Here is a 56,406-nt window from a genome sequence, read left to right as displayed (position 1 = left end):
CTCGACACAGCGGGCCAGATCGACTTCCTCGGCCGCGGTGAGCAGGGAGATCCGGCCGATCTCGCGCAGGTACTGGCGGAACAGGTCGGAGGAGGGGCCACCGGTGTCGGCGGCGCGGCTTCGGGGCAGTTCGACGGGCTCGGGAGCCTCGGACTCGGCTTCCACCTCGATGGTCTCGGCGGCGCCTGTGGACGGCTCGTCCAGCTCGGGCGGGCTCTCCGGCTCCGCTTCGGGGTGGTGCGCGGCACGGCTCTGCGGGGGGACCGTCCCGACGGCGTCGGTCTCGGCGTCCGCGTCCGTATCCGTGGTGTTCTCGGTCTGTGCGAGGGTCTGGGTCTGCACGGGGGCGACCTCCAGGAATGTCGCTGCGTAGGCATGCGGCAGCGTTACGTCGGGGATGGGGTCGACGGCCTCGCCGTTGTCCATCCCGTAGTCGTTTAGCGGAACTGCGGGGATCGGGGACCCGTCGCGTTCGGGTCGGCCGCGCTCCGAGGACTCAGGCACCGCAACCCAGTGTGGAGTACGACACATCGCTGCCACGAGGGGCGTGCGGTGACTTTTTGCGTCCGGTCCGTGACCGCGCGGATACTTTCATGCACGAGTGCGCGTTTCAGGGGGCTCCAAACGGGCGAGCGCCCGGCGTAGAACAGTGGGCGAGGGGCGCGAGGCGTCAGAGCGCCTCCGCGCCCCGCTCCCGCAGCGCCTGCTCGTACTGCTGGAGCACCCACAACTCGTTCTGTACGGCGGCCAGCTGGGCCGGGTCGCCGTGGGCGCTCTGCCGCGCCAGGCTGCCCTGGACGTCACGGATGCGGCGGTCGACGGCGCGGCGGCGGACCATGACGAGCTGGTCGCCCGCATAGGTCTCGTCGACCGTCTTGCGCATGATCGCCTCGACGGCCAGCTCGGTGACCATGGCGCGGGCCGCGTCGTCCGGGGCGGCTTCACGGACCCTCACCAGGTACTCCTGGGGGTCCTGAACGCCATGCTCCGCACCGCCCGCCTCCATGATCACCTGGCGTACGGCGGCGTACGGCGGGGCGGTGAACTCGTCGATCCCGTACGCGTCGAAGGCCGGGGAGACCAGTTCCGGGCGCTGGAGGGCGAGTTTGAGGAGCTCGCGCTCGGTGGCGAAGACCGGGTTGCGCAGAGTCAGGGCGGGGCCGCCGGTGGGTGCCTGGGCGGCCCCGGCGGCGTACGTCTGCTGGGGGCGCTGCCGGTCCGGCGCGGGGCCCTTGCCGCCGCGGTCGCGGGACCAGCGGGCCAGCTGGGCCACTCGCTTGACGACGAACTGGGTGTCGAGGATGCCGAGCATGCCCGCGAGCTGCACGGCGACCTCGTGCTGGGCGCCGGTGTTCTTGATGCGGGCGACGATGGGCGCCGCCTCGTCCAGCGCCCCGGCGCGGCCCGCGGGAGTTTCGAGGTCGTAGCGCAGGACGATCTGGCGCAGCGCGAACTCGAAGAGCGGGGTGCGGGGTTCGGTGAGGTCGGCGACCGCCGCGTCGCCCTTGGCGAGGCGCAGCTCGCAGGGGTCCATGCCGTCCGGGGCGATCGCGATGTACGTCTCGGCGGCGAACTTCTGGTCGTCCTCGAAGGCGCGCAGGGCGGCCTTCTGGCCCGCCGCGTCGCCGTCGAAGGTGAAGATCACGCGGGCCGAGCCGTTGTCCATCAGCAGGCGGCGGAGGATCTTGATGTGGTCGGTGCCGAACGCCGTGCCGCAGGTCGCGATCGCCGTGGTGACGCCGGCCAGGTGGCAGGCCATGACGTCCGTGTAGCCCTCGACGACGACAGCCCGGCTGGCCTTGGCGATGTCCTTCTTGGCGAGGTCGATGCCGTACAGGACCTGGGACTTGCGGTAGATCGCCGTGTCGGGCGTGTTCAGGTACTTCGGGCCGTTGTCCGACTCGTACAGCTTCCTCGCGCCGAAGCCGACGACCTCGCCGCCGATGTCGCGGATCGGCCACATCAGGCGGCCGCGGAAGCGGTCGATGGGGCCGCGGCGGCCTTCCTGGGAGAGGCCGGAGAGGAGCAGTTCCTTGTCGGTGAAGCCCTTGCCGCGGAGGTAGCGGGTGAGGTGGTCCCAGCCCTGGGGGCTGTAGCCGACGCCGAAGTGGGTGGCGGCCGACTGGTCGAAGCCGCGCTCGGCGAGGAACTTGCGGCCCGTGTCGGCCTCGGAGCTGGTGTCGAGCTGCTCGATGTAGAACTGCGCGGCCACCTTGTGGGCCTCGACCAGGCGGATGCGCTCGCCGCGCTGGTGGGCGGGGTTGTACCCGCCCTCCTCGTACCGCAGCGTGATGCCCGCCTGGGCGGCGAGGCGCTCGACCGACTCGGAGAAGGTGAGGTGGTCGACCTTCATCACGAACGTGATGGTGTCGCCGCCTTCCTGGCAGCCGAAGCAGTGGAAGAGCCCCTTGCTCGGGCTGACCTGGAAGGACGGTGACTTCTCGTCGTGGAAGGGGCAGAGACCTTTCAGGTTTCCGCCGCCCGCGTTGCGCAGCTGGAGGTACTCGGAGACCACGGCGTCGATCGGGACCGCGTCCCGAACCGCCTTCACGTCCTCGTCGTTGATCCTTCCGGCCACGGATGGATTCTACGGTGAGGGTGTGACAGTCGAGCGCCGTCGTCGGTCACGGGACGAGACTGTCCAGCGGAACGTGCGGGTCGGCGAGCGCCTCGGTGTCCACCTGGGCCCGGGATCGGATCAGCTGCTGGATGGGCTCCGTGACGTCCCACACATTCACGTTCATCCCGGCCAGCACCCGTCCCTCCTTCACCCAGAAGGCGATGAACTCCCGCTTGCCGGCGTCGCCACGGATCACCACGTGGTCGTACGTCCCCGGGGGCGCCCAGCCCGAGTACTCGAGCCCGATGTCGTACTGGTCGGAGAAGAAATAGGGCACACGGTCGTACGTCAGCTCGCGGCCCAGCATCGCGCGGGCCGCCGCCGGGCCGCCGTTGAGGGCGTTGGCCCAGTGTTCGACGCGCAGCCGGGTGTCGAAGAGCGTGTGGTGGAAGGAGGCGACGTCGCCGGCCGCGTGGATGTCGGGGTCGGAGGTGCGCAGCCGCTCGTCGACCGCGATGCCGCCGCCGTGCGCACGGTCGGCGATCTCCAGTCCTGCGGCTTCGGCGAGGCCGGTCCGCGGGGCGGCGCCGATCGCGGCGAGCACGTCGTGCGCGGGGTGTTCCTCGCCGTCGTCGGTGCGGGCGGCGAGTACCAGGCCGTCCTGGCCGACGATCTCGGTGAGGCGGGCGCCGAAGTGGAAACGGACGCCGTGCTCGCGGTGCAGTTCGGCGAAGATCTGGCCGAGCTCGGGGCCGAGGACCGAGTGCAGCGGGGTCGCCTCCGGTTCGACGACGGTGACCTCGGCGCCGTACTCCCGGGCCGCCGCGGCGACCTCCAGGCCGATCCAGCCGGCGCCCGCGATCACGATGTGCCCGTTGTCCCGGCCCAGCGCGGTGAGGACGCCCTTGAGGCGTTCGGCGTGGGCGAGGCGGCGCAGGTGGTGGACGCCGGTGAGATCCGTGCCCGGGACGTCCAGGCGGCGGGGCTCGGCGCCGGTCGCGATGAGGAGCTTGTCGTAGCGCACGAGGGTGCCGTCGTCGCCGAAGCGGACCGTCTTCGCGCTCCGGTCGATCGCGTCGACGGTCTGGCCGAGGTGCAGCTCGATGTCGTTGCGCGCGTACCAGGCGGGTTCGTGGACGAAGACGCTGTCACGCTCCTCCTTGCCGAGGAGGTAGCCCTTGGAGAGCGGCGGGCGTTCGTAGGGGTGGTCGCGCTCGTCGCAGATCAGTATCACCCGCCCGGTGAACCCTTCGGCTCGGAGCGTCTCGGCCGCTTTCGCTCCGGCCAGTCCGCCTCCGACGATGACGAATGTCTGATCCGCGTCGACCACTTGATGCCTCCTCGTAAGGATGTCGCCCTAGGCGAGCGTCCCGCACGCAGCGTGATGCGGGAAGAGGGAGAGGCCCGATCAGGCCACGCAGGGTCACCCTTTTCGGGCCCCCTGGGGCCGCGTGGTGAGCCTGAGGTGCAGGGAACGCGCCGAGGCGTCGGTGAGTGAGGAGATGTGGTCGACGATCACGCGCTTGCGTGCCCGGTCGTCCGGGGCCTCGTCGAACAGGGCACGGAACTGCGGGTCCAGGCCGTCCGGGGCGCGGTCGGTGAGCACCTGGGCCAGCTCGGCGACGACGATCCGCTGATCGGCGCGGAGCCGCTCCTGCTCGGCGCGCTGCATGACGTACCGGTCGGCGACCGCCTTGAGGACGGCGCACTCCAGGCGCGCGGCGCGTGGGACGACCAGCTCCGCCGCGTACCGCGTGAGCCGCCCTGTGCCGTACCTCGCGCGCGTGGCGCCCTCCGCCGCCAGGCAGAAACGCCCGATGAGCTGGCTGGTCGCGTCCTTCAGCCGGGCCTGTGCGACGGCTGATCCGTCGTACCTGTGCGGCCACCACTCCTGTTCGAGGAGCCGGTCGAGGGCTTCGGCGAGCTCTTCGGGGTCGGTGTCCGCGGGCACGTACCGCCCGATGGCCACCGCGAAGACCGCCTGCCGTTCCGGTTCGGCGTGCAGGCAGTTGGGGTCGATGTGGCCCGCGTGCAGACCGTCCTCGACGTCGTGCACCGAGTACGCCACGTCGTCCGCCCAGTCCATGACCTGGGCCTCGAAGCACGTACGGGTGCCGGGGGCGCCCTTGCGGATCCAGTCGAAGACCGGCCGGTCGTCCTCGTAGACCCCGAACTTCCGCGACTTCGGGTCGGCCGGGTGGGCGCCGCGCGGCCAGGGGTACTTGGTGGCGGCGTCGAGGGCGGCGCGGGTGAGGTTGAGGCCGACGCTGACGAGTTCGCCGGTCGTCCTGGAGCGTACGAAGTGCTTCGGCTCGATGCGGGTGAGCAGGCGCAGTGACTGGGCGTTGCCCTCGAAGCCGCCGCAGTCCGCGGCGAATTCGTTGAGCGCCTGTTCGCCGTTGTGCCCGAAGGGCGGATGTCCCAGGTCGTGGGAGAGGCAGCACGCCTCGACGAGGTCGGGGTCGCAGCCGAGAGCCGCACCCAGCTCGCGGCCGACCTGGGCGCACTCCAGGGAGTGGGTCAGCCGGGTGCGGGGGCTGGCGTCCCAGATCTGGCTGCTGGTGCCGGGCGTGACGACCTGGGTCTTGCCCGCGAGGCGGCGCAGGGAGGCCGAGTGCAGTACGCGTGCGCGGTCGCGCTGGAAGGCGGTGCGCCCGGGACGCTTGTCGGGCTCGACGGCCCAGCGCTCGGTGGAGGTGTCGTCGTACGCGAACCCGTCCTGTCCGTCGGGTGTGGCGTGGTCGTCGGGTGCCTTCGGGTCGATGCTTTCGGTCTTCGGTGCGGTGCCTTCCATGCCCCGACAGTAAACGCAGCCAGTGACAAACGGGGCATGGCCGTCCGCTCGGGGCTGTGCTTCAGGCCGTGGCCAGCGTGCGTTCCGGGGTGGGCTCGGGGGTCGCGAGGGCCTGGTCGTAGCGGTGCAGGACCAGGCGGGCCATCGCCGGGTGGTCACCCAGGGGCTCGGCTGCGATCCCGGGGACGGCCTCGGCGCACTCGGTGGCGAAGCGGCCGGGGGCGGTGAAGTACGAGGCGACGGCGATGCGGTGACGGCCTCGGGCGGCCATGGCGCGCACGGCGGCGGGGACGGTGGGCGCGGCGGCGGACGCGTACGCCGGGACGACGGGAACGCCCAGGCGCTCGGCGAGCAGGTGGGCGGTGCGGCGGGTGTCGAGTCCCGCGTCGGGGTCGCGGGACCCGGCGGCGGCGAGGACGACGCCGCTCGACCGGCGCGCCGAGTCGCTCATGCCCGTCCGCCAGCCGGCCTCGACGAGCCGCGCGTACAGCGTCTCCACGAGCAGGGGGTGCGGTCCGAGCGGGGCGGCGACGCGGGTGTGGAGCGGCGCGGGGGCGGCTGCCGCGGCCTCGGGGATGTCCCGCTTGACGTGGTAGCCGCGGCTGAGCAGCAGCGGCACGAGGACGGCCTGACCGCCCTCGCTGCCCGTGAGTGACGCGAGTGTGTCGGGCAGCAGCGGCTCGTTCAGTTCGATGTGTCCGAGGTGGACGGACAGATGGGGGCGGAGCTCGCGGACCCGCTCGATCAGGGTGCGTACGGTGTGCAGCGCGCGCGGGTCGCGGCTGCCGTGCGCGACGAGGACGAGCGCCGGAGGTACGGGACGGCGTGCGCCGTTGAGCGAGACGAGGCTGAGTTGACTGCCGAGCCGACTGGTGATCGCGTTCATGAGTTGCGCCGTACTGTCGAGGTGGGCGCCGACGAGCGGCCGTGGGCCACCGGGGCCGGGCGAGGACTCGTCGTGTGCGGGGTTCGACGCCGTCATGGCGCCGATCCTGACGGTACGAGGTTGCCGCGCCGTTGCGCGGGTATGACGGGTGTTTTCCGGGGGTTCACGGTCGGGCGCGGCGCTGTGTGAGCGGCCGTGACCTGCGCCTGCGGCGGACCGAGTGAAGCTGATCACTCCATGGAAGCGAACCGGATCACTGTTCGACGCGTCCTCCATGGTCGAGGCCACCTGGGGAGGGGACCGCCCGATGCGCCACCTGAAGCTGCCGAAGCCACGCCTGCCGCGTCTACCACGCCTGCCCCGCACGCGTGCCGGGCAACGGCGCGCCGTACAGGGGTTCGTACTGCTCTGCGTGCTGGCGCTGCTTCCCTCGACATGGATGTACGTCGTGACGGGCGACCGGCTGCGTACGACGGCGGACGCCCCGCGTACCGAGGTGGCCGTGGTCTTCGGCGCCGGGTTGTGGAACGGCGAGCCGTCCCCGTACCTCGCCAACCGCCTCGACGCGGCGGCCCAGCTGTACCGCACGGGGCGTGTCGAGGTCGTCCTCGTCACCGGCGACAACAGCCGCGAGGACTACGACGAACCGGACGCGATGCGCACGTATCTGAGCGAGCACGGCGTGCCCGACGGACACATCGTCAGCGACTACGCGGGCTTCGACACCTGGGACTCCTGTGTGCGGGCCAAGAAGATCTTCGGCGTCGACCGGGCCGTGCTGATCAGCCAGGCCTTCCACATCCGCCGCGCCGTCACCCTGTGCCAGGAGGCAGGCATCGAGTCGTACGGCGTCGGGCTCGACGCCAAGCATGACCTGACCTGGTACTACGGGGGCGCCCGGGAGATCCTGGCAGCGGGGAAGGCCGCGCTGGACGCGGTGTTGCAGCCGGATCCGCGGTTCCTTGGGCCCAAGGAACCCGGGGTTGGACAGGCCCTGGCGGCGGCGGGCGAATGATGGCGGTCACCGACCTCACCCCCGCGGAACGCCGGGTCTGGGAGGCCTTCCCGCTCGGCGAGGGGATCGATTTCCGCGAGAGCGCCGACGAGGACTCCTCGGCCGGCCCGTCGTGGGGTCCCGAGCGGACCGTACGCGCCGAGGTGCTGCGGGCGCTGCTGATCGACGGACCGGCCCACGACGGTGAGATCGCCGGCCTGAAGCTGACGGGCGCGCGCATCACGGGACAGCTGGATCTCACGTACGGGACGGTCCGGCACGCCGTGCGGCTGCGGTCCTGTCACTTCGAGCAGACCCTGACGCTCTACGGGGCGGAGGTCCGCGCCCTGGTGCTGAGCGACTCGGTGCTGCCCGGGCTGACCGCGGGAAACCTGCGCGTCGACGGGGCGCTGCGGCTCAGCTGCTCCCGTATCACCGGCCCGGTGCGGCTCCAGGGGGCGAAGATCTCCGGTGCCGTGTTCGTGAACGGGGCCCGTCTGGGCCTCCCGACGACATTGGACACCCCGGACTCCGACACTCCCGAGGAAGCGGCACTCCAGCTGAACCACGCGGACATCGGCACCGACCTGTGGGCCGTCGGCCTCGTCGCCCACGGCCAGGTCCGGCTGAACGGGGCCACGGTCGGCGGCCAGGTGAACCTCGACGACGCCGAGCTGCACGCGCCCGGCGGCACCTCCCTGCACGCCGAGACTCTCTCCGTCGGCACCGACCTGCGGGCCATGCGGCTGCGCGCCCATGGCCGGGTCAACCTCCGTAGCGCCCGGATTCCGCACCAGCTCAACCTCGCCTACGCCCGGCTGTCCCACCCCGAAGGGCAGGCCCTGCGCGCCAGCAGCTGTGTCATCGGCGAGCTGTGGCTGCGCGACGCCGCCCCGATCGAGGGCACCGTGAACCTGCGCCGCTCCCAACTGGACCTCCTGCACGTCCCTCCGGAAGTGTGGCCCGCTCGCGTCAGGATCGACGGCCTCAGCTACCGCACCCTCGCCCCGCATCTCCCCGCGAGGGAGCGACTGCCGCTGCTGGAAAGGGAGGAGGGCGGCTATCTCCCGTACGCCTACGAGCAGTTGGCCACCGCGTACCGCACCGGGGGTGACGACGCCGCGGCACGCACCGTCCAGCTGGCCAAACTCCGTCGACACCGCAGTACCCTGCCCCGCTACGCCCGGTTCTGGGGCCACTTGCAGGACGCGACCGTCGGTTACGGCTTCCGCCCGATGCGCGCGGCCGGCTGGCTGCTGTTGCTGCTGTGCACCGGCGCCGTGGCCTTCGCGGCGCACCATCCGCACGCCCTGAAGCCCGCCGAGGCACCGGTGTTCAACCCCGTCTTCTACACCCTCGATCTGCTGCTTCCCATCATCGACTTCGGTCAGGAAGGGGCCTTCGCACCGCGCGGCGGGTATCAGTGGCTCGCCTACCTGCTGATCGCCACCGGCTGGATCCTGGCGACGACGATCGCGGCGGGTGTGACGCGCTCGCTGAGCCGCCAGTGAACCGCCGGCAGCCGAGCGCCGGGGCGGCACCCGGGGCCGCCCTCGCGGCGCCCTCCGTCCCGCCGGGAGGCTCTGACAGTGCGCCGTCCAGGTAGTACGGCCCTTGCGTGACGATGGGGTTGACCACGCGCTAGTCGGCGGCGGAGGCGTTGGCGCCGGCCGCTGCATCGGGGGAGGTCGGAGCATCCGTTCCTGAGTTCTCGTCCGAGGAGCGCAGGACGAGCCCGATACTCAGGGCCGCTCCGGTGGCCGCGGCGCTCAACGCGAGGGCGCGTCGCCTCGAGATGTCGCCGTCGGACACGGCCGGACCCCCGGCGCGGGGCAGGGACAGCAGCAGCGGCAGCCGCAGCGGCAGGGACACAGGGCGGCCACTCGCACAGGTGCAAACACCTTCAGGCGTGCCAGTCCCCACCCTCGATGAGCTTGCCGCGGGCCCGCAGCCGGGCGGCGACCGCGGGTGCGGCCACGTACACCCAGGCCAGTACGGCCGCCCCGTCCGCACACGTCACCTCGCGCGCGACGCGCTCGTACAGGTTGCAGGGGTCGCCGGGCGCGTACTCCTCCAACTCGTCGAGCACGGCGAGCAGTTCGTCGTAGGCCTCGGGCAGTGCGGTGACCAGTTCCCCGCTCACCACTCCCCCCGCTCCCCCGAGTTCTTCGACGGCGTACGGATAGCCGGGTCCTTCGTACAGCAAAGCCCCCCGCAGCCGTCCCGGCGCCTCGGACTCCGTACGCCCGCGCAGGAAGAGGTCGTGGTTGCGCTCGCCGGGGCGCAGGGTGCCGTAGACGAAGAAGGGGTACCTCACGCGTCCTTTCCTCCTCCACACCAGGCGGCTGCGCCTCCGGTCGGCGCTTCACCACGCTCAGAGTGGCTGGACGAGGATGACACGGCGACCGTCAGCACAGCCCAGAGACGTAGTACGAAACGATGGCACCCAGAACCGTCGCCTCGCACCGGTCCCGTTCACCCCTCGCCGCAGTCGATCCACATCCGTACGGATCTCGGCCGATCGTGCCCGCCGTCGGCACTCCTGAACACCTCGACGTTCCGCATCTTGGCCAAGTGGTCATCCGCGGGCGGAGCGTAGGCGATGCGGTAGTTCAAGCGGCACCCCTCCTCTCTGCCTCGTCCGCCGCCGGCCGCTCCAGGAGCGCGTCGGCCTCCGAGTCGGGCACGGCCTCCGGCATCCGGTGCCGCATCTCCGCGTGGATCTCATCCGCCCCGGCCTCGTTGACGGCCCCCCGCCGCCATCGCCATACGCGACGCGACTCCCTGCACCCCACCGGTGCTTCCCTCCACGTCACCCCCACCCTCCGGACGGCCTTCCGCGTCGCTCTCACCACCCCTCAGTGCGACTTCCGTCGGGATTGATCCGGCAGAAGGACAGAGGCCCCGGCTCGTCCCGACCCGACAACCACCGAGCCGGGGGCCCGGGACCACGGAGGTCACGTCTGTGTTGGACGTGGCTCCCTGGCGATCAACGCTTACGTGCCGCTCCGGTGGAGGGACTCCAGGACGGCCTGTTCGGTCTCGGAAAGGCGCAACGTCCCGGCGGCGACGTTCGCGGCCAGGTGGTCCGGGTTGCCGGTACCGGGGATGGCCAGCACATGCGGCCCGCGGTGCAGCGTCCAGGCCAGCCGGATCTGCGCGGGGCTCGCCCCGTGGTCGCGCGCGACGGCAAGCACTTCGTCACTGTCGGTGCCGCGCGCGCCCGCCTCGCGCCCGGCGGCGGCGATCGCGTAGAACGGCACGAACGCGACACCCCGCTCGCCGCAGGTACGCAGGAACTCGTCGTGGTCGGGCCGGACACCAATGCCGTACGGGTTCTGTACGCAGACCACCGGCGCGATGGCCTGGGCCTCGTCGAGGTGTTCGGGACGGACGTTGGAGAGGCCCAGGTGGCGGATGAGCCCGGCGTCGCGCAGTTCGGCCAACGCGCCGAATCGTTCGGCGATCGAACCGGTGCCGACGATGCGCAGGTTCACCACGTCGAGGTGGTCACGGCCGAGCTGGCGCAGGTTCTCCTCGACCTGGCCTCGCAGTTGCTCCGGGGTGGCATGCGGCAGCCAGGCACCCGAAGGGTCGCGGCCCGGCCCGACCTTGGTGGTGATGACGAGGTCGTCCGGGTAGGGGGCCAGCGCCTGGTTGATCAGTTCGTTGGCGGAGCGCAGCGGTGAGAAGTAGAACGCGGCGGTGTCGATGTGGTTCACGCCGAGCTCAACGGCGTCTCGCAGCACGCCGATTGCCCGGTCACGGTCGCTCGGAGCGGCGTCGGCCGCGAACGCCTCGCCGCGCTGTGTCAGGCGCATCGCACCGAAACCGATCCGGTTGATCTCCAGGTCGCCACCGAGCTTCCAGGATCCCGATTCAGCAGCGTTGATCGTCTTTGGGGAGGTCATGCCAGGGATGATCTCCCCTCGGTAAACTGGCCGCCATTGATTCAGTCATGTGTGAATCCTTAGGGTGGCCATGCAGGATGAACTGGTGTTCTCGGCGAGTGATCTGGCTCAGATGCGGTTCGCCGTCTCGCCGATGTGGGAGGTCGGAACCAGCTTCAAGCTGCTGAACTCCGGCTCCGCACATCCCGTACACCGGCCCTGGGCCGAGCAGGTACGGCCTCGGGTCGCGTCCGCGGGGCTCGACCGGGGCTGGCTCGCCGAGCTGATCCCGCCCTCGGGATACGTGCCCGACTTCCTCAACCCGGCGGCCGCCGGACCGGCCCCGACCCTGGCAGTGGAGTTGGCCGGGATCCTGGCCAGTCCCGCCGTCCGGGTACGCCGGGAACTCGACCGTCTGGGGCAGGAGCAAGGGCGGCTGGGACCGAGGTCGCGGACCCTGTACGCCGAGCCGCGATCCCTCTTGGTCCGGGTTGCGGAAGAGATCAGGACTTACTGGGAGTTGGCGCTCGCCCCCTACTGGGCACGGATCCGGACCGTACTCGACGCCGACATCTTCCACCGCGCCCGGCAGGTCGCCGAGCACGGCACGGGCCACCTCTTCAACGATCTGCACCCGTCGTTGAGTTGGGACGACGACGCGCTACGGCTCGCCCGCCGACAGGGGACCCTGTCCCGGCAGACTGCGGGCGCGGGGCTGTTGTTGATCCCCTCGGCCTTCACCGGACCGGGCCCGCTCACCCGGGTGACACCACCGGAGCCGCCTCAACTGGCATACCCGGCGCGTGGAGTCGGCGCACTGTGGGAACCCCGGCCCTTCACCGGGACCGACGCCGTCGCCGCCGTACTCGGCCGCTCGCGGACCATGCTGCTGAGCGAACTGGAAACTCCGGCCTCCACCACCGAGTTGGCCCGCCGTACGGGGCTCTCGCCGGCCGGGGCCTCCCAGAACCTCACCGCGCTGCGCGACGCCGGCCTGGTCAGCGCCCATCGCGCCGGCCGCTCCGTCCTCTACGCCCGCACCGCCGCCGCCGAATCCGTTCTCGCCGCCGGCGAGTGTCCCGGCAACAGCTCACACAACCAGGTTGTTATTGCGAGTAATATGCAACAAGCTTGAGTGGCCCTTACCGCCTGCCCTGGACGCGGAGCCATTTCATGCCCAACCTGCTGCCGGATGCCGGACCTCAGCGTGTTCTCGCCGCCTCGAACTTCGTCTACACCATCGGCAGCGGTCTTTACCTGACCGCTGGGGTCCTGTACTTCACCCAGGCGGTTCACCTTCCGGCGGCCCAGGTGGGGCTGGGACTGGGCATCGCCGGTTTCGTCTCGCTCGCGCTGGGCGTCGGCGCGGGGCACCTCGCGGACAGGTACGGGGCGCGCGGCGTGTACGCGGTCACGCTCGTCGTCCGGGCGATGGCGACCGCCTCCTTCGTACTGGCGGACAGCTTCTGGCCGTTCGTGCTGGCGGTGTGCGCGGCCACCGGGGCGCAGGCCGCCGGAGTGGCCGCGCGCAGTCCGCTCGTCAGGCGCTACGGAGGGGACCGGCCGCAGGAGTTCCGGGCCTACCTCCGTTCCGTGACCAACGTAGGGATCTCCCTCGGCGCGCTGCTGGCGGGTTGGGCGGTCCAGGTCGGCACGCACAGCGCCTACCAGCTTCTCGTCCTCGGTATCGCGGTCTCCACCGCGACCTCGGCGGTCGTCCTGGTCCGCCTGCCCCCGGTCACGCCTGCCCCCGCAACCGGTGGCGGCCCACGCTGGATCGCCCTGCGGGACCGCCCCTACCTCCTGCTCACCGTCCTCGACGGCGTCATGGCCATCCAGTTCAAGGTGATCACCGTGGCCCTGCCGCTCTGGCTGGTCACGGCCACCACCGCGCCGCACTGGCTCATCTCGGGCACCATGCTCGTCAACACCCTGATCGTCATCGCGTTCCAGGTACGAGCCAGCCGCGGCATCGACTCCCCCACGGCCGGCGGAAGCGCCTACCGCCGGTCGGGCGTGGCCTTTCTCGCCTCCTGCTCCCTGATCTCCCTGTCCGCGGGGATCCCGGCATGGGCTGCCGCCGCACTGCTGATGTCCGCGGTGGTGGTCCACGCGATCGGCGAACTGTGGCACTCCGCCGCGGGCTTCGAGGTCTCCTTCGCCCTCGCCCCCGAGCGCGCCACCGGCCAGTACCTCGGCGTGTTCGGCCTGGGCGCCGGCCTGGCCGAAGCCCTCGGACCGGTCCTGCTCATCTCGCTCTGCATCACCTGGGGCCGCCCCGGCTGGTACGTCGTCGGAGCACTGTTCGCCCTCACCGGCCTGGCGGCACCACTCGCCGTCCGGTGGGCACAGCGTCAACAGCACACCGAGCGGGCTCAGTCCGAGGCCCTGACAAAGGTGCCTCAATAAGGTGGTGAACCGTGATCGCCCGAGCGGCAGACTGACCGCATGATCGGATCAGACCCCAAGCAAGACCTTCGTGTCGTTCTTCAGGATGCTCGCGACGCTCTGCTCCGGAAGCTTGAAGGGCTGTCGGAGTACGACATCCGCCGACCGATGACTCCGACCGGCACCAACCTGCTGGGGCTGGTCAAGCACCTGACCGGTGCAGAGGCCGTGTACCTCGGTGACACGTACGGCAGGCCGTTCGGTGGGCCGCCGCCGCCCTGGGTCCCCGGCAGCGACGCCGAGCCGGACTCGGACCTCTGGGCGACCGCCGACGAGACCCGGGAGGAGATGATCGGGCAGTACCGCCGTGCATGCGCCCACGCGGACGCAACGATCGAGGCGCTGGATCTCGACGTGGTCGGCCACCTGCCCGGGGGTGAGGGGAAACCGATAACGCTCCACCGGACACTCGTCCATATGATCGCCGAGACCTGCCGGCACGCCGGGCACGCCGACATCGTCCGGGAACTCATCGACGGGACCGTGGGACAGCGGACCGGGAACGACAACAGGGCACCCGGCGACGCGGCATCGTGGGAGAAGCGTCGACGTCGGCTGGAGAGTGCGGCTCAGGAAGCAGCAACTCGCCACGCCCGCCCGGAAACTGCCGGGTGACGACCGGCCACGACAGGACCGCGGCCCAGGTGCCTCCCCACTCTGTGCAGCGGGCTGTGCGTGGCGGCGAACCTCGCGCGTCAGCGCGCAACCGAGCGCGCGACCCGGAACCCCACGTCGTCGACCTGGAAGGTCGGGTGGCTGCGTCGTCGTACGGAGGAACGGCAGCTCCAGTGTTCGTCGAACCAGCCGCCGCCGCGCAGCACACGATAGGTGCCGTAGACCTCGGGGTCGTAGGTGTCCCAGCACCACTCCCAGACGTTGCCGAGCATGTCGTGGAGGTCCCACGGGTTGGGGCGCTTGCCGCCCACGTGGTGGATTCGGTCGTGGGAGTTGGCGCGGTACCAGGCGATCTCGTCGAGCGGTCCGTAGCGCGGTCCGCTCGTACCGGCACGGCAGGCGTGTTCCCACTCGGCCTCGGTCGGCAGTCGGTAGCCGTCGGCGGAGGTGTCCCACTCGATGTCCTCGGCGTCGAGGTCGTAGGCGGGCGCCAGACCGTCGCGCCGGGACAGGGCGTTGCAGAACCGGACGGCGTCCCACCAGGAGATGTCCGCGACGGGGAAGCGGTCCTCATCGGCGGCGCTCGGCCGCAGGCCGGTCACCTGTGTGTACAGCATCCGCGTCACCGGGAACGCCCCGAGCCGATAGGGCGCGAGCTCGACCGACCAGACGCGCTGCGTGCGCCGGTCCGACAGCCTGACCTCACCCGGCGGGATGGCGATCATCTCGTGCCCTGCACTCGTGTCCATGAGGGGGTGATCCTAGCTATCCGTGCAGCCAGATCCGCAGCGGACCGACCGGTTCGAAGCCCTGGCGGACGGCTGCCGCCAGGTCGTTCCCGTGCTCGTAGCCGACCACCGGCAGGGTGGGGAACAGCCGGTGCACCGCGTCCAGAACGGCCAACCAAGCCGCGTCAGGGCCGCCGTCCAGGGCGAAGACATTGGAGATGCCGACCACTTGGGCACTCCGGCTCGCCACCGCTCCGGCGGTCACGCCACCCCCGGGAGACCGCGCCGCGATGACGAAGGTGTCGGGGTCGTCGAGCAGTTCGGGTCGGAAGAGGTCCGCGTTTCCGCCCCCGTCGTCCCACGCGAACGCCCAGTCGCCAAGTGTGTCCGGGTCATCCACCACCTCCCAGGCGAGATGCGGGGCGACGGCGGGCGCGCCCGCCGGACGGTGGATCCACTCCGCCTCGAACAGCACCTGGAAGCCCGCCCCCGTCAGGTCGAGGTCGGCGAAGCTGTCCTTGACGGAGGCGCCGGGCGCGGCGGTGTCGATGCGTGCGGTCAGCGCGGCCGAGTCGGCGCCGGGCGCCAACGTCACCGCGTCGGGGTAGTACAGCGGCGTACGGGCCGGGGCGGCCCAGGCCTGCATCCCGAACTCGCCCACCACGTCGTGCGATCGGCTCATCACCGCGCACCACTCGGCGTTGTTGCGGGCGGCCCTCTCGACCAGAAGCTTCTTCGGCATCGTCACGGACTGATCATGACCTGCGCCGACCGGGCACACCCGCCGTAGGACGGACACTCGATGTCACGGACGGGCAGCGCTCCCGCCTCGCCGACCGACCAATGCGACCGAGCGCTTCCGTGACGAGTACGACAGGTGAAGTAGTCGTGCCGGGTTTCGGAACTGCGCGGAGCGATGTCGAAGCGTGCGGAGATGCCGCCCTCGCCGAAGCCTCAGACGGCAGGAACAGCATGTCGGACGAGGCCAGCCCCTGGCTACGGCTGCGTGTATTGGCCGTACGTCGTCCCCAGGACCCACAGAGTCAGCCCCCTTCTCGCGCCGGGCACACGCTGCCGAGACGCGACACTCGCCAGCCGTCCCCAAGGACTCCGCCCCGGTTGTCGAGCAGCGCCACCGAACGCGCCCGTACCGCCTCCCTCAGTGCCTCCCCCCGCAGCGCGGGGTCCGCGTCGAGGGCGCCGACGAGGGCAGTCACCGCGGTCCTTGCCCGGCGTACCGCGCACATCTGCGGGTGTACGGCCCACACCTCGCGGCCGTCCGCCATCCCGGCCAGCACACCGAACGAGCCCAGGCCGCAGTCCACCGGGACGAGCACCGGGCCGGCACCGCCCCGTGCGAACCGCTCGAACTGTTCCTGCGGCGCCAGCACGGCCAGTACGCCCCCCGGCCGCAGCGCGAGCTCCGCCGCCGCAGCCGCCGTCCCCACCCCGTGCGCCAGTGCCGCCCAGGCGGGGCCCTCGTCATGCGCCACCGAGAGCGCCTTCGCGCCCAGCGCCACTGCTCCCTCGACGATCGTGCGGGCCAGTGCGTCCTCGTCGGGTGCCCAGCTCAGCGCGGGCGCCCCGGCGCGTACGAACGGCAGAAAGCAGGGCAGTCCGGCAGCTTGGTACACGGGCAGGGCGCTGCGAGCGCCGACTGCATGGCTGTGGCCGACCACCGCCGTGCAACCGGCGCCGACGACGGCGTCAGCGACCCCCGGGATCTCGTCGTACACCTGCCACTCGGCAAGGTCCGGGCATGCGGACCGAGCCCGGTCGACCCGGCCGAGGAGGACCGTACCCCAGACCGTGCGCGGCCCGGTCAACGGGGCGACGACGGCGATCCTCGGCCGGAGCACCGGGTCAGCCCCAGATGAGAGAGTCGCCGGCGGCCGAGGTCACAGCCTGCGGTTCGGCGCCGGCGATCGTGGCGGCCGCGCTGAGGACGAGCACCGGGGCGAGCACCGCGACTACTCCGCAGAGCAGGCGTGTACGACGCGAGGACGCGGAAAAGGACGGGACGGAAGAGACGGACGCAGGCATGAGAATTCCCCCTGTAGGTGTTCGTTCTGTTGACCAGCATGTTCCGGCGAGCTCATCAGCGGCTACGGCCAGGGGAGTTCCGGGACCGGACATGGCCAGGGGAGGACGCCTTCCACGCACCCTGGTCCGCATTACGGACAGATCCGTCCATGGAACGGGATCATTCATAAGATCATTTACGTGCGGGCATCGGGGAGCGCGGCTCACGGAATGGGGGGCGGACGGGGTGGACGCACGTGCAAGGGCGCAAGAGCTCTATCGCATTGCCCTCGACGATGCCTCTTGGAGCCCCGAGCTCCTCACAGAGGACCGCGGCTGGAGCGGTACGGAGTTCGCCGAGGCGCTCCAACTGCTTGGCCGGCTCGGCTTGTTCGTACCGTCGCCCGACACCCGGAACGGCTGGACAGCGCTCGCTCCCGACACCGCCCTGCGGAATCTGCTCCTTGAGGAGGAGCAGCAGACGGGCACGCTGCTCAGCGCCGTCCAGCAGACCCGGTCCGCGCTCGCGCAGGTCGTCGCGGACTTCCAGCCCGTACACGCCCGTGAGCTCTCCTCCGTACAGATGGAGACAGTGACAGGCGCGGCCAATGTGTCGGCGGCCCTGGAGGACGCCTCACAGCGCGTCGAGGTGGAGGTCCTGTCGCTGCATCCTGGCCGTGCACTGCCCCCCGGCATGATCGAGGCGGGCTTCGAACGGGACCAGCTCGCATTGGGCCGCGGCGTAGGCATCCGTACCATCCATCTCGGCTCCGCGGCCGCCGTACCGCACATGGCCGGCTATCTGCGCCGCCTCGGCAGCGCGGGCGCCCAGGTGCGCACGGCACACACGCTTCCGCTGCGTCTGATCGTGGTGGACCACTCGCTGGCGATCGTGCCGGCTCCGCAGGCCGCTGACGGGGAGATCGCCGCTGTCGTGTTGCGCAGCGAGACCTTGGTCGACGTGTTCAGAGGCATCTTCGAGCACTACTGGGCGGGCGCGAGCGTGCTGACCGACACGGCTGCCGGAGCCGAACCCGGCGATGGTGACTGGCGGCCGACCGGCCGTCACCGCGAGCTTGTACGGATGCTCGCCGGCGGACTGACTGACGAGGCGATGGGCCGCAAGCTCGGAGTCTCCGAACGCACGGTCCGCCGTTTCGTCTCCGAGCTGACCGAAAGGCTAGGCGCGTCCAGTCGTTTCCAGGCCGGTGTCTGCGCCGCCCGTCTGGGCTGGCTCGATGACTGATCCGGCCGGCTCCGTCCCGCCCACAGCCGCCGCCCGCTGCTCCGCCCCGTCCACGGCCGCCGCCCGCTGCTGCGGTACGGCCGCGGTCCGCCCCCACGCCGTCCCCGCGAGCACAAGCAGCGCGCCCACGAGGCCGATCCACCCAGGCCGGTCGCCCGCCAGGGAGATACCGACCACCGCAGCCCACACCGGCTCCGTCCCGAGCAACAGACTGACTCGGGAGGGAGACGTCTTGCGTACCGCCCACATCTGAACGAAGAACGCGAACAGCGTGCAGAACACCGACAGGTAGAGCAGCCCCAGCCAGTCCCCGGTCCCGAAGTCCGCCGCGGCCGCCCACGGCGTGCTCCCGGTCCCCGGTATCGCCGAGAGCAGCGCGAACACCACTACGGCGCTGCCCAGTTGGACCGTGGTCATCGACAACGCATCCGCGCCCTGCACCGACTCCATGCGCGACATCGCGAGAACGTGGACGGTACGGGCGACGGCCGCACCCAGCATCAACAAGTCCCCGAGCGACGGATCGCTGAAGCCGGAGCCCTGTGTCAGGAGCAGCACGCCGAGCACCGAGAGCCCCGCCGCGGCAACGAAGGACCGCGGCAGCCTCGTCCCGCGCATCCGACTCTCCGCGATCGGCGTGAAGATCATGGTGAGGCTGATGATGAGCCCGGCGTTGGTCGCCGAGGTGTGCACGACGCCGTACGTCTCAAGCAGGAAGATTCCGGCCAGGATCAGCCCAAGGACGCCGGCCCCGCCCAGCTGCGCACCTCTCAGCGCCCGCAGCTTCCGCCACCCGGCGACGACCAGGACGGGCAGCACCACGGCGAACCGCAACACGAGCACCGCCAGCACGGTCTGCGTCGTGGTGACGCCCTTGGCAGCGAGGTAGCTGGAGCCCCACACCACTGCGACCAGCAGGACGGGCAGATCGGTCAGCCAGGCACGGCGGGCCGCGGTGACGCTCACAGGGACTCCTCAAGGGCTCTGTCGGGACGGCTGCGGCTCAGCGCGCAGTGTAGGCGATCACCAATACGTCGCGGTGGGCCGCACGTTCGGGGTCCACCGGCTGCACCGGGGTCACCGAGTGCAGTGTGCGTCGGTCGTCGCCGAGCAGCAGGTCACCCGCCTCGGACAGCGTAGTGGTGAGCAGGTGTTCGCCCTCGTCGGTGTAGACGCCGCTCTCGCCGCCGGTGACGTTGACACGGCCGATCATCAGGGAGGTGATGAACGTGACCCCGTCGCGGTGCCTGCCTTCCGGCGCGGGCTGGCCCTTCTGGTCGGCGGAGGCATGGATGCGGTACGGGTGAAGTTTTACGTTCCACGCCGTAGTGGCGTCGACGGCGCTGAAGATCCGGCCGAGTTCGACGAGCACTGAGCGCAACAGCGGGTCACCGACGAACGAGTCGGTCAGCGGATCGAAGGCGCGTTCGACACCGCCGTTGAGCGGGTTGATGTCAGATTCCTGAAGGTAGGGGGCGTGCTCCAGGAGCGTCAGCTCACCGGCGGCCGGGTCGAGCTCGAACTGGCCGTACCGGCGGAAGCGGTAGGTACCGCCGTCGGCCATGTACCTGTCGAGGGTGAGTTCGTCCCAGTGCGCTGCGAACCGCGCCCAGTCGGCACTGTCGGCGCCGGCCAGGGCGGAGAGCGCGGCCGCGGGCATCAGATGGCCGCCGGGCCCGGCGAGGGCGGCGGCAGCCTCGGCGGCGACAGGGTGGACAACGGCAGTGGTCATGGAAGGGCTCCGTACGTATCGGTGGATCGGCGTTCTGCGCCGGGAGCGATCGGTGGTCCGGGACCGCGTCGACGGATCAAGCCGCGGCGAGCAGCGCCCCTGCGCGGGCGAACGGTGCCGACTCCGCGTCGATGGCGCGCTCTTCCCAGATCTCCCGATCCCGCAGATAGAGCGGCCGTCCCGCCCTGATGGAGCGCGTGTCGGCGCCGCCGGTGCGCAGCCGCCATGTCACGGACCCGGTGGTGCGGGACGCGCAGACGTCCATGAACGCCTGGACGGTCAACCGCAGTTCACCGAACCAGCGGCCCTCAAGGGCCTCGCGGGTCCACACCTGCTCCAGGTGGCGCTTCTCCCGGATGAGTTCGGCGTCCAGGCAGGCGCTCTCGACGTGCCGGTAGCTGCTGAGCAGGAGCCAGGCAGCGGGCATCTCGCGGATCTCGAGCACCTTCTCGCCGTGGTCGAGGTGCTCGAGTCCGGAGTAACGGCCCAACCCGTACGCACCGACCCGCTTGTTGAGTCGGCCGACCAGTTCGGTCAGTGTCAGCGGCTCGCCGTCGAGGGCGACGGGCAGCCCGTTCTCGAAGGTGACCGTGAGGTCGTCGGTCTCGCCGGGTGCGGCGGTCGGTCGGCTCCAGGCATACATCTCCTCAGGGACCTCGTGCAGTTCGGGGTCGTCGAGGATGCCCGACTCGAACTCGCGGCACCACAGGTTGGAGTCACCGCTGACGATCCTCCCGGCGAGCAGGTCGACACCCGCGGCCCGCAGTTCGACGAGCTTGTCGTCCCGGGTGACCGGCTCCAGGTCGTACGGGCTGCCGTACGCGCCCTCGTAACCGAGCAGCCGCAGCGCCCCGTTGAGCCGGCGCAGGGTGTTCTGCGAGCGGTTGGCGGTGTGCAGCACGGCCTGGGAGCCGAGAGTGCGGGCCAGCTCGACGGCACTGTGGGCTATCAGCGGGCGGCTCAGCGTGGAGCTGACCGGGTGGATGCCGAGATAGACGGCCTGGGCCGCGATCGCCGGCGCGACATACCGCCCGGCGAACTCCTCCCTGCGATCAAGAATGTGGATCGTCGCCCCAAGCGCCTCGGCGACCTGGCGCTTGTACGAGCTGGACTCGTCCTCGCCGATGTCCACGCTCACCGCGTGCACGTCCCGCACACCCATCCGGCGCAACCGCAGCAGGAGATACGAGCTGTCCAAGCCCCCACTGAACAGGGTCACGACCGGACGGTCAGGGTCGAGCTCTTCGAGCTGAGAAAAGGAACGTATGAGCGGGGCCCGCATGGCCTCTCCAACCTCTGTACTGGTCACGGAGGTCGAGACTTCCGTGCACGACGGCGCCCGACAATGGCTTCCGGGCTTCCGGGCCCGGCCATGGCCGGGCCCGGAAGCCCCGCTGAGCGCCCAGGTCGGGCCATCAGGACGGGGCCCAGCGGCGGACTGCGGCGGGGCGGAGGGCATGGGCAATCTCGGGGCCGGGGCCGGGGCCGGGGCCGGGGCCGGGGCCGGTAGCGATGGACTCGACTGTGGCTGTCTTCATGGCAGACAGACAGCCACGTACCTCGACTTCCATCGAGGTCACGTGGACACAACGAGCGGCGTGGGCGGGCTGGCCGGCAAAGGCGCCACCTCACGGCCGACGCCCCCACTCCCTCCAGTCACCCGTTCACACCCCCGCCCCGCCTTCTTCAGGTTCTTTTCCACGGTGCCCCACCCCTACCCCGGTGACCTGCCGGAATGTCATCGATCCAACCCATCCGGGCCACTCGCCTGACACCCGTTCACATCATTTCTGACGCTTCATCAGGAAGCGCGTCCGGCCATGTGCCACTTACCTCGTAAGGGCAGGGGCACGACCGACGCAGCGGCACTTGGGGGTGTCGCCGGCCGCGCCCCCTCGGAGGAGCAAGCAACGATGCGACGCACAGTCCGTCTGGTGACCGGTACCGCACTCGCCGTCGCCGCCGCGGGCCTCGCCGCCGCGCCCGCGTACGGCGGGGACTCGGGCAGCCTGGAGATCTATCCGTCCACCGTCGTCCCCGGCGGTGACGTCACGGTGAACACGGCGGCGTGCGGCGCGGACGGCACGGCGGCGGGCGACGCCAGCGCGGTGGGCGCGGGCTTGTTCACGCTGGCGCCCAGCGCGCACGAGCAGGACGCGATCGGGCAGTTCCGGGTGCCGCCGAGCGCGCAACCGGGGACGTACGAGATCGTCGCGAAGTGCCCCGGCGGCCGGCAGGTCACCGGCGACCTGATGGTGACCCTGACGTCCACGCGCCAACAGATCCATCCGCACGGACATGTGAAGACGGGGGTCGGCGGCGCACTCGGCCCCGACCCCGTGCAGACCTCGGCGGGAGTGGCGGCCCTGGCCGTCGCCGCCGCGGGCGGTACCTGGCTCCTGCATCGCCGGGCGAGAGGCGACGGGATCTGACGGACACCCTCCGCTGTCCGTCGACCGGTACCGCAGTCTCCCTCCCCCTCCGTGGCCCGACACCCCTCGCGGCCCGGAGGGGAGGGGGACCAACCCCAACCCCGGACCCCCGGCCCCTGGAGAGGCCGGGCCCCCGAGAGAGGAGCTCACGTGCGCCGCCGGGTCAGCAACATCGCGATAGCCTCCGTCACCGCGGTCGCCCTCTGCTCCGGCGCCTGGCTGCTGCGCAGCGGCGCCGAGACGCACGCGCCGCCCCAGCCGTCGGCCGCGCAGGCGGGTGCCAAGGAGCCGACCGGGAGATCACCGGCGGCGCGCGCGCTGCCCCACTCCCCGCCCGACCGCATCCGCATCCCCTCGATCCACGTGAACGCCCCCCTGATGGGCCTCGGCCTCACCCCGCAGGGCAGCCTGGACGTCCCGCCCGCCGCGAAGAAGAACCTCGCCGGCTGGTACGAGGCGGGCACCACCCCCGGCGAGACGGGCACCGCCATCGTCGCCGGACATGTCGACAACGCCGAGGGTCCCGCCGTCTTCTACGACCTCGGCGCCCTCAAGAAGGGCAGCCGCATCGACGTGGAGCGCCGCGACAGCCGTACAGCCGTCTTCACCGTCGACGCCATCGAGGTGTACGACGCCGACGACTTCCCCGACGAGAAGGTCTACGGCGCCGCACACCGCCCCGAGCTCCGCGTCATCACCTGCGGCGGCGGGTATGCGAAGTCGACGGGATACCAGGGGAACGTGGTCGTCTTCGCCCATCTGACCGGCAGCCGCTGAGCCGACTCACGCTCACGCGATCCACTGTTCGTACGCCATGTTGGCCACCAGCGCGAACACCACCGTCAGCAGCACGACCCGTACGAACCCGCTTCCCTTCTTGAGGGCGGTGTGCGCCCCGACCATCCCGCCCACCAGGTTGAAGACGGCCATCAGCGCGGCCAGTTGCCAGAACACCGTGCCCTTCCAGGCGAAGGTCGCGAGGGCGCCTGCGTTGGTACAGCAGTTGACGATCTTGGCGGTGGCCGAGGCGGTCACCAGGTCGAGGTGGAGGAGCGCGGTGAGGGCGAGCACGAGGAACGTACCCGTGCCGGGGCCGATGAGCCCGTCGTAGAAGCCGATGCCCAGGCCCGCGAGTCCGATCGCGGCGACGACGCGGCGCGGCGGGACCGGGGCGGTCGAGGGCGCCCTGCCGAAGGCGGGCCTGAAGATGACGAAGGCACCGACGCCGACCAGGACGACCATGACGACGGGCTTCAGTACGTCGGTACTCATGCCCGCCGCGACGAAAGCCCCCGCCGTCGAACCCGCCAGCGCCGCGAGCCCGATCCGTACGGCCGTGCCCACGTCCACGGGCGCCTTGCGCGCGTACGTCACCGCCGCGCCCGTCGTCCCGACGATCGCGACCGCCTTGTTCGTCCCCAGCGCGTACGCGGCCGAGGTGCCGCCCGGCAGCCCGAGCAGCATCGCCGGGAGCAGCAGCAGCCCGCCGCCGCCCACCACCGCGTCGATCCAGCCGGCCGCGAGCGAGGCGAGGCAGAGGGCAACGACCGTGGTCAGCGATATGTCGGGCATGATCGCGACCCTATGGACGAGATAGATGTGCCGTCCATGGGTCTCGGCAAGCTTGAGGGACTTCTGAGCTTCGCACCCGGGAAGCACGGAGTCTTCTGGGCTTCGGTCCGCGGCAAACACGAGGGACCTCGGAGCCTGGGCGCCCGGGAAAAGGCCGAAGGACTGTGGTCGAGGGCGGAATGCCTGGTGGAGCGGGGGTGGGCTCTCCAGGTGCGGCCGGGGTGTTCACCGCGCTCGTGGTGCCGGCGGCCTGGAGCCTGCCGGGCGGCGTCCAGAGGGCCGCTCATGACCATGGTCATCGAGCAGAGCCATGACTTCGTGCAGGGCGGGCAGCGTCTCGTAGTCGCGCACCACCGCGACGCGAGCGCATCAGCCGGCTCAGCGTCCTTTCCACCACCCACCTGGGCGGCGGCACCACGAACCCCGCTGTGTCGTCGGTGCGTTTGACGATCTGAAGGGTGAGCCGGGGTTTCTCCCTGGCCCAGCGACGAGCCGGCTGGCTCAGCCGCCGTCCGCCCACACAGCGAGATGGAGAGGTACTGCCGTCGCAGCCGCTGAAGCAGCGGGACGGCTCGTCGCGGCCCTGGACGCTTGCCGCGGTCATCGCTACGGCCATGGCCGGGCCGAGGCAGTCCTCCATCGGGTGCCGTTTGCGGCCGCCCACCTCTCCGTCGTGTCGGAGCCGTAACCGGGGATGCGGTCCGGTTCGTCCGCCGCGTTGCCGAACCTGTGCGCGAGGCAGTCACACGAGGGTGGCAGCGAGTTGGACTCCACGCACGCCGACGCGGACGCGGAAGACTGCGGCAACAGGGCCTCCTGGTTCTCGGTCGGGATCGCACCCCCGAACTACCAAGAGACTCTGCTGCCATGCGCCGGCCCTCACGCGATCACCCCATCAGGAACCCTGTTCGACCAGGCCGGCGCCGTGATCGACAAGCGGATGCCGCTCAGTCAATCTGAGCCGCCGCAGGTCACGGCCTCACCCCTGGGTCACCCTCACTGAGGACGCAGAGCACCTCACTCGGATGCGAAGGCTTGGACGCAAGCCTCGGCGACCAGCACATCCTGTTCGGCGGTGCCCCCGGAGACGCCCACAGCGCCGACGGTCTGTCCGTCCGGGGCCACGAGGGGCAAGCCGCCGCCGAATGAGACCAGGCCTCCATTGCTCCACTCAATGCCGTAGACCGGGCCGCCCGGCTGGGAAATCTCACCCAGGATGGCGCTGGGCATACGGAACAGCACCGAGGTCTTGGCCTTCTTCACAGCCAGGTCGATCGAACCGAGCCAGGCATTGTCCATGCGGGAGAAGTGAACGAGGTGCCCTCCCGCGTCCACGATCGCGATGTTCATCGCCGTACCGGCGGCTGTGGCTGAGTCCAGGCCGGCAGCGGCGAGCCGAGCGGCGTTGTCCAAGGTGAGTACGGTCATGAGAAAACCTCCACGGGCTGATGCGGATCAGTACGCCGACCAACGTCTCCCGCCGGTGCAGTACCAGCCAGGGCCGTGTCATACCTGGCCACCGTGTTCCTGGGGAGAACCGCCCCAGGAACACACCGAGACCGGGTGTGACACTGGACGTCATGAGCGAGCTCGGTGAATTCCTCAAGGCCAAGCGGGCTGCGATCGCCCCCGAAGAGGTCGGGCTGCCCGCGATCGGCAACCCGCGCCGGGTCAGCGGCCTGCGCCGCGAGGAAGTGGCACAGCTGGCCGCCGTCAGCGTCGACCACTACACCCGGATCGAACAGGGCCGGGTCACCAGCGCATCTGACAACGTACTGACCGGGATCGCCGTCGCACTGCGTCTGACCGATGACGAACGCGCCTACCTGCGACTGATCGCCCGGCCCCGGGCTGAGCGCCGCACCGGTCGGCCCCCGAGCCGAGTCGCCGCCCCGGTCCACGACCTTCTCGCCGCGCTGCCGCACACCCCCGCTCTGGTTCTGGGGCCCAGAACCGACATCGTCGCCTGGAACACCGCTGCCACCGCGCTGTTCCTCGACTTCGCCGACCTGCATCCCGAACACCGCAACCTGGTCCGGCTGCTCTTCCTCGAACCTCGTATCCGCAACCTCTACCAAGATTGGGAAGCGGTCGCCGCCGAAGCGGTGGCGCGGTTGCGCATGGATGCCGTCCACACCTCCGGCGACCGCCGCCTGACCACCCTGGTCGGCGAACTCTCCGTCCAGGACGATGACTTCCGCCGCTGGTGGGGTGGCCATGGCGTCCGTGCCGCGAGTGCGGGACGCAAACGGTTCTCGCATCCGCTCGCCGGACCCATGGAGCTGGACTGGCAGGCCATGAATCTCAATGCCGCACCTGACCAGACCCTCGTCACCTACACCGCACCCTCCGGCACCCCGTCCCACGACGCACTCCGCTTCCTCACTGCATGGACCAACAAGCCACTGGCGTCCAGCAGCGAAGAGCCCGAGCGCATCCGAAGCAGATGACGCATGGCAAGCCCACTCAGCAGCTCAACTGCTCAGGACGAGTGAGACAGAGGAACCAAGACCGCCCCCATCAACCTGAATCACCGCAGGTCACAACATCGCCATGGTTCACCTCTGCCCTGACCCTCTTCTCCCTGGCCTCCAGCAGACCGAGTACCGACACCACCAGCGACCTCCACGAGCCAGATGAACGGACGAACCACGCCCAGCCCTCCCACCACGAACGGGAGTTCATACCCACCCACCCCGAACCAACCGATCACGTTCGGAAAGCGGATGGCGTCTGAACGACGTCGGAGCTTCGACACCCGGGAAGTACGAGCTCTTCTGGGCTTCGGCCCGCGGGTCCCCCGAGTCCTCACAGCCGGCCCCGGCCCCCGCTGAGCGCAGCGTTCCCCCCGGGAAACAGCCGGGATGCGGCCGGGTAACACCGGCCGCGCACGCTGCGGTCATGACCTCGAATACGCGTGTGGTGGTGATCGGCGCCGGACCCGCGGGCGTACGGCTCGCTCGGCGGCCGGTCGAGCTCGGCACCGACGACGGAGGCTTCTGATGCACACGGACACGACGAAGGCAGCGAACGCGATCGACGTAAACGGGTCCACGTCCGGACACGCCCTCGCGACCGACGGGAACGGGCCCGCGTCCGCCCTCGCGACCGACGGAAACGGCCCCGTGCCCGCCTCCACGCCCGCGCACACCATCGTGCTCGTCGGTCACGGCATGGTCGGTCAGCGTTTCCTCGAAGCGTTGGCCGAGCGCGGTGTGACGGCCACGCACCGTGTGGTCGTGCTGTGCGAGGAGCCCCGCCCGGCGTACGACCGGGTTCAGCTCACCTCTTACTTCTCAGGCCGGACTCCGGACGAACTCTCGCTCACGGACCGCGAGTTCCTCACCGAGCACGGGATCGAGCTGCACCTCGGCGACCCGGCCGAGACGATCGACCGGGCGACGCGGACGGTAACGGCCCGCTCCGGCCGGGTGGTTGCGTACGACACCCTTGTCCTCGCCACCGGCTCCTATCCCTTCGTCCCGCCCGTCCCGGGCAAGGACGCCGAGGGCTGCTTCGTCTACCGCACGATCGAGGACCTGCTCGCCATCGAGGAGTACGCGAAGGCGCGCGCCACCACGGGCGCCGTCGTGGGCGGCGGGCTCCTTGGCCTCGAGGCCGCCGGTGCGCTGAAGGGGCTCGGACTGGCCACGCACATCGTGGAGTTCGCGCCGCGCCTGATGCCGGTGCAGGTCGATGACGGAGGCGGCGCGGCGCTGCTGCGCACCATCGAGGACATGGGCCTGACCGTGCACACGGGCACCGGTACGCAGGAGATCGTCGTCGGCGACGACGGCGCGGTCACCGGCATGAAGCTCTCCGACGGTTCCCAACTCGCGGCGGATCTGGTGGTGTTCTCGGCCGGTGTGCGCCCTCGCGACCAGCTGGCCCGCGACACCGGACTCACGGTCGGTGCGCGCGGCGGCATCACGGTCGACGAGCAGTGCCGCACCTCGGACCCGCGGGTGTTCGCGATCGGCGAGTGCGCGCTGGCGTCGGACGGCCGGGTGTACGGGCTGGTCGCGCCGGGCTACGAGATGGCCGCGACGGCCGCGGCCACCATCGCCGCGGACGAGTCGAGCTTCACCGGCGCCGACCTCTCCACCAAGCTCAAGCTCCTCGGCGTCGACGTCGCGTCCTTCGGCGACGCGCACGGCGCGACCGCGGACTGCCTCGACGTCGTCTACTCCGACGCACGCTCGGGCACGTACAAGAAGCTGGTCATCGGCCGCGGCGGCGAGCTGCTCGGCGGGATCCTGGTCGGAGACGCCGACGCGTACGGAACTCTGCGCGCCTTCACGGGTTCCGTTCCGCCGGTCTCCCCCGAGCAGTTGGTCCTCCCGGCTGTCGCGGGAGCCCCGGTCGCACTCGGCCCTTCCGCGCTCCCCGACTCCGCCGTCATCTGCTCCTGCCACAACGTCAGCAAGGGCACGATCCGCGGCGCGGTCACCGAGCACTCCTGCACCACCGTGCCAGAGGTCAAGAAGTGCACCAAGGCCGGTACGGGCTGCGGGAGTTGCGTGAAGGTGCTCGGGCAGCTCGTCAACGACGAACTGGAGGCGAGCGGCGTCGAGGTCGACCACGGCCTGTGCGGCTGCTTCGGGCAGACCCGCGAGCAGTTGTACGAGATCGTCCTCTCGCTCCGCATCACCTCGCACCAGGCCCTGCTCGACCGCTACGGCCGCGAGGGCGCCCGGGGCGGCGACGGCTGCGAGATCTGCAAGCCCACCGTCGGCTCCATCATCGCCTCCCTCGCCCCGACGATCGGGGCCGACGGCTATGTTCTCGCGGGCGAACAGGCCGCGCTCCAGGACACCAACGACCACTTCCTCGCCAACCTCCAGAAGAACGGCTCCTATTCGATCGTGCCGCGCATCCCCGGCGGCGAGATCACCCCGGAGAAACTGATCGTGATCGGCGAGGTGGCACGGGACTTCGGCCTCTACACCAAGATCACCGGCGGTCAGCGCATCGACATGTTCGGTGCGCGGGTGGAGCAACTCCCGCTGATCTGGTCCCGGTTGGTGGACGCGGGCTTCGAGTCGGGGCACGCGTACGGGAAGTCGCTGCGCACGGTGAAGTCCTGTGTCGGCCAGACGTGGTGCCGCTATGGCGTCCAGGACTCCGTCCGCATGGCCATCGACCTGGAGTTGCGGTACCGGGGGCTGCGTTCCCCGCACAAGCTCAAGTCGGCCGTCTCCGGGTGCGCCCGTGAGTGCGCCGAGGCCCAGTCCAAGGACTTCGGCATCATCGCCACCGCCGGCGGCTGGAACCTGTACGTCGGCGGCAACGGCGGCGCCACCCCGCGCCACGCGGACCTCCTCGCGCAGGACCTGTCCGACGCCGAACTCATCCGCCTCATCGACCGGTTCCTGATGTTCTACATCCGCACCGCCGACCGGCTGGAGCGCACCTCCACCTGGCTGGAGCGGATCCCGGGCGGCCTGGAGCACGTGCGCGAGGTGGTGGTGGACGACTCGCTGGGCATCTGCGAGGAGTTGGAGTCGCTGATGACCGCGCATGTGGCGGGCTACCGCGACGAGTGGGCCGAGACCGTCAACGACCCGGAGAAACTGGCCCGGTTCGTGTCCTTCGTGAACGCCCCGGACTCCCCCGACCCGGTCGTCGGTTTCGTCCCCGAGCGCGACCAGATCAAGCCCGACCTGCCGCTGCTGACCATCGGCACGCGCCCTCTGGAAGGAAGCGCCCAGCGATGACCCCGGCCCCCGAGACGACGGCCCTCAAGGTCCAACTCCTCCTGGAGAGCGGCTGGTTCACGGTCTGTGACCTGACCCTGCTGACCCCGGGCCGAGGAGTCGCCGCGCTTCTCCCCGACGGCTGCCAGGTGGCGGTGTTCCGCGACCGCGCGGGCCGCACGTACGCCATCGACAACCGCGACCCGTTCACCGGCGCGGCCGTCCTCTCCCGCGGCCTCATCGGCACCCACCAGGACCGGACCTTCGTCGCCTCGCCGCTCCTGAAGCAGCGGTTCGACCTGGAGTCGGGGCGGTGCCTGGACGATCCGGAGGTGTCGGTGGCGGTGTACGAGGTGCGCGCGGCCTGAGCGTGCGCCCCTCTGGCCCGGGGCCTGGGACTCACGCCTTCAGCGCGTCGTACGTCACACCCGTCAGCTCCTCCGACGCCTCCCAAAGCCGCTCCCCTGCCACGTCGTTGAGTGTCCACCCGGCCCGCCAGGACTTCGCGGGCGAGCCGCGCCACATCGCGAACGACGGCCCGGTGAAGGAGTCGGGCAGCACGTCGGGCGCGGTGGCGGCGTACAGCGTGGGCAGCGCTCCGGCCTCGGCGCTCTGCCCGAAGACCCGGTTGCCGATCTCGATGAGCCGCTCGGCACCCTTGCGGCCCTCCAGTCTGGGTCCGGCGGTCTGGAGGTTGGTGGTCGCGTACCCGGGGTGCGCGGCGGCCGCGACGACCTCGGAGCCGATGGTGGCGAGGCGCCGGGCGAGCTCGTGCGTGAAGAGCAGGTTGGCGGTCTTGGAACGGCCGTAGGCGATCCAACGCCGGTACTGCCCCTCGCTGTTGAGGTCCCGGATGTCGATGTTGGCGAGCGCGTGGACGAAGCTGGAGAGGGTCACGACGCGGGCACCTGGCGTGCCGAGCAGGGCCGGCAGGAGCAGCCCGGTGAGGGCGAAGTGCCCGAGGTGGTTGACGCCGAACTGCGTCTCGAACCCGTCCGCCGTACGACCGTAAGGCAGCGCCATCACACCGGCGTTGTTGACGAGCAGGTCGAGCCGGTCGTACTCACGATCGTACGCCGCCGCGAACTCTCGTACCGATTCCAGGTCCCCGAGATCCAGCCGTACGAACTCGACCTGCGCGCCCGGCGCTTCGGAGACGAGCCGGTCCCTCGCCTCGGCCCCCCGCGTCTCACTGCGGCAGGCGAGGACGACCCGGGCACCCTTGCGGGCCAGCTCCCGTGCCGTGACGTATCCGATGCCGCTGTTGGCGCCGGTGACGACGGCGGTACGGCCGCTCTGGTCGGGGATGTCGCTCGTGTTCCAGCCCGTCATGGCTAGCTCCCTCCGGGTGTGCCCGGTAGTCCGGAAAATCCAGACTATGCCGCTGGGCCGGTCCCGACCGTCCGCCGCCGACTGCCGCCGGCCCGTCACGGGTTGTCCATGACACGTCAACTCTGAGCGTCTAGGGTCCACAGCGCACACGACCCCGCCATCGACCGGCGGCGGGGCGGTCACGGCCCTCTGGAGCGAGAGTGGAACGTCGTACCCTTCTGCGTGCAGCCGTCCTCAGTGGTTCGTCCGCCGTTCTGGGCGGAACCCTGTGGCGCGGCGCCGCCTACGCCGCACCTGCCCAGCCCGGCACCGGCCCCTATGGGGCGCTCGGCGCGGCCGATGCCAACGGCATCCAGCTGCCGACCGGATTCACCAGCCGGGTGATCGCCCGTTCCGGGCAGACCGTGCCCGGAACCTCGTACACCTGGCACAGCGCCCCGGACGGCGGCGCCTGTTACGCCGACGGCACGGGCTGGATCTACGTCTCCAACTCGGAGATCAACCCGTCGGGCGGGGTGAGCGCGGTGAAGTTCTCGTCCACCGGCGCGATCACCGCGGCGTACCGCATCCTCGCCAACACCCAGCAGAACTGCGCGGGTGGCAAGACTCCGTGGAACACCTGGCTGTCCTGCGAGGAGGTGTCCCTCGGAGCTGTCTACGAGACCGACCCGTGGGGCGTGAACGCGGCGGTGCAGCGGGTGGCGCTCGGCCGCTTCAAGCACGAGGCCGCCGCGGCCGACCCGGTGCGCCAGGTGATCTACCTGACCGAGGACGAGACGAACGGCTGCCTCTACCGCTTCGTCCCGACCACCTGGGGCAACCTGTCCTCCGGCACCCTCCAGGTGCTCGTGGCGGGCACGGCCACCTCCGGCTCCTTCACCTGGACGAACATCCCCGACCCGGACGGCTCTCCGACGACCACCCGCACCCAGGTCTCCGCGGCCAAGAAGTTCAACGGCGGCGAGGGCTGCCACTACGCCGACAACACGGTCTGGTTCACCACCAAGGGCGACAACCGCGTCTGGCAGCTCAACCTGGTCGCCGGCACGTACGAGTTGGCGTACGACGACTCCCTCGTGACGTCCGGCACGGCCCCGCTGACCGGCGTCGACAACATCACCGGCACCGCCTCCGGTGACCTCTTCGTCGCGGAGGACGGCGGCAACATGGAGATCTGCGTGATCACGCCCAACGACGTGATCGCCCCGTTCCTGCGCATCGGCGGCCAGTCGCTCTCGGAGATCACGGGCCCGGCCTTCTCCCCCGACGGCAGGCGGCTGTACTTCTCCAGCCAGCGCGGCACCAGCGGCAGTTCCTCGGGCGGGATCACGTACGAGGTGACGGGGCCGTTCCGGTCGTAACCACCCCGAGAGAGGTGTGGGTGGGACATATGGCGACCTCGGCCGGACTTCATGAGGCTCACAGAGTGCACTGCTTTCCTGTGCTCGCCATGTCCCACCCCCACTCTCCCCGGAGTCCTCGCGCCATGCCTCGGAACCAACCCGCCCCCACCCGCCGCTCGTTCCTCGGCGGTGCCGCTCTCGCCACTCTCGCGCTCACGGCCGGCGCCGGAACGGCGAACGCCTCGTCCGCGCCCCGGACGTCCTCCTCGCCCACCGAGATCCCGCTCCCGAACGGCTTCCTCCCCGAGGGAATCGCCATCGGCGCCCAGCCGTACGCCTACTTCGGCTCCCGCGCCAACGGCGCCGTGTACCGCGCCGACCTGCGCACCGGCGAGGGCGCCGTCCTCTACGCGGGCGCGACCGGCACGATCACCAACGGGCTGAAGCTGGACGACCAAGACGGCCTGCTGTATCTCTCGTCGGGATCCGCCGGGGGCGCCGCACGAGTCGTCGACTCCCGCACCGGCAGCCTGGTGGCCACCTACCAACTGACCGACCCGACGGGCCACTTCATCAACGACGTCGCCCTGCTCGGCGACCGCGCCTGGTTCACCGACTCCTACGGCGCCGTCCTCTACGGCGTGCCGCGCGGCGGCACGGGAGCCGTCCGTGAGCTGCCGATCGGCGGCGCCTGGGTCCAGTCGGCCACGGGTATCAGCGCCAACGGCATCGTCGACACCCCCGACGGCAAGGCCCTGATCGTCGTCAACGGCGGCAAGCTCTACAACGTGCCGCTCGCGACCGGCACAGCCACCGAGATCACGCTGAGCGGCACCACCGCCCTCACCAACGGCGACGGCCTCCTGCGGATCAACCACACGCTGTACGTCGTACAGAACCGCCTCAACCAGGTCAGTGTCCTCACCCTCGACGCCAAGGCCACCACCGCCACCCTGACCCGCACGATCACCGACCCGCGCTTCAACATCCCCACCACCGCCGCCGCCTTCGGCGGCCTTCTCTACGTCGCCAACGCCCAACTGGGCCTTCCCACAACCCCGGACACACCGTTCAACGCGGTCGCGGTCGCCCTCTGACCCACCGCGGCAACTCCTGAAGCGCACACGGGCCGAGCAGGTCGACCGTCAGCCCTCGTAGGCGTAGTCGGCGCCGAGCTCCCGCATGTACCCGGCCAGCGCCCGCAGACCGTCGGCGCCGAGTCGTCGCGCCACGAGCGCGTCGAACTCGGCGACGAAGACGGCGAGTCCCTGTTCGGCCTGTGCGCGGCCGGTCGGCGTGAGCACGGCGTTGGTGACCCGTCGGTCGGACGCGGAGGGCTGCCGTTCGATGAGCCCGGCCTGCTCAAGGCGGTCGGCGAGCTTGGTGAAGCCACCGCTGGACAACGAGATGGTCCGGGACAACCTGGTCAGCGACACAGGCTGATCGCCGGCCCGTAGCAGCCGGACAAGGACATCGAAGGAGCGTCCCTGCACCCCCGTCGCCGCCTCGACCTTGGCGATGAGGTCCCGCGACACACGGTTGTACGTGAGAACGATGGTGGTCCACGCCTCGACGAGTTCCTCGGACGACGGACTCTCGCCGGGGTCGCGCGGCGGGAGTTCGGGCTGGGATGGAGGCGCGACGGATGCCATGCCTCATGGTACCGACCGGCATGATCCTTGCTGGAAAAAAGCTTCCCAGCTAGCCTCTTCCTAGGAAGGTAAATTGGCTTGCCTTCCACTCACGCGGGCTTGGATCGGCCCTCTCCCCCAATATCCAGGCCGACGCCAGATTCCGCACCCCACGGGCCGGTCAGTCGACCGGCCAAGAAGCCGGAGTCGACAATGTCCACCCCTCCCCCACGCTTCAACGCGGCGGCCACACTGTGGGCCATCACCCTCGTCATCGGCCTCGGCCTGGTCACCAACGGCGTCGTTCCCAGCATAGGGATACTGGTGATCGTCCCCCAGGTCGTCTTCGCGCTGCTCCACGGCGCCCGGCGCTACGGCCGGCGCGCGATCTGGGTCTTCGTCGCCGCAGGCCTCCTGATCAGCAACTTCCTGGAAAACCTCGCCATCGAGGTCGGCTTCCCGTTCGGCAACTACCACTACACCGGAGGCGGCAAGCTCCTTCAGGTGCCCTGGTTCATAGGCCCGGCCTACCTGGCCACCGGCTACCTCGCCTGGATCGTCGCCACCGTGCTGCTCGGCGACGTACGCCGCAACTCGCCCTGGCTGACCACCATCGGAACCCCCGTCGTCGCCGCGTTCGCCATGACCGCCTGGGACCTGTCGCTCGACCCCAGGTCCGCGACCATCAAGCAGACGTGGATCTGGGAGCACGGCGGCGGCTACTTCGGCGTACCCCTGGGCAACTTCCTGGGCTGGACCTTCACCGTCTACCTCTTCATGCAGGTCTTCGCCCTCTACCTGCGCAGCCGGGGTCCGCTGCCCATCGCAGAGCCGCGCGAGACCACCACCAGTGACCTGCAGGGTGTGCTGCTCTACCTGCTGACCACGGTCTCCTTCTTCACCAGGCTCTTCACCGGCGAACACACGACCGTCACCGACGCTTCGGGCACCACCTGGCAGACCGCCGACATCTATGAGACATCGGCCCTGGTCACGGTCTACGGCATGTGCTTCATCGCCCTCCTGGCCCTGCTCCGGATCGCCCAACGGCACACCCCGACACCCGCGCCGACCCCACCGGTGGACGAACGGACCGAACCCGAGAGTCTGCACCCGGCCGCATAGCGCCCGGCGACCACGCGAAGGAGAGGCTGCACCCCCGCACAGGGTGCAGCCCCTCCTTCGTGCGCCGGGACCGTTGTCGGATCGGTGAGGGTCGAGGTGACCCGACAGTGGTCCCGGGGGTTCAGGGGGTCAGCGGTGGTCGCTGCCCGATGATGACGACGCCGCGCGCCCCGCCTCCAGGCGGGCCACCGGGATCCGGAACGGGGAGCAGGAGACGTAGTCGAGTCCTACTTCGTGGAAGAAGTGGACCGACTCGGAACCAGCCCGCCCCCACCCGCCGCTCGTTCCTCGGCGGTGCCGCTGGCGCCCTCCGCAGGATGTTGTACGCGGAGGTACGGAGCGACAAGGAGACGGGGTCCGATGTGCGCCCGCACGGTCCCCGTACCTTCTCGCGCCGGTTCCTCTTCGGGAGCGCCCGCCTTCCTCCTGACCACACCCGGCCTCTTCCTTCTCGCCCTGGGTGCGGTGGACCTCCGCCCCACCCGAACCCGAACTGTCAGCTAGGTTCGATCACACCGTCGGAGTACGGGACCGGACCTACACGTCAGGGAGCTCGCATGGCCTCGATCCACCACACCACCATGACGCCCACCAAGCTGGGCCTGCTCACCGGCTGGCTGCCGAAGCAGAGTTGGTACGTGGGCGAGGCGGCAACGGCGGAACTGGTCAAGGCCGGTGGGTTCCGTCTGGACGATCCGGAGGGCGCGGTCGGCATCGAGTTCATGGTCGTGGTCGATTCCACCCCGCAGGATCCGGTGGCGTATCTGGTACCGCTGAGCTACCGCGATGCGGCGCTCGACGGCGCCCCCGGCGAGGCGCTGATCGGCACCTCCGAGCACAGGGTGCTCGGCACCCGGTGGATCTACGACGGCGTCCACGACCCCGTGGTGATGACGCAGTTGCGCGCCCTCCTGCGCGGTGAGGCGATTCCGCAGCAGCAGAGCGAGAGCGACACCCCTGACCCGACCGTCACCGTGCACGGATCCTGCCCTGGCGGCGAACCCGGCGTCCAAATCAACCGCGTCCTGCGGCCGACGGAGGCCCCGCAGACCTCGTCCAAACACCTCCTCGCCGGCTGGACCTGGCCGGACGGAACGGCTGCGCGGGGAGTACTGGCGGGCGTCGAATCCCCTGGCAACGCCTGAACTCACGCGAGCCGACGACTCTCCTGGGGTGGCGCATGGCCGGGACGGCGTCAAGCGGCACCTCACGCAAGATGCCGCCGCTTCAGGAGAAAGTCAGGGCAAGCGTTCCGCGAGCATGAGAGCCAGAGGCCCGGCAGGGAGCAGGAACTGGCCGTCCGCGGCGGCGCTGATGGCCTCGGCGAGGGGCCACCAGGACAGCTTGAAGTCAACTTCCGACGAGGTCAGGGACTGGCGACCCAGGGTGAGGTCGCCCGCCTTGTAGAGGTGGACGCGGCCGGTGGAGCCGAGAGTGATGGCATACGAACCGAGCGCATGCCACGTCTGCGCGGTGACGCCCGACTCTTCGGCGAGCTCGCGGCGGGCGCACTCTTCGGGGCTTTCACCGGGCTCCCTCCGTCCGCCGGGCAGGAAGAGGTACTCGCCGCCGTGGCGGGGAAAGTCGGCGCTGAGGACAGCCACCAGGCCTCTGTTGTCGATGGCGACGACCACGGCGGCGTCAGTGGCCGGGCTGCTGGTGTGTTCTCCCATGCGGGCTGAGGGTAACGGACTGGGCATGCCAGGCGGCGTACGGCACGTTCAGGACGGTGTGGTGGGCGATGCCACGTCCGCGGTAGCCGTCCTCTCCGAACGCGTCGCCGTGGTCGGCGCACATGATGATCAGCCACGGCTCCTCACGGGTCAGGGTGCTGATCAGACGACCGAGGTGCGAGTCGGCGTAGGCCAAAGCGGCTTGCTGAGAACGTGCGCTGTCTGCGCTGTCGCCGAGGTAGTGGCCATGGGGGACGTGCGTTGCGGAGACGTTGACGAAGAGGAATAGGGGCTGCTCCTCATGAGTGTTGGCGACGGTGAGGGCACAGTCGACCTGATGGCGAGTGGAGTCGGGCTCCGGGGAGCAGAACTCAGGCCGCCAGTAGTCCTGTTGGAACAGTGATGGCAAGACCGATCCGAGCGGCGTTTCACGTGAGAAGTACGTGACGCCGCCTACGCACACCGTGCGGTAGCCGTGCTGGGCCAGACCGTCCAGAAGGTTGGGGGCATCGAAAACGAACGTCGAGTGCGGCACGGTCTTGAACGCGGGCGGCCTGCACTCCCACAAGCGGGGCGGTTGCTCGGGTTGGGGCAGTTTGGGCAGGAATCCGGAGAAGAAGGCCATGTGGGCAGGCAGCGTGAAGGTTCCCGGCGTCTGGCGGTGCTCCCACTCACCATCGGGAAGCAGCCGAGCGAGGTGCGGTGTGAGGCCTTCATGCATCGCGGTGCGGGCGACGTCGTAACGCAGCGAGTCGAGAGTGATGAAGAGGATGTTCGTGCCGCTGAGGACGATGCCTGCGGTATCGATCAACGCTCCGTCTCCTGCCCGTGCGGCTGGACACGGCCTTTGGAACTGGCGTTGACGGGGATCGGTACTCGATCCTGGGCGATCATGGTGCGGATGTCAGCGAGTCCAGTGGTCTCCGTCAAGGGCTTTCCGTGGCGGTCGTAGAGAGTGATAGTGACCACGCTGCCGAGGGCAGCGGGCACGCTGGAGATACTGACGCCCGGCACATCGCCCGCCGCGTGCATGACGTCCAGAAGCATCGTGTCTGCAGCATCGCCCAAGGTGACGACGGTGCATGCATAGTGCCGGGCGTTGATCGCACCCGAGCACAGACGCCGGAAGAACTCGATGCTGGTGGGGTTGCCGTCGTGCGCCGCTACGAGCCGGTTGGTCTTGGTCGTCACGACGAAGCAGGCCGCAATCCACCAGGCGACTCCCGTGTGGATCTGCTGCGGGTACAGGCCGGTGGCACCACCGTCGCGGATCACTGTGTCGGTGTCGATGGGGTTAAGCACGGCCGGTCTCCAGGATGGTGCGGATCGTGTCGGCGAGCTGGCCCGGGCTGCGTCGGTCGGTGTCGAGGACCGTGGCCGTGGGATCGCCGGCGGCGACGGTCTCGAAGTTCTCCACGAGTTGCTCGAAGCGTCCGGGGATGTCGAAGAGGTCGGTGTCGTCCTGCTTGATGTCCCGTTTGGTGCTCATGCGTTCGCGGAGGGTTTGGGGTGAACAGCGCAGGTAGAAGGTGTGGTCCGGGACTACCAGATAGGGCCGGAACGGATGGATGAGCGCGGCGACGTCGTCAGGGGCGATGCCGTGTACTGCGGCGTGGCAGGCCGTGACCGATGAGGTGTAGCGGTCTGCGACGACCGCCCCTATTGGGAGGGCGGCCCGTATGTGGTCGGATGCGTGAAGAAGACCGGAGAGGTAGAACGCGAACTGCGGTAGCGCGCGCATGTGCTCGTTGGCCTGCGCGGACCAGACCGAGTGGGGAACGGGCAGTGTGTGCAGGCTTGTACCGTCCAGACGACGGGCCAGCAGCTTGGTAAGTGTTGTCTTGCCGATGCCCGAGACACCTTCGAGGACGACGAGCGGGCCCTGCCGGTCGGCGAAGGGCGCAACGTCATAGGCGGCGGGCAGCGCGATCACAACGTCCCCTCGGTGAAAGCGGTGATGTGAGCGGCTGCGGCTTCGGCAAGCTGGTCCGGGTCGTGAAGGAGAGCTCTGACGTCCAGCCGCAGGTCATCCCGCAACAAGCAGGGCTGGAGGCCACCGGCATGGTCGGCACGGAGCGCCCAGAACCCTTCGACACACTTCGCCCGAACAGGGCAGGTTCCGCACTGTCCGACGTGGTGGCGGCCCAGGTCGCGGTGGATGACGTCGATCTCGATGCCGTCGATGCGGAACACGCGGCGGCCTTGTCCGACGCCGGCGACCTCGATGTGCTCGTCGCGGGTGAGGGTACGTAGGTGAGCGATCACGCCGTCGGCGGAAACTGCGGAGGGCGCCCGCTCCTGGTTGAAGTCGGTGTCGACGAGCTCGATGAACTGCACGGGCAGACGCTGTGCGAGGGCGTAGTCCAGGATCGAGTGGATCTCGTGTGCGTTCTCTCTCTGCAACAGGCAGTTGAGTTCAACTCGCTCGAACATCTCCCGCGCCACGTCGATGCCGTCAAGCACGGAGACGATGCCCAGGCGGGTACCCGCGATGGCGCGCAGCGTTTCGTCGGAGAAGTAGTGCAGCGACACCTTGACCTTGTCGAGCGGTGCGCGCCGCAGCCAGGACCGGTTGGCCCGGACACGGGTTCCGTTGGTGATCAGCGTGTACGAACCGTCCGGGCCGGAGGGCGTCAGGTTGGTGAGGACGTCGCGGGCCAGCGGGGAGGTGAGCGGTTCTCCGCCAGTGAAGTACGTCCGCTTGAGACCGGCGGCCATGAGAGCGGAGATGACGTTCAGAAAGTCCCCTGCCATGTAGTGGCGTGCTCGCGGGCGGCGACTGCGGTCACGACGCGTCAGGGGTGGCGGGGTATCAGCCTCGTTGTGGCAAAACCAGCACGCGATGTTGCAGACGGGGGTGAGCGAGATCCGTAATTGCCCTCGCAGAGCAGCGAAGTTCCTTAGCGCCGTCCAGTCGATGTGAGGATCGGCAGCCCTGGAATGTGCAGCGTTCACAGGAGGTCTCCATTGAGGGTAGGTGTGGGATTTCCGAGCCGGGGTGTGGCCGCAAGAGCCCGGTACTGCAATTGCGGGACAGCCGCTTACGGAAGGTGCCTAGGAGCCCTCGACGAGCGCGGTGCACAGCGCCTGGCCGACCGGGACCGTCATCCGCCGTTCGGCATCGCGTCAGGCCGTGCAGCCTCCCGTACGCAGAGGAAGCCGCCGCGCTTCTCGACCTCTGCCGCGACTTCGTCGAACTCGTCATGTCGGGGAGAGATCATCGAGCGGTACGCGGTCAGGACTGCGCCGACGGCGCTCACTTGCACCAGATCCAAGGCCGTCGCGAGCCCGTCGCGTCCCTGTGGCGGAAGCAGGCCGGTGTTGTCGCAGATCTCATGGGTGGCCTCCCATCCGAATGCCTCGGCGTACTCACGGCACTCAGAGATCGCCTGCTGCGGATTCGCATTGCCGGCAACGCACGCGTAGATGACGACTTTGAAGCGCTCACTGCCTGCACTTCCAGCGATGCTGGTGGCTTTGGGCTGACTCACGCTCGACACCGCTTCGGCTCCGTTCTCACGACGGGGAAGTGGCGGCGGCGCACCACCTTCGGTGAACGTGGTGTGCATCTGAAACCTCCTCGGGGTCAGGTTCGCCTTGAATCAAGTGGACCGCTGAACCAGACCTGAGGCATAGGTGATTTCCGCAGGTGCCAGGCGCGTGACCCCGGTGATTTTTACCTTCAGGGTGTCGCCGCAGCTTGAGGCAGAGCTACCGTGCGGTTGTGGGAGAGAACCGGAAGTTCGCCAAGGCATTGGCCGAACTCAACATGTCCCAGCCGGAGTTAGTCCGCCGCCTCAACGAGGAGATCGGGGCGCTGACCGGGCGGGAAGGCCGTCTGACGGCCCGAGATGTGCGGAGGTATCTCAGAGGCGAGACTCTGTGGCCGCACGAGAAGCAGCGAATCCCCCTTGAGAGAGTGTTCGGCCGCTCCGCCACCGACTTGGGGTTCGTCCCCCGGTCGAAGAACGCGCACCAGGCACCACCGGAGGACCCCGTGCATCGCCGCACCTTCATCGCCGCCACCACTGGGACAGCTGTCGCTCTCGCATCGGCCGGAGTGCGTCCACGCCTCGGCCAGAGCGACGTTGACCGGTTCCAGAGGGAGTACTCCAAGATCGTCGCGAAGGATCAGGAGCTGGGCGGAGCACACAGGGTCGAGAATGCCGCAGTCGAGTTGGCGATGCGCATTCAGTCGGCGCTCGCGGGCGGCGGTGCCTCAGCCCGCGTCCGGACCAAGCTGTACAGCCTGGCTTCAGACGTGACGTGTTCAGCGGCCTTCGCTGCCATTGACGCACAGGCGCGGACGCGTGCTCGCACTCATCTCGACAAGGCCGTGACCCTCGCCGGACTCTCGGGAGACAGTGAGACCCAGTACCACGTATGGAACCACCTTGCGATGGTGGCCGTTCAACGCAAGGACTTCGCAGAGGTGTCTGCCGCAGCCGATGCCGCGAAGATCCAAGGCATCGCGAAGAAAGACCCGCTCTACGCTTCCCTCGCTCACATGCGCAATGCCCACGGGTACGCCGGTGGCAGACAGCGTGCTGACGCGTTGCGGGCGATTGCCTCGGCGGAGCAATCGTTCGCACGACAGAGTGAACTGGAGCGCCCTCCATGGATCGGCTTCTATGACCAAGCCGAGTTCGACGGCCTGACCTCGATCGTCTGGTTGAGGCTCGGCGAGCCAGACCGGGCAGAGTTCCACCTCCACCGAGCTCTTGCCACGATCCGTCCCGACCTCGTCCGCAATCGCACGTACTACTCAGCCCACCTGTCGCTGGCGCAAGCCCAACAGGGAGACTTGGAACTCGCGTGTATCACCGGGGATCAGACTGCGGAAATGCTCAGCACGGTCCGCGGATCGAAGCGGACCACTGACACCCTGGAGAAGGTCCGGAAGATCGTGGTGACGGCAGGATCACGTGAGCCCGAATTGCGGGGCTGGGCGGAGAGGGCACAAGGGTGGATCTGAAGGCGTACACACACGAGGACGCGGGCGACGTCCGGGAGATGCTCCTCGACATGCACGACGCCGTCTACGACGGTGGCGGAGATCGTTTCCGGGCGAGGGAGCGCTTCTCCTACTTCGTTGACCTGTGGAGTGGCAAGGATGGCTGGTCGTGCGTCGTCGGTTTCGACGAAGGTGCGCCGACCGGATTCGCGTATGGAGCGCCATTCGGTCCCGGAGGCTGGTGGAAGGGTTCCGAGCGCCCGGAATCAGTCGCACCCGATCTCACGGTGTTCGCGCTGTCCGAACTCATGGTGATGAAGAGGTGGCGAAAGACCGGGGTCTCGGCCGAACTGCATGAATCGCTGGTACTCAGCCGCTCCGAGGATGTGGCGACGCTCCTCGTCGATGTGACGCACCCCAAAGTTCAGGACCTGTACGGGGTGTGGGGCTATGAGAAGGTCGGCGAGCAGAAACCGTTCGAGGACTCGCCTGTCTTCGCAATCATGGTGAAGAGACTGAAGGTCTCGGCCTGACACCAGGAGGGCGCCGCCGGCACCACCGTCCTGACGGGTTGGTGGTACCGGCGGCCACAAAAACGCGGAGGGGCGGCATCCCCGCTCAAGACGTACGCGCTGCCGCCGGCGCCCGCGCGCGTGCTGGACGTGGGAGGCGGGGCGGGGGTGCACACGGAGTGGCTGGTGCGCGACGGATACGAGGTCTCCCTGGTGGCCTCGTTCCCCGTCACGTTGAGCAGGCATCGACCAGCTGCTCAGCATCCAGGGGAGACGCACGAGCGCTGGACGCAGAGGACGCCGCCTATGACCTCGTTCAGCTACTCGGTCCGCTCTACCACCTGCCCGGTGATGGTGATCGCCCTAGAATTCTTTAATCAGACGACGTGCGAAGTGTTTGCATCATGCTTTGAATTTCTCTCGCCTCACTCCGAGCGGAGATGGCACGTTCAATTCGCGGAGTCGAATAATTTGGCCGATGTGTTGAATCGTAATCATCCAGTCGCTGCAAAACTACCCCGTAATCATCACGATCGACTGGCGCATCCGTATCGCTACCTTCGTAATAGCCAATAATCTGCTTCATTTCCGACCCAGACCCTGTGGGATCCCGGCGAGTCTCCGCCCAATCTTCAAAGGCTCCCTCAGCGTAGTCATCGCGTATCGAGTCGAGTCTATCTAGGGCCTCCGACACCTCGGCCGTGGGATCGTATTCTTCGATTGCACGCAGGAATTCATCCGCCTCTTGAATGAGATTCCAGTCACTCAGATCGCTCAGGATCCATTCGACTGCCCATTCGATACACTCTACTAGAATCTCCCGAACTCTCGGCTCCTCATCGCGTGAGAGAGATTGCAGTAGTGAGACTAGGTCAGTTGAATCCGAAGCATTCAATACGAGGTTTTCAACGGACGCCGCATCGAGCGCAAGATTCTGAATCACCTGCGAATTAACGCCTCTGCCCAACTCCAGGCACAACCAGGCCCGACGGACGTAGTCCTTTTTTTGCTGATAGGCAGGTTCGGCATGAAAAACGCCTGACGCTACATCTTCAAATTGCTCCTTTCGTTTCCTATAGACATCCGCTACGGCCACGTTGACGGTGGGGGGAAACAGGGCCCAGAGCGCCTCCAGCTGCTCAAACCTCTTCACGATTGACACAAGGGATACCATCTCTTCCATGTCTGATTTGACATAGCTCACCAGGTAGTCCCGGACTGACGGATTATGAAAACCTACGTACACGCCAGGAATCTGCTGCACACTTTTCAACATCGTTCCGTCGAGCACATTCAAGGCGCGCCGCAAAGTCCTTAGGGACTCACCAAGCTCAACCCAAAGTTCCTCAAGAACGCTGAGGTGAAGGTCCCCAAGGAAGGAAAGCATAATTTTCAGAAGCTTGACATCAGTCTCGTCAAGCTGATTCCGCACAATGTGATCCCAAATCCGCTGTGGGTGTTCGAGATTAGCAATCAGGTCGTCAACCAGCGATTCAGGGCGACCTGATAGAAACTCATGGTCCGCTAGGGTTGCAGCGATGATTCGGGGATTGAAATTTCGATGCTCAATGATCTGGTTATAGACACGCGGGTCAGCAATGGACTCTTTGACGGCCTGCGGAAGCTGCGAACAGTAAACGTGGTTGTAGAGAATCGAAGCCCTAGCCCTATAGGTGTAATCTTCGAGGTCAATAACGCAGGTGTGAACGTCAAACGAATGCCTATCGAGACGCTCATACCGCCGCCTAGCCTGAGCAAGAATGTATTCACGCGTCGTAAGGATGAATCGCTTGTTCGGGCTGCTAGAGGCACGCCTCATCAGCGAGAGAAGGCGACTATCCTCATTCTTTCCGAGCTTCTCATCAAAGGTCGTTTGGCCAAGGAAATCATCGTAGTAGAAAACTTGACTCAGCTCGTCATCCCACATGCGATTCGCTTCATCAGCATCCTCGGAAATCTCCACCAACTCATACCCCAAGGCCATGTAATGCGCACTGAGGACCCGACTTAGAGTTGTTTTTCCAATTCCAGGAATTCCCGCAATCACGCATACGCGCTTATCGTCCAAAACCTCCAGAGCTCTCGCATAGCTAGGATTGATCGCGTAAGTCCAAAGCGTCTTATCGAACTCACGAGCCAATGCCTGAGATCGCGTCAAGACATTCTTAGCTAGCAATGAATTGAGGACGGACGCGCTTGTTAGCCAGAGACGCAGGTGCCTGCGGACCACGTGGTCATGCTTTCGAAGAAGCGCATCAATTTCATCCTTCCCATAGATATCGCTGGGCGTTAGCACGTAAGGCTTCAACGCATCGAACAGCTTATCTTTCGCTCCCTTGGTGAGCGGAACCGAGGTAGCCAGGATATACCGCTGAGGCTTCAGTTTTTCAACCTTCACGGATTCGACATTTTCGATATGCTCAATCAACTTTGCGCGCCCCGACCTGTGCCAATGTTTGCACTGCACAATGAGCGACTCCCCCGCCGGGCGGAGGTGACGCAAGTCGACACCGCCATCTGCACCAGCAGAGAAAATCTCAAGCCGTACGCCGAGCTCTTCTTCCAGCAGGTCTTTACAGACCGCTTCAAAGTCGAAGTCGGTCAAACGAGTCAGGTCGAACGTCTCCATGGCCCTCCCCTGTTGGCGCCCAGACCAGTATCGATCGCAAGAGGGCAACCCGTGGTGATATCTGGAGACTTCTCATCAGAGCCATGAACTGCGGGCACGTGTGACGGGCGGTCAGCCTACGGTCCTTCCAGTCTTCTGGAGGGCACAACGGGCTCACGCATGCCCAGCGACAACCAACGCAAGCAAACGCCATACCTCCTGCTTAGCGACCTAGCTTGACAGTCTTCGCAGAAGCCCGAAGGGGCGGCACCCCCGCACAGGGTGCCGCCCCTCCTTCGTGCACCGGAACCGCCATCAAGTCGGTGAGGGTCGGGGTGACCCGACAACAGTCCCGGGGGTTCAGTGGTGGGTCAGCGGTGGTCGCTGCCCGATGATGACGACGCCGCGCGCCCCGCCTCCAGGCGGGCCACCGGGATCCGGAACGGGGAGCAGGAGACGTAGTCGAGTCCTACTTCGTGGAAGAAGTGGACCGACTCGGGGTCTCCGCCGTGTTCGCCGCAGACGCCGAGTTTCAGGTCGGGGCGGGTCTCGCGGCCGGCGACGGCGGCATCGCGTACGAGCTTGCCGACGCCGTCGCGGTCGATGGTCTCGAAGGGGGAGACGCCGAAGATGCCCTTCTCCAGGTAGGCGGTGAAGAAGGAGGCCTCCACGTCGTCGCGGGAGAAGCCCCAGACCGTCTGGGTGAGGTCGTTCGTGCCGAAGGAGAAGAACTCGGCCGCCTCGGCGATCTGCCCGGCCGTCAGCGCGGCGCGCGGGAGTTCGATCATCGTGCCGATGGCGAGCTTGAGTTCGGTGCCCGTGACGGCCTGGACCTCGGCGATGACCTGGTCGGCCTCGTCGCGGACGATCTCCAGTTCCTGCACGGTGCCGACGAGCGGGATCATGATCTCGGCGCGCGGGTCGGCCTTGGCGTTCTTGCGCTCGGCGGCGGCCTCGGCGATCGCCCGTACCTGCATGGTGAAGAGGCCGGGGATGACCAGGCCCAGGCGTACGCCGCGCAGGCCCAGCATCGGGTTCTGCTCGTGCAGGCGGTGGACGGCCTGGAGGAGGCGCAGGTCGTTCTCGTTGGAGTCCTTGCGGGACTCCGCGAGTGCCACCCGGACCGACAGCTCGGTGATGTCCGGCAGGAACTCGTGCAGCGGCGGGTCGAGGAGCCGGACCGTCACCGGCAGGCCGTCCATCGCCTCGAACAGCTCGATGAAGTCCTGCTTCTGGAGCGGCAACAGCTCCTTGAGCGACTCCTCGCGCTCGGCGTCCGTGTCAGCCAGGATCAGCCGTTCCACGAGCTCGCGGCGGTCGCCGAGGAACATGTGCTCGGTACGGCACAGGCCGATGCCCTGAGCGCCGAAGCGACGGGCCCGCAGCGCGTCCTCGGCGTTGTCCGCGTTGGCGCGCACCCGCAGCCGACGGACGCGGTCCGCGTACGCCATGATCCGGTGCACGGCGGCGACCAGTTCGTCGGCGTCGTCGGCGCCCGCGTGCATCCGGCCCTCGAAGTACTCGACGACCGGTGACGGGACGACCGGGACCTCGCCCAAGTACACCTTGCCCGTCGAGCCGTCGATCGAGACGACGTCGCCCTCTTCGACCACGACACCGCCCGGCGAGGTCAACCGCCGCCGCTTGGTGTCGACTTCGAGCTCCTCGGCGCCGCACACACACGTCTTGCCCATGCCGCGCGCGACCACGGCCGCGTGGGAGGTCTTGCCGCCACGGCTGGTCAGGATGCCCTCGGCCGCGATCATCCCGTCGAGGTCGTCCGGGTTCGTCTCACGGCGGATCAGGATGACCTTCTCGCCCGAACGCGACCACTTGATCGCGGTGTACGAGTCGAAGACCGCCTTGCCCACGGCCGCACCCGGCGAGGCCGCGATTCCCCGGCCGATCTGATCGACCTTCGCCTGGTCGTCGAAGCGCGGGAACATCAGTTGTGCGAGCTGCGCGCCCGTCACCCGCTGCAGCGCCTCCGCCTCGTCGATCAGACCCTGGTCGACGAGCTGCGTGGCGATACGGAAGGCCGCGCCCGCCGTGCGCTTGCCGACGCGCGTCTGGAGCATCCACAACTGCCCGCGCTCGATGGTGAACTCGATGTCGCAGAGGTCCTTGTAGTGGTTCTCCAGGGTCTTCATGATCTGCATGAGCTGGTCGTACGACTTCTTGTCGATCTGCTCCAGCTCGGCGAGCGGGACCGTGTTGCGGATGCCCGCGACGACGTCCTCGCCCTGCGCGTTCTGGAGGTAGTCGCCGTACACGCCCTGGTGCCCGGAGGCCGGGTCACGGGTGAAGGCGACTCCGGTGCCCGAGTCGGGGCCGAGGTTGCCGAAGACCATCGAGCAGACGTTGACCGCCGTACCGAGGTCGTGCGGGATGCGCTCCTGGCGGCGGTAGAGCTTGGCGCGGTCGGTGTTCCAGGAGTCGAAGACCGCGTGGATGGCTAGGTCCATCTGCTCGCGCGGGTCCTGCGGGAAATCCCGCCCGGCCTCGGTCTTGACGATCTTCTTGAACTTCGTGACCAGCTTCTTCAGGTCGGCCGCTTCGAGGTCCGTGTCGACGGTGACCTTCTTGGCCGCCTTCGCCGCCTCCAGCGCGTCCTCGAAGAGCTCACCGTCGACGCCGAGGACCGTCTTGCCGAACATCTGGATGAGACGGCGGTACGAGTCCCACGCGAAGCGTTCGTCACCGGCCTGCTGGGCCAGGCCCTGCACCGACTTGTCGGAGAGCCCGATGTTCAGGACGGTGTCCATCATGCCGGGCATGGAGAACTTCGCCCCGGAACGGACGGATACGAGCAGAGGGTTATCGGCCTGCCCGAGGGTCTTGCCCATCCGCTGCTCCAACGCGTCGAGGTGCGCACTCACCTCGTCACGCAGTGCCGCCGGCTCCTCGCCGCTGTCGAGGTAGGTCTTGCATGCCTCGGTGGAGATCGTGAAGCCCGGGGGGACGGGAAGACCCAGGTTGGTCATCTCGGCGAGGTTCGCTCCCTTGCCGCCGAGGAGGTCCTTGAGGTCCTTGTTGCCCTCGGTGAAGTCATAAACGAACTTCACGCCTTCGACCGCGCTCTCAGCTACGTGGGGATCTTTGTTTTCCGACACGAGTCTCGACTCCTCGACGTCGCGGTGGCTGCCCTGACGACGGGGAACATACCCAGATCGAAGGCATCTGGGTACGTCCACTTGTGCGTCATGTGCCTGTAACCACTCGTCCGCCACCAGATCGAAAGTCAAGGCTTGGCAAGCGATGAGGTGGCGATGTTTTCACTTCTTGAACGTGCCGACCCTCACAGACCGGCTTATCCACTCATCTGAGCGACCCTTGCTACGCCTGAGTTCAGTTGCTGAACGATCAAGGGGTGGCACTGAGTGCCACCCTTTGGAGAAGTGCAGCCGCTCATGATCCGCTCATCTGAGCCTACTCCCTATCAAGCGTGGCGAGAATCACGCCGGAACGAAGGCCAGATTTCACCATGCGGACCACGATGTGGACACGTCACACGGATGTCACACGACTCGATGAGCCGATGGATGTCACACGACTCCCCGAGCCCGTGCCGATGCCCTAGCCCGAGCCGGCGTCGATGCCCTAGCCCGAGCCCGTGCCGATGCCCGAGCCGACGCCGATGCCCGAGCCAACGCCGATGCCCTAGCCCGAGCCCCGAGCCGGTGCCGGTCACGCGCGGAGCACCCAGCGGGTCACACCCCCAGCGCCGCCAACCGCTCCTCGACCCGCTCCGGCGCGTACAGGTACTCCACGACCAGCGCCCCGGCCCCGACCAGACCGGCCCGCTCGCCGAGCCGCGAGGTCACCACGTCCAGATGAGCGGTGGAGCGGGGCAGCGCCCGCTGGTACAGCAGTTCGCGTACGCCCGTAAGGAAGGGAGTTCCGGCCAAATCTCCGGCGATCATCAGGACACCGGGGTTGAGCAGCGTCACCACGGTCGCCAGTACGTCACCCACCTGGCGCCCCGCCTCCCGAGCGAGCGCCATCGCCTCCGGGTGCCCCGACGTCAGCAGATCCCGCACATCCGATCCCGAGGCGGCCGCCACCCCGGACTCGACGAGCCGGCGCGCCACCGCACCGCCACTGGCCACGGCGGCCAGACAGCCCCGTGATCCGCACCGGCACAGCACGTCGGCGCCCACCCGGATGTGCCCGATGTCACCGGCGCCGCCGTCGATCCCCCGGTAGATGGTGCCGCCGACGACCATTCCCGCGCCGATACCGGTGGAGACCTTGACCAGCGCGAACGCCGAACAGTCCGGGTAGCCGGTGCGCTGCTCCCCGTACGCCATGAGATTGGCGTCGTTGTCGACGAGTACGGGGACGCCGGGCCTGGCGCCCGCGTGATGGGCGAACGCGCGGCCCAGCCGGCCTCTTATGTCGTAACCGTCCCAGCCCGGCATGATCGGCGGCTGCACGACCCGGCCGGTGTCGCTGTCGACCGGACCCGGCACCGCGAGTCCGATGCCGCACACGGCTTCAGCGGGTTTTCCGGCCTTCACCAGCAGGTCGGCGAACCAGCGGCCGAGCTCGCCGAGGACCGCTTCCGGGCCCTCGTCGATGACCAGGAGTCCCGACTGCTCGGCCAGGATCTCGCCGGTCAGGGTGAGGACGGCCGCCCGGCCGTGCCGGGTGTCGAGGTCGGCGGCGAGGACGACGGCGTGGGCGTCGTCGAATTCGAGGGTGATGGAGGGGCGCCCGCCCAGCGGTGAGCCCACCGGGCCGCCGGCGCCCTCGCGCAGCCAGCCCGCACGGAAGAGCCGGTCGAGGCGCTGGCCGACCGTGGCCCGGGAAAGACCGGTGGCCTGTTGCAGCGCCCCGCGCGTCGTGGCGCGTCCGCTGCGCACCAGTTCGAGCAGCTCTCCGGCGGTTGCCTGATTCCCTGCCCTCATGGTCCTGTCCGCCCTTCCTGACATGCCCACCCTCTTGCGTTCCTCAACTCTGCATTACATATTGAGTTTTGCGTGTTAAATAGACGTAACCCTACGGTAGCTACAGCCGAACTGGTCGGCAGGATGTCTTCCGGGAGACCTGAGTGGACCGCACAACCCAGCTCACCGCCTTGCGCACGGGAATCACCACCTCCGTACGCACCTCAGGCACACCCCTGGCCGCCTCGGGACCACCCACCTCGCCCGGTCGGGCCGAGGTGACCCGCACCGGAACACTTGTATACGATCCTGCCGAGACGGCGGGTTCGCTGCACCTCAGGGCGGCCCGGGTACTGAACGGCAACTGGACGGGAACGTCCACCGTGCCCTCGCGCGGTCTGTACCCGCACCAGTGGTCCTGGGACTCCGCCTTCATCTCCATCGGGCTGCGCCACCTGTCCCCCCTTCGGGCGCAGACGGAGCTGGAGACACTGCTCGGCGCGCAGTGGGGCGACGGCCGGATCCCGCACATCGTCTTCAACCCCTCCGTGCCGCTCGACGCGTACTTCCCGAGCCCCGACTTCTGGCGCTCCTCGACCGCGGGGGCCGCCGCGGGCGCCCCGCGCACCGTACAGACGTCGGGCATCGTGCAGCCACCGGTGCACGCGCTCGCCGCGTGGCTGGTGCACCAGGCCGACCCGGGCCTCTCACGGGCCCGCGGTTTCCTCTCCCGCGTCTATCCGCGCCTGGCGGCCTGGCACCGCTATCTGCTGCACCGCCGGGACCTGGGCGGCGGGGGTCTGGCCTCGGTGGTCCACCCCTGGGAGCAGGGCATGGACAACAGCCCCTGCTGGGACGCCCCGCTGAGCCGGATCACCCCGGCCCCGGCCCGCTCCTTCCGCCGCGCCGACCTCGACCACGGGGCCGCCGAGACCCGGCCGACGGATCTGGACTACGGGCGCTATGTGCGACTGGCCACGAACTACCGGGACGGTGGGTACGCCGACGGCGGCGGCGAGTTCGCGGTCGAGGACCCCTCCTTCAACGCACTGCTGATCGCCTCCGAGCACGCCCTCGCCCACATCGCACAGGAACTGGGCGCGGCCGGAACCGCCCGGCACGCCCGCGCGGAGCGCCTCACGGCGGCGCTGGTGGAGCGGCTGTGGGACCCGGCGGAGGGGATGTTCTTCTGCCGGGACGTGTACGCCCGTGGTGAGGGCCAGGGCCCACAGCGGGACGGATGTGCCGGGGAGCTGATCCCGGCGCGCAGTGTCTCCGGCCTGATCCCGCTTCTCCTCCCCGCGCTGCCCCGCGACATCGCCGCCACCCTCGTGCGCACCGCGAGCGGGTCGCACTTCGGGCTCGGTGACGCCACGCAGCTCGTGCCGAGTTACGACCTGACCGGGGACGCATTCGATCCGCACCGTTACTGGCGCGGTCCCGCCTGGTTCAACACCAACTGGCTGCTGGAGCGCGGCCTGCGGCTGCACGGCGAGCAGGCGCGCGCGGACGGCCTGCGGGCAGCGCTGCTCGACACCGCCGGGGAGTCCGGGTTCGCGGAGTACGTGGACCCTTACACCCGCGAGGCCTGCGGAGCACTCGGCTTCAGCTGGACGGCCGCGCTGACGCTGGACCTGCTGCACTCACCCACGGGGGCGGACCAGTTCGCCTCCCACCCGGGACACGAGACGTTCGACAGGGCACACAGCGCGAGCACCTACGGGAACGCGCGCGCATACGCATTCGAGACGGGCGCCAAGGGAGGGGACCGGGGATGACGGACCGGCATCATCTGCTCGTGCACGGTGGCACGTTCGCCGCCGTGGGCGACGGCGGGGACATCAACGGGGTGCGGGGCGGCAGCTCCCCGGACGGCTTATTCGTGCGCGACGCACGACATTTGAGCCGCTGGCAGCTGACCCTGGACGGCGCGGTGCCCGAGGCACTCACGCCGGTCGCGGACGGCGACACGGCGCGCTGTGTGCTCGTACCCCGCGGCGGCCGCAACGAGCCGCCCGCGTACACGGTCTTCCGTGAACAGGCCGTCGCCGAGGGCGGGTTCGTGGAGGCGCTGCGGGTCACCAGCAACCGCCCGGCGCCCACCACGGTCCGCGTCGCGGTCACCGCGGACGCCGACTTCACGGACCAGTTCGAGCTGCGCTCCGACTACCGCACATACGCCAAGACGGGCGTCGTCCGCACCCGCCAAGTCCTCGACGACGGCGTGGAGTTCGGCTATCAGCGCGGTGAATGGCGATCCTGTACGACGGTCACCTCCGAGCCCGCCCCGGACGGCGTGGAGGAGACGGGCACGGGCGCCCGTCGCCTCGTATGGACCCTGGAACTCCAGCCGCACGGCAGCGCGGAGCTGTCGCTGCGGGTCGCGGCGCGTCCGCACGGCGCCGCACACGAGCCCGACGTACCGCTGTCCCCCGCCGCCGCGAACGACCAACTCCTCGCCCTCGAAGGGGAGTTCACGGAAGGCGTGCCCTTCCCGACCGGCTGGCCGGAGCTGGCCGCAGCCTGCGCGCGCGGCCTGTCCGACCTGGCCGCGCTCCAGGTACCGGCCCACAGTCCGGACGGCGAGGAACTGCGCGTCCCGGCCGCCGGAGTGCCGTGGTTCCTGGCCCTGTTGGGCCGTGACGCGCTCCTGACCTCCCTCTTCGCACTCCCTTACCGCCCCCAGCTCGCCGCCGCCACGCTGCCCGCACTCGCCGCGACGCAGGCGACCGAGGTGGGCGCGGAGGCGGTGTCCCAGCCCGGCAAGATCGTGCACGAGGTGCGGCACGGGGAGTTGGCGCACTTCGGGCAGGTGCCGTACGGGCGTTACTACGGTTCGGTGGACGCGACGCCGCTGTTCCTGGTGCTGCTCGGCGCCTACACCGAGCAGACCGGCGATGTGAGCGTGGCCCGCCGCCTTGAGGCCAACGCCCGTGCGGCGATCGGCTGGATGCTGGACCACGGCGGGCTGACCTCACGCGGCTATCTCGTCTACCGCGCGGACGGCGGCGGCCTCGCCAACCAGAACTGGAAGGACTCCCCGGGGGCCATCTGTTCGGCCGACGGCAGCCGCCCCTCCGGCCCGGTGATGGCGGCGGGCGCGCAAGGCTACGCATACGACGCGCTGCGCCGCACCGCGCACCTGTCCCGCACGGTCTGGGACGACGAGGTCTACGCGGCCCTCCTCGAACAGGCCGCCGGCGACCTCCGGGACCGCTTCCAGCGGGACTTCTGGATGCCCGAACACTCCTTCCCCGCCCTGGCGTTGGACGGTGACGGCCGCCACGTGGACGCCCTCGCCTCCGACGCGGGCCACCTGCTGTGGTCGGGCCTGCTCGACAAGGAGTACGGCGAGCTGGTCGGCCGGCGCCTCCTGGAACCCGACTTCTTCTCCGGCTGGGGCGTCCGCACCCTCGCCTCCGGGCAGGCGGCGTACCACCCGCTCTCGTACCACCGCGGCTCCGTCTGGCCGCACGACAACGCCCTGATCACCCTGGGCCTGGCGAGGTACGGCCTGCACGACGAGGCGCGTACCGTCGCCCACGCCCTGGTCGACGCCGCCACGGCCGCCGGCCACCGCCTCCCCGAGGTCCTCGCGGGCTACGGCCGCGGCACCCACAGTGAGCCGGTGCCCTACCCGCACGCATGCGTAAGGGAGTCGAGGTCGGCGGCGGCACCGCTGGCGTTGCTGACGGCGGTGGGGGGAGCGTAGGCCCCAGCCCTAATCGTCGGGTTCGGTGAGCTCGGTGAAAAGGGTGAGCTGAAGGGCTCCCGGTGCTTCCAGCCGGGAGTTCAGCGAGTTCCAGGGGGTGCGCATCGGCTCCGCGATCACCTCAGCCCCGGCCGCGGCCAGCCTCGCCGTGGTGGCGGCGGAGTCGTCCACCTGGAAGGCGACGCGCACATGGCCGGCCACCCGCCGCCCGACCTCGACCTCGTCGATGAAGGCGGCGTGGTTCGGGTCGGTCAGCTCCAAGGTGGCCCGGCCGGCGTCGAGGATGGTGACCCGCCCGTCGGGCGCGGAGAACGCCCCGCGCTCGGTCAGGCCGAGGACGTCGCGGTAGAAGTGCAGCGCCGCGTCGTAGTCGGCCGCCGTGACGACGAGGCGGAGTTCACGGACGGCGGGTTCGGCGGCGACGGGCTTTTCGTCAGCACCGGGCATTCCGTCGGCACCGGGCATTCCGTCGGCGTCGGACATGGCGGCTCCTTGGGGATCGCGAGTACGAGCGAGTACGAGTTGGTCAACCGACCCGTCGAGCGGGCGATTCCCCTTGCGACGCCACAAGGCGGTCATGCTTGCGCGGCTACGAGGCGACCATGGCCGTACGGGCTTCCCCGATGAACTGTTCCAGCCTGTCGCGGAACGCCCCGTGGGTCTCGCCGAAGAGTTCGCGGGATCCCGGGTCGCCGCTCTCCGAAACCCGCGCCAGCGCACTGTTGGTCTCCGCTGCCGCCCGCATGAGGGCTTCGGCCGCTTCGGCGGCCGGGGCCGGACCCTCCAGCACGATGACCCGGACGCAGCGCATGAGGGGGTCGAAGGCGCTGCGCAGCTCGGTGCGGAGTTCCTGAATGTGCGTCAGTCGCTCGGTGGGGTCGACCAGATGGAAGAACGCTTCGCCGACTCTCCAGTACAGCTGGCCTGTGCTGTGCGCCTGTTCCATGAGGTCCAGATAGGCGGCCCGCCGGATCTCCCGGACCCGGCCCCGGTGCTCGGCCTGCGCGGATGCCTCCGCCTGGACCTTCGCCGCCCGTGCGTTGCCCACAGTGGTCACCCAACTGGCGAGCACCGCGGTCGCACCGGTGAACACCCCGACCCACACCACGCTGTCCGTCACCCGCACATCTTCGGCGAGCCGGATTCCCCCTGTCGAGGTCAACTACCCACCGGACGTGTCCAGTTCCGCGTCCTCGCCGATCCCCGCGCAGTCGTACGGGTCCTTGAGCCAACCCTCCGGCAGGACAACCCTGTTGTTGCCGGACGTACGCCCGCGGGGCCCGTCCGCGCCGAGCGGCCAGGGCTGGTCGAGGTCCAACTCGGCGAGCCCGTCGGAGAGTTCGGCGATGGACGAGGTGACGGCGAGGCGCCCCCGCATCTCGGAGCCGACGGCGAAGCCCTTGAGGTACCAGGCGACATGCTTGCGGAAGTCGATGACGCCACGCGCCTCGTCGCCGATCCACTCACCCAGCAAGGTCGCATGCCGGACCATCACGGCCGCCACCTCACGGAGCGTCGGGCGGGCGTACTCCTGACGCCCCTCGAAGGCGGCCACCAGGTCCGCGAACAGCCACGGCCGCCCCAGGCACCCGCGCCCGACGACCACCCCGTCGCACCCGGTCTCCCGCACCATCCGCACCGCGTCGTCGGCGGACCAGATGTCGCCGTTGCCGAGGACGGGGATCTCCGGCACGTGCTCCTTGAGGCGCGCGATGGCGTCCCAGTCCGCCGTGCCGCCGTAGTGCTGGGCGGCGGTCCGGCCGTGCAGGGCGATCGCCGTGACGCCCTCCTCGACCGCGATCCGCCCGGCGTCCAGGTACGTGATGTGTTCGTCGTTGATGCCCTTGCGCATCTTCATCGTGACGGGGAGATCACCGGCCCCGCTCACGGCCTCCCGGAGGATCGCCCGCAGCAGGTTCCGCTTGTACGGGAGGGCGGACCCGCCGCCCTTCCGGGTCACCTTGGGGACCGGGCAGCCGAAGTTCAGGTCGATGTGGTCGGCGAGGCCCTCCTCCGCGATCATGCGGACGGCCTTGCCGACGGTCGCCGGGTCCACCCCGTACAGCTGGATCGAACGCGGCTTCTCGGTCGCGTCGAAGTGGATCAGCTGCATGGTCTTCTCGTTGCGCTCGACGAGCGCCCGCGTGGTGATCATCTCGCTGACGAAGAGTCCCTTGCCGCCGCTGAACTCCCGGCACAGCGTGCGGAAGGGCGCGTTCGTGATGCCGGCCATCGGGGCCAGGACGACGGGTGGCTGGACGGTGTGCGGGCCGATCGACAGCGGGGGCGCGGGAACGAGGGTGGGCGTGGACATTCCCCCATTGTCACGTACGTCGGCGACTACGGCGACAGTCGTTAGTTAGACGCACTATCGAAACAGTCGTACGATGGTGGAATGCCCGAGCTGAGCCCCCGCCACCGCATGCTGGTGCTCGCGATCTGCTGCATGAGCCTCCTGATCGTGAGCCTCGACAACACGGTTCTGAACGTCGCCCTGCCCTCCATGCAGAAGGAACTGCACGCGAGCCTTGCAGGCCTGCAGTGGACGATCGACGCGTACACACTGGTCCTCGCCTCGCTGCTGATGCTGGCGGGCTCGACAGCCGACCGCATCGGCCGCCGGAAGGTGTTCATCGCGGGCCTGGTCATCTTCACGCTCGGCTCGCTCCTGTGCTCGCTCGCCCCGACCCTCGAAACACTCGTCGCGTTCCGCATGGTGCAGGCGGTCGGCGGTTCGATGCTGAACCCGGTCGCGATGTCGATCATCACCAACACGTTCACGGACCCGCGCGAGCGCGCCCGGGCGATCGGTGCGTGGGGCAGCGTGGTCGGCATATCGATGGCCCTCGGGCCCCTGGTCGGCGGGCTGCTCGTCGACTCGGTCGGCTGGCGTTCGATCTTCTGGATCAACCTCCCGGTGGGCCTGACCGCGCTCCTGCTCACCCTGCACTACGTCCCCGAGTCCCGCGCTCCCAGGGCCCGCCGCCCCGACCCGGTCGGCCAGATCCTCGT

General features: G+C 69.0%; 52 protein-coding genes and 1 pseudogene (2 of these 53 cut by a window edge). 21 read left to right on the top strand and 32 right to left on the bottom strand.

Annotated features, from left to right (window positions below; genetic code table 11):
- The 5 genes from ACFWP7_RS23240 to ACFWP7_RS23220 form a co-directional block, all read right to left on the bottom strand.
- Positions 1-504: the 5' end (the start) of an RNA polymerase sigma factor gene (locus ACFWP7_RS23240; RefSeq protein WP_384383962.1), read on the bottom strand. Its footprint begins 813 nt before the window's first position; the window shows 504 of its 1,317 coding nt (coding positions 1-504); the start codon lies at positions 502-504; its stop codon lies beyond the left edge, outside the window.
- 166 nt (positions 505-670) lie between these two features.
- Complete coding sequence (gene dnaG, locus ACFWP7_RS23235) at positions 671-2,578, bottom strand: DNA primase (protein WP_384383959.1); 1,908 nt, start codon at positions 2,576-2,578, stop codon at positions 671-673.
- 46 nt (positions 2,579-2,624) lie between these two features.
- A complete protein-coding gene (locus ACFWP7_RS23230; RefSeq protein ID WP_384383956.1) occupies positions 2,625-3,890 on the bottom strand; it encodes an NAD(P)/FAD-dependent oxidoreductase in 1,266 nt (421 codons plus the stop codon).
- Positions 3,891-3,983: 93 nt separating this feature from the next.
- On the bottom strand, positions 3,984-5,354 hold the full coding sequence (locus tag ACFWP7_RS23225) for a deoxyguanosinetriphosphate triphosphohydrolase (RefSeq protein WP_384383954.1): 1,371 nt from the start codon (positions 5,352-5,354) through the stop codon (positions 3,984-3,986).
- Positions 5,355-5,415: 61 nt separating this feature from the next.
- Positions 5,416-6,336 (bottom strand): sirohydrochlorin chelatase, encoded by a 921-nt coding sequence (locus ACFWP7_RS23220; protein WP_384383952.1) that lies wholly within the window; start codon positions 6,334-6,336, stop codon positions 5,416-5,418.
- Positions 6,337-6,547: 211 nt separating this feature from the next.
- Between ACFWP7_RS23220 and ACFWP7_RS23215 the strand changes: the two genes are divergently transcribed.
- Both ACFWP7_RS23215 and ACFWP7_RS23210 read left to right on the top strand, forming a co-directional pair.
- On the top strand, positions 6,548-7,255 hold the full coding sequence (locus tag ACFWP7_RS23215; protein ID WP_384383949.1) for a vancomycin high temperature exclusion protein: 708 nt from the start codon (positions 6,548-6,550) through the stop codon (positions 7,253-7,255).
- A complete protein-coding gene (locus ACFWP7_RS23210; RefSeq protein WP_384383983.1) occupies positions 7,255-8,745 on the top strand; it encodes a membrane-associated oxidoreductase in 1,491 nt (496 codons plus the stop codon). The genes ACFWP7_RS23215 and ACFWP7_RS23210 overlap by 1 nt, the downstream gene beginning before the upstream one ends.
- Positions 8,746-8,875: 130 nt before the next feature.
- On the opposite strand, the gene ACFWP7_RS23205 is transcribed toward ACFWP7_RS23210, so the two are convergent.
- The 4 genes from ACFWP7_RS23205 to ACFWP7_RS23190 form a co-directional block, all read right to left on the bottom strand.
- Positions 8,876-9,106, bottom strand: a complete 231-nt coding sequence (locus ACFWP7_RS23205) for a twin-arginine translocation signal domain-containing protein (protein WP_384383946.1) — start codon at positions 9,104-9,106, stop codon at positions 8,876-8,878.
- Between the two features lie 31 nt (positions 9,107-9,137).
- Positions 9,138-9,551 (bottom strand): gamma-glutamylcyclotransferase family protein, encoded by a 414-nt coding sequence (locus tag ACFWP7_RS23200; protein ID WP_384383943.1) that lies wholly within the window; start codon positions 9,549-9,551, stop codon positions 9,138-9,140.
- A gap of 158 nt (positions 9,552-9,709) precedes the next feature.
- Positions 9,710-9,850 carry a hypothetical protein gene (locus ACFWP7_RS23195; protein WP_384383940.1) on the bottom strand — a complete coding sequence of 47 codons (141 nt, stop codon included), beginning with the start codon at positions 9,848-9,850 and terminating at the stop codon, positions 9,710-9,712.
- Between the two features lie 380 nt (positions 9,851-10,230).
- Positions 10,231-11,145, bottom strand: coding sequence for an aldo/keto reductase (locus ACFWP7_RS23190; RefSeq protein ID WP_384383938.1), 915 nt, complete (start codon positions 11,143-11,145; stop codon positions 10,231-10,233).
- 70 nt (positions 11,146-11,215) lie between these two features.
- On the opposite strand from ACFWP7_RS23190, the gene ACFWP7_RS23185 reads away from it, so the two are divergent.
- From ACFWP7_RS23185 to ACFWP7_RS23175, 3 genes are read left to right on the top strand one after another with little or no spacing between them, the layout of a single operon-like run.
- Entirely contained in the window at positions 11,216-12,259 is a 1,044-nt protein-coding gene (locus tag ACFWP7_RS23185) for a helix-turn-helix domain-containing protein (protein WP_384383936.1), read from the top strand.
- Positions 12,260-12,297: 38 nt separating this feature from the next.
- Positions 12,298-13,533, top strand: a complete 1,236-nt coding sequence (locus ACFWP7_RS23180) for an MFS transporter (protein WP_384383934.1) — start codon at positions 12,298-12,300, stop codon at positions 13,531-13,533.
- A gap of 39 nt (positions 13,534-13,572) precedes the next feature.
- Positions 13,573-14,187 (top strand): DinB family protein, encoded by a 615-nt coding sequence (locus tag ACFWP7_RS23175; protein WP_384383932.1) that lies wholly within the window; start codon positions 13,573-13,575, stop codon positions 14,185-14,187.
- Positions 14,188-14,267: 80 nt separating this feature from the next.
- Here ACFWP7_RS23175 and ACFWP7_RS23170 read toward each other — a convergent pair whose 3' ends face one another.
- The 4 genes from ACFWP7_RS23170 to ACFWP7_RS23155 all read right to left on the bottom strand — a co-directional run bounded on the left by ACFWP7_RS23170 (position 14,268) and on the right by ACFWP7_RS23155 (position 16,958).
- On the bottom strand, positions 14,268-14,936 hold the full coding sequence (locus tag ACFWP7_RS23170) for a formylglycine-generating enzyme family protein (protein ID WP_384383929.1): 669 nt from the start codon (positions 14,934-14,936) through the stop codon (positions 14,268-14,270).
- A gap of 16 nt (positions 14,937-14,952) precedes the next feature.
- The gene (locus tag ACFWP7_RS23165) at positions 14,953-15,657 is read right to left on the bottom strand and encodes a hypothetical protein (protein ID WP_384383980.1); all 705 of its coding nucleotides are present in this window, start codon (positions 15,655-15,657) and stop codon (positions 14,953-14,955) included.
- Between the two features lie 301 nt (positions 15,658-15,958).
- Positions 15,959-16,774 (bottom strand): hypothetical protein, encoded by an 816-nt coding sequence (locus ACFWP7_RS23160; RefSeq protein WP_384383926.1) that lies wholly within the window; start codon positions 16,772-16,774, stop codon positions 15,959-15,961.
- A gap of 4 nt (positions 16,775-16,778) precedes the next feature.
- Positions 16,779-16,958, bottom strand: coding sequence for a hypothetical protein (locus tag ACFWP7_RS23155; protein WP_384383924.1), 180 nt, complete (start codon positions 16,956-16,958; stop codon positions 16,779-16,781).
- A gap of 226 nt (positions 16,959-17,184) precedes the next feature.
- Here ACFWP7_RS23155 and ACFWP7_RS23150 point away from each other — a divergent pair, with 226 nt between their 5' ends.
- Entirely contained in the window at positions 17,185-18,183 is a 999-nt protein-coding gene (locus tag ACFWP7_RS23150; RefSeq protein WP_384383921.1) for a LuxR C-terminal-related transcriptional regulator, read from the top strand.
- Here the strand turns inward: ACFWP7_RS23150 and ACFWP7_RS23145 are convergent.
- From ACFWP7_RS23145 to ACFWP7_RS23135, 3 genes are all read right to left on the bottom strand, one after another.
- Positions 18,118-19,149, bottom strand: a complete 1,032-nt coding sequence (locus tag ACFWP7_RS23145) for a DMT family transporter (RefSeq protein WP_384383919.1) — start codon at positions 19,147-19,149, stop codon at positions 18,118-18,120. The two genes, ACFWP7_RS23150 and ACFWP7_RS23145, sit on opposite strands and share 66 nt — an antisense overlap.
- Positions 19,150-19,186: 37 nt before the next feature.
- Positions 19,187-19,915, bottom strand: a complete 729-nt coding sequence (locus ACFWP7_RS23140; protein ID WP_384383916.1) for a 2OG-Fe dioxygenase family protein — start codon at positions 19,913-19,915, stop codon at positions 19,187-19,189.
- Positions 19,916-19,991: 76 nt separating this feature from the next.
- A complete protein-coding gene (locus ACFWP7_RS23135) occupies positions 19,992-21,197 on the bottom strand; it encodes an argininosuccinate synthase-related protein (protein WP_384383913.1) in 1,206 nt (401 codons plus the stop codon).
- A 631-nt stretch (positions 21,198-21,828) separates the two neighbouring features.
- Here ACFWP7_RS23135 and ACFWP7_RS23130 point away from each other — a divergent pair.
- Both ACFWP7_RS23130 and ACFWP7_RS23125 read left to right on the top strand, forming a co-directional pair.
- Positions 21,829-22,347: a hypothetical protein gene (locus ACFWP7_RS23130; RefSeq protein ID WP_384383910.1), complete on the top strand. Its 519-nt coding sequence runs from the start codon at positions 21,829-21,831 to the stop codon at positions 22,345-22,347.
- Positions 22,348-22,497: 150 nt separating this feature from the next.
- Positions 22,498-23,124, top strand: a complete 627-nt coding sequence (locus tag ACFWP7_RS23125; RefSeq protein WP_384383908.1) for a class F sortase — start codon at positions 22,498-22,500, stop codon at positions 23,122-23,124.
- Positions 23,125-23,136: 12 nt separating this feature from the next.
- On the opposite strand, the gene ACFWP7_RS23120 is transcribed toward ACFWP7_RS23125, so the two are convergent.
- Positions 23,137-23,919 (bottom strand): sulfite exporter TauE/SafE family protein, encoded by a 783-nt coding sequence (locus ACFWP7_RS23120; protein ID WP_384383905.1) that lies wholly within the window; start codon positions 23,917-23,919, stop codon positions 23,137-23,139.
- A 1,017-nt stretch (positions 23,920-24,936) separates the two neighbouring features.
- Positions 24,937-25,347 carry a heme-binding protein gene (locus ACFWP7_RS23115; protein ID WP_384383903.1) on the bottom strand — a complete coding sequence of 137 codons (411 nt, stop codon included), beginning with the start codon at positions 25,345-25,347 and terminating at the stop codon, positions 24,937-24,939.
- 152 nt (positions 25,348-25,499) lie between these two features.
- On the opposite strand from ACFWP7_RS23115, the gene ACFWP7_RS23110 reads away from it, so the two are divergent.
- The 3 genes from ACFWP7_RS23110 (at position 25,500) to nirD (ending at position 29,983) form a co-directional block, all read left to right on the top strand.
- On the top strand, positions 25,500-26,369 hold the full coding sequence (locus ACFWP7_RS23110; RefSeq protein WP_384383900.1) for a helix-turn-helix transcriptional regulator: 870 nt from the start codon (positions 25,500-25,502) through the stop codon (positions 26,367-26,369).
- A gap of 723 nt (positions 26,370-27,092) precedes the next feature.
- Positions 27,093-29,636, top strand: a complete 2,544-nt coding sequence (nirB, locus tag ACFWP7_RS23105) for a nitrite reductase large subunit NirB (protein WP_384383977.1) — start codon at positions 27,093-27,095, stop codon at positions 29,634-29,636.
- Positions 29,633-29,983, top strand: coding sequence for a nitrite reductase small subunit NirD (gene nirD, locus ACFWP7_RS23100; RefSeq protein WP_384383897.1), 351 nt, complete (start codon positions 29,633-29,635; stop codon positions 29,981-29,983). The genes nirB and nirD overlap by 4 nt, the downstream gene beginning before the upstream one ends.
- A 31-nt stretch (positions 29,984-30,014) precedes the next feature.
- On the opposite strand, the gene ACFWP7_RS23095 is transcribed toward nirD, so the two are convergent.
- Positions 30,015-30,947, bottom strand: a complete 933-nt coding sequence (locus tag ACFWP7_RS23095) for an oxidoreductase (RefSeq protein ID WP_384383894.1) — start codon at positions 30,945-30,947, stop codon at positions 30,015-30,017.
- Positions 30,948-31,147: 200 nt separating this feature from the next.
- Between ACFWP7_RS23095 and ACFWP7_RS23090 the strand changes: the two genes are divergently transcribed.
- Positions 31,148-32,308: an alkaline phosphatase PhoX gene (locus tag ACFWP7_RS23090; RefSeq protein ID WP_384383891.1), complete on the top strand. Its 1,161-nt coding sequence runs from the start codon at positions 31,148-31,150 to the stop codon at positions 32,306-32,308.
- 125 nt (positions 32,309-32,433) lie between these two features.
- Positions 32,434-33,387, top strand: coding sequence for an SMP-30/gluconolactonase/LRE family protein (locus tag ACFWP7_RS23085; protein WP_384383889.1), 954 nt, complete (start codon positions 32,434-32,436; stop codon positions 33,385-33,387).
- A gap of 48 nt (positions 33,388-33,435) precedes the next feature.
- On the opposite strand, the gene ACFWP7_RS23080 is transcribed toward ACFWP7_RS23085, so the two are convergent.
- Positions 33,436-33,942, bottom strand: coding sequence for a MarR family winged helix-turn-helix transcriptional regulator (locus ACFWP7_RS23080; protein WP_384383887.1), 507 nt, complete (start codon positions 33,940-33,942; stop codon positions 33,436-33,438).
- A 192-nt stretch (positions 33,943-34,134) separates the two neighbouring features.
- Here ACFWP7_RS23080 and ACFWP7_RS23075 point away from each other — a divergent pair, with 192 nt between their 5' ends.
- Together ACFWP7_RS23075 and ACFWP7_RS23070 are read left to right on the top strand one after the other, a co-directional pair.
- Positions 34,135-35,046: a carotenoid biosynthesis protein gene (locus ACFWP7_RS23075; protein ID WP_384383884.1), complete on the top strand. Its 912-nt coding sequence runs from the start codon at positions 34,135-34,137 to the stop codon at positions 35,044-35,046.
- Positions 35,047-35,603: 557 nt separating this feature from the next.
- Complete coding sequence (locus ACFWP7_RS23070; protein WP_384383881.1) at positions 35,604-36,191, top strand: 1,4-alpha-glucan branching protein; 588 nt, start codon at positions 35,604-35,606, stop codon at positions 36,189-36,191.
- Between the two features lie 93 nt (positions 36,192-36,284).
- Here ACFWP7_RS23070 and ACFWP7_RS23065 read toward each other — a convergent pair whose 3' ends face one another.
- The 6 genes from ACFWP7_RS23065 to ACFWP7_RS23040 all read right to left on the bottom strand — a co-directional run bounded on the left by ACFWP7_RS23065 (position 36,285) and on the right by ACFWP7_RS23040 (position 40,288).
- Positions 36,285-36,719, bottom strand: a complete 435-nt coding sequence (locus ACFWP7_RS23065; protein ID WP_384383878.1) for an NUDIX hydrolase — start codon at positions 36,717-36,719, stop codon at positions 36,285-36,287.
- Positions 36,688-37,530 (bottom strand): STM4013/SEN3800 family hydrolase, encoded by an 843-nt coding sequence (locus tag ACFWP7_RS23060; protein ID WP_384383875.1) that lies wholly within the window; start codon positions 37,528-37,530, stop codon positions 36,688-36,690. The genes ACFWP7_RS23065 and ACFWP7_RS23060 overlap by 32 nt, the downstream gene beginning before the upstream one ends.
- Positions 37,527-38,021: a hypothetical protein gene (locus tag ACFWP7_RS23055; RefSeq protein ID WP_384383872.1), complete on the bottom strand. Its 495-nt coding sequence runs from the start codon at positions 38,019-38,021 to the stop codon at positions 37,527-37,529. The genes ACFWP7_RS23060 and ACFWP7_RS23055 overlap by 4 nt, the downstream gene beginning before the upstream one ends.
- Positions 38,014-38,652: a dTMP kinase gene (locus ACFWP7_RS23050; protein ID WP_384383870.1), complete on the bottom strand. Its 639-nt coding sequence runs from the start codon at positions 38,650-38,652 to the stop codon at positions 38,014-38,016. The genes ACFWP7_RS23055 and ACFWP7_RS23050 overlap by 8 nt, the downstream gene beginning before the upstream one ends.
- Positions 38,649-39,674 carry a radical SAM protein gene (locus tag ACFWP7_RS23045; RefSeq protein WP_384383867.1) on the bottom strand — a complete coding sequence of 342 codons (1,026 nt, stop codon included), beginning with the start codon at positions 39,672-39,674 and terminating at the stop codon, positions 38,649-38,651. The genes ACFWP7_RS23050 and ACFWP7_RS23045 overlap by 4 nt, the downstream gene beginning before the upstream one ends.
- A 149-nt stretch (positions 39,675-39,823) precedes the next feature.
- Positions 39,824-40,288: a recombinase family protein gene (locus tag ACFWP7_RS23040; protein WP_384383864.1), complete on the bottom strand. Its 465-nt coding sequence runs from the start codon at positions 40,286-40,288 to the stop codon at positions 39,824-39,826.
- Between the two features lie 155 nt (positions 40,289-40,443).
- Here ACFWP7_RS23040 and ACFWP7_RS23035 point away from each other — a divergent pair, with 155 nt between their 5' ends.
- The 3 genes and pseudogenes from ACFWP7_RS23035 to ACFWP7_RS23025 all read left to right on the top strand — a co-directional run.
- Positions 40,444-41,694 (top strand): XRE family transcriptional regulator, encoded by a 1,251-nt coding sequence (locus ACFWP7_RS23035; protein WP_384383862.1) that lies wholly within the window; start codon positions 40,444-40,446, stop codon positions 41,692-41,694.
- Complete coding sequence (locus ACFWP7_RS23030; RefSeq protein ID WP_384383859.1) at positions 41,685-42,206, top strand: GNAT family N-acetyltransferase; 522 nt, start codon at positions 41,685-41,687, stop codon at positions 42,204-42,206. Before ACFWP7_RS23035 ends, ACFWP7_RS23030 begins: the two co-directional genes overlap by 10 nt.
- 99 nt (positions 42,207-42,305) lie before the next feature.
- Positions 42,306-42,559: pseudogene (locus ACFWP7_RS23025) on the top strand (class I SAM-dependent methyltransferase); the annotation flags it as partial.
- Here the strand turns inward: ACFWP7_RS23025 and ACFWP7_RS23020 are convergent.
- The 3 genes from ACFWP7_RS23020 to ACFWP7_RS23010 form a co-directional block, all read right to left on the bottom strand.
- Entirely contained in the window at positions 42,559-44,814 is a 2,256-nt protein-coding gene (locus ACFWP7_RS23020; RefSeq protein ID WP_384383856.1) for a restriction endonuclease, read from the bottom strand. The pseudogene ACFWP7_RS23025 and the gene ACFWP7_RS23020 sit on opposite strands and share 1 nt — an antisense overlap.
- Before the next feature lie 350 nt (positions 44,815-45,164).
- Positions 45,165-47,906, bottom strand: coding sequence for a pyruvate, phosphate dikinase (gene ppdK, locus ACFWP7_RS23015; RefSeq protein WP_384383854.1), 2,742 nt, complete (start codon positions 47,904-47,906; stop codon positions 45,165-45,167).
- 597 nt (positions 47,907-48,503) lie between these two features.
- Positions 48,504-49,703: an ROK family protein gene (locus tag ACFWP7_RS23010; RefSeq protein ID WP_384383851.1), complete on the bottom strand. Its 1,200-nt coding sequence runs from the start codon at positions 49,701-49,703 to the stop codon at positions 48,504-48,506.
- Positions 49,704-49,846: 143 nt separating this feature from the next.
- On the opposite strand from ACFWP7_RS23010, the gene ACFWP7_RS23005 reads away from it, so the two are divergent.
- Positions 49,847-51,460: a hypothetical protein gene (locus ACFWP7_RS23005; protein ID WP_384383849.1), complete on the top strand. Its 1,614-nt coding sequence runs from the start codon at positions 49,847-49,849 to the stop codon at positions 51,458-51,460.
- Positions 51,457-53,394 carry a glycogen debranching N-terminal domain-containing protein gene (locus tag ACFWP7_RS23000; protein ID WP_384383846.1) on the top strand — a complete coding sequence of 646 codons (1,938 nt, stop codon included), beginning with the start codon at positions 51,457-51,459 and terminating at the stop codon, positions 53,392-53,394. The genes ACFWP7_RS23005 and ACFWP7_RS23000 overlap by 4 nt, the downstream gene beginning before the upstream one ends.
- A gap of 9 nt (positions 53,395-53,403) precedes the next feature.
- Here ACFWP7_RS23000 and ACFWP7_RS22995 read toward each other — a convergent pair whose 3' ends face one another.
- The 3 genes from ACFWP7_RS22995 to dusB form a co-directional block, all read right to left on the bottom strand.
- Positions 53,404-53,841: a VOC family protein gene (locus ACFWP7_RS22995; RefSeq protein WP_384383975.1), complete on the bottom strand. Its 438-nt coding sequence runs from the start codon at positions 53,839-53,841 to the stop codon at positions 53,404-53,406.
- A 142-nt stretch (positions 53,842-53,983) separates the two neighbouring features.
- Positions 53,984-54,514, bottom strand: coding sequence for a hypothetical protein (locus tag ACFWP7_RS22990; RefSeq protein WP_384383843.1), 531 nt, complete (start codon positions 54,512-54,514; stop codon positions 53,984-53,986).
- Between the two features lie 42 nt (positions 54,515-54,556).
- Positions 54,557-55,708, bottom strand: a complete 1,152-nt coding sequence (gene dusB, locus ACFWP7_RS22985; RefSeq protein ID WP_384383841.1) for a tRNA dihydrouridine synthase DusB — start codon at positions 55,706-55,708, stop codon at positions 54,557-54,559.
- Positions 55,709-55,789: 81 nt separating this feature from the next.
- Here dusB and ACFWP7_RS22980 point away from each other — a divergent pair, with 81 nt between their 5' ends.
- A protein-coding gene (locus ACFWP7_RS22980; RefSeq protein ID WP_384383838.1) for an MFS transporter crosses the window boundary here: on the top strand, positions 55,790-56,406 show its start. The gene runs 835 nt beyond the window's last position; the window shows 617 of its 1,452 coding nt (coding positions 1-617); it begins with the start codon at positions 55,790-55,792; its stop codon lies off the right edge, out of view.

It is taken from the genome of Streptomyces sp. NPDC058470, from assembly GCF_042721055.1.
Taxonomy (GTDB): domain Bacteria; phylum Actinomycetota; class Actinomycetes; order Streptomycetales; family Streptomycetaceae; genus Streptomyces.
Note: the sequence above shows the minus strand (reverse complement) of the source record. Positions and strands in the feature narration are given on the sequence as shown.

What these genes read in the sequence shown, in the direction of transcription:
- nirD (WP_384383897.1), top strand. Translation starts at nt 29,633, where the DNA reads ATGACCCCGGCCCCCGAGACGACGGCCCTCAAGGTCCAACTCCTCCTG.
- ACFWP7_RS23135 (WP_384383913.1), bottom strand. Translation starts at nt 21,197, where the DNA reads ATGCGGGCCCCGCTCATACGTTCCTTTTCTCAGCTCGAAGAGCTCGAC.
- ACFWP7_RS23210 (WP_384383983.1), top strand. Translation starts at nt 7,255, where the DNA reads ATGGCGGTCACCGACCTCACCCCCGCGGAACGCCGGGTCTGGGAGGCC.
- ACFWP7_RS23010 (WP_384383851.1), bottom strand. Translation starts at nt 49,703, where the DNA reads ATGAGGGCAGGGAATCAGGCAACCGCCGGAGAGCTGCTCGAACTGGTG.
- ACFWP7_RS23070 (WP_384383881.1), top strand. Translation starts at nt 35,604, where the DNA reads ATGGCCTCGATCCACCACACCACCATGACGCCCACCAAGCTGGGCCTG.
- nirB (WP_384383977.1), top strand. Translation starts at nt 27,093, where the DNA reads ATGGTCGGTCAGCGTTTCCTCGAAGCGTTGGCCGAGCGCGGTGTGACG.
- ACFWP7_RS23075 (WP_384383884.1), top strand. Translation starts at nt 34,135, where the DNA reads ATGTCCACCCCTCCCCCACGCTTCAACGCGGCGGCCACACTGTGGGCC.
- ACFWP7_RS22995 (WP_384383975.1), bottom strand. Translation starts at nt 53,841, where the DNA reads ATGCCCGGTGCTGACGAAAAGCCCGTCGCCGCCGAACCCGCCGTCCGT.
- ACFWP7_RS23040 (WP_384383864.1), bottom strand. Translation starts at nt 40,288, where the DNA reads ATGCACACCACGTTCACCGAAGGTGGTGCGCCGCCGCCACTTCCCCGT.
- ACFWP7_RS23080 (WP_384383887.1), bottom strand. Translation starts at nt 33,942, where the DNA reads ATGGCATCCGTCGCGCCTCCATCCCAGCCCGAACTCCCGCCGCGCGAC.
- ACFWP7_RS23085 (WP_384383889.1), top strand. Translation starts at nt 32,434, where the DNA reads ATGCCTCGGAACCAACCCGCCCCCACCCGCCGCTCGTTCCTCGGCGGT.
- ACFWP7_RS23185 (WP_384383936.1), top strand. Translation starts at nt 11,216, where the DNA reads ATGCAGGATGAACTGGTGTTCTCGGCGAGTGATCTGGCTCAGATGCGG.
- ACFWP7_RS23220 (WP_384383952.1), bottom strand. Translation starts at nt 6,336, where the DNA reads ATGACGGCGTCGAACCCCGCACACGACGAGTCCTCGCCCGGCCCCGGT.
- ACFWP7_RS23175 (WP_384383932.1), top strand. Translation starts at nt 13,573, where the DNA reads ATGATCGGATCAGACCCCAAGCAAGACCTTCGTGTCGTTCTTCAGGAT.
- ACFWP7_RS23115 (WP_384383903.1), bottom strand. Translation starts at nt 25,347, where the DNA reads ATGACCGTACTCACCTTGGACAACGCCGCTCGGCTCGCCGCTGCCGGC.
- ACFWP7_RS23215 (WP_384383949.1), top strand. Translation starts at nt 6,548, where the DNA reads ATGCGCCACCTGAAGCTGCCGAAGCCACGCCTGCCGCGTCTACCACGC.
- ACFWP7_RS23110 (WP_384383900.1), top strand. Translation starts at nt 25,500, where the DNA reads ATGAGCGAGCTCGGTGAATTCCTCAAGGCCAAGCGGGCTGCGATCGCC.
- ACFWP7_RS23155 (WP_384383924.1), bottom strand. Translation starts at nt 16,958, where the DNA reads ATGCCTGCGTCCGTCTCTTCCGTCCCGTCCTTTTCCGCGTCCTCGCGT.
- dusB (WP_384383841.1), bottom strand. Translation starts at nt 55,708, where the DNA reads ATGTCCACGCCCACCCTCGTTCCCGCGCCCCCGCTGTCGATCGGCCCG.
- ACFWP7_RS23020 (WP_384383856.1), bottom strand. Translation starts at nt 44,814, where the DNA reads ATGGAGACGTTCGACCTGACTCGTTTGACCGACTTCGACTTTGAAGCG.
- ACFWP7_RS23165 (WP_384383980.1), bottom strand. Translation starts at nt 15,657, where the DNA reads ATGCCGAAGAAGCTTCTGGTCGAGAGGGCCGCCCGCAACAACGCCGAG.
- ACFWP7_RS23065 (WP_384383878.1), bottom strand. Translation starts at nt 36,719, where the DNA reads ATGGGAGAACACACCAGCAGCCCGGCCACTGACGCCGCCGTGGTCGTC.
- ACFWP7_RS23190 (WP_384383938.1), bottom strand. Translation starts at nt 11,145, where the DNA reads ATGACCTCCCCAAAGACGATCAACGCTGCTGAATCGGGATCCTGGAAG.
- ACFWP7_RS23000 (WP_384383846.1), top strand. Translation starts at nt 51,457, where the DNA reads ATGACGGACCGGCATCATCTGCTCGTGCACGGTGGCACGTTCGCCGCC.
- ACFWP7_RS23130 (WP_384383910.1), top strand. Translation starts at nt 21,829, where the DNA reads ATGCGACGCACAGTCCGTCTGGTGACCGGTACCGCACTCGCCGTCGCC.
- ACFWP7_RS23120 (WP_384383905.1), bottom strand. Translation starts at nt 23,919, where the DNA reads ATGCCCGACATATCGCTGACCACGGTCGTTGCCCTCTGCCTCGCCTCG.
- ACFWP7_RS23140 (WP_384383916.1), bottom strand. Translation starts at nt 19,915, where the DNA reads ATGACCACTGCCGTTGTCCACCCTGTCGCCGCCGAGGCTGCCGCCGCC.
- ACFWP7_RS23225 (WP_384383954.1), bottom strand. Translation starts at nt 5,354, where the DNA reads ATGGAAGGCACCGCACCGAAGACCGAAAGCATCGACCCGAAGGCACCC.
- ACFWP7_RS23095 (WP_384383894.1), bottom strand. Translation starts at nt 30,947, where the DNA reads ATGACGGGCTGGAACACGAGCGACATCCCCGACCAGAGCGGCCGTACC.
- ACFWP7_RS23170 (WP_384383929.1), bottom strand. Translation starts at nt 14,936, where the DNA reads ATGGACACGAGTGCAGGGCACGAGATGATCGCCATCCCGCCGGGTGAG.
- ACFWP7_RS23180 (WP_384383934.1), top strand. Translation starts at nt 12,298, where the DNA reads ATGCCCAACCTGCTGCCGGATGCCGGACCTCAGCGTGTTCTCGCCGCC.